Below are 44,753 nucleotides of genomic sequence, written 5' to 3'. Positions count from 1 at the left end.
GTCGGTGGTTTGGCTTGCCTGGTAGGCGAGGTAGGAGGCTGTGTAGGAGTCGAGTTCCTCGTCGGCGGTCTCGGGCTCGGACGCCTGACTCCACTCGGTGTCGGTGGCTGCGTCGGTGGTTTGGCTTGCCTGGTAGGCGAGGTAGGAGGCTGTGTAGGAGTCGAGTTCCTCGTCGGCGGTCTCGGGCTGTTCGGGTTCGGTGGTCAGGTCGGTGTAGGTGGCGGCGAGCCACGCTGCCAGTTCGGGGTCGGAGGCGGGCACGACCGGGGGAGGAGTGGCCGTGTCGGCGCCCGCGCCGGCTTCGCGTGTCACGTGACGTAGTCGTTGGGCGATGACCAGTCCGGGGTTGATCGCGGTGTCGAGGTCGCTGGTGGCCTCCAGCCACAGCTCGCGCGGGTCCAGGCCCGCGGTGGCGGCGGTCTTCCATGCGGACTCGACGGCGGCGTACTGCTCGTCGTTGGCTTCCAGCTCGAGCGAGTAGCGGCGGGGGAGTGCGTCGATGTACTCGGGCAGGGTGGTCTCGGTGAAGGTGGCCGTGGCCAGATCGACGCCGTGGGCGTACAGGGCCGCGAGCCGCTCGGGGGAGCTGGCGGCGTCGAGTTCCTCGCGCAGGGTCTCGGTGGCGGAGCGATGCCGGGTGTCGCGCCGCAGGATCGTGGTGAGGACGTCCTCGGCGGTGGGGGCGTCGCGGTCGCCGGCCGAGTGCATGTGCCCGTCCTCAGCCGTGAGGTCCACGACGGGCTCGCAGACGGCGTAGGCGCGGTTCTCATGCTTGCCTCGGGTCAGAGCGACGTACAGGCCGGCCCGGTCGACGGAGGTGTCGAGGACGGCGTGTGTGGTGTCCACGGTCGCGCCCTGGGCGCGGTGGATCGTGGACGCATATCCCAGGTGCACGTTCTGGCTGGCGTAGCTGGCGGGGATGACGGAGTCGGTGCCGGTGTTGTGGTCCCGGACGGCGAGGTCCCCGGTGTCGGTGAGGCCGGTGACGGTGAACAGCTGGCCGTTGATGACCCGGCCCATCGGCTGTCCGTCGTCGTCGCGCAGCAGGGCGTTCTTGCGGGCGATGACGGTGTCTCCGACACCGACGGTGTCGCCTCGGGCGACGGTGGCCTCGCGGCTGTCATCGACCAGTCCGGCGGTGATGCGGTCGGCGCGGATGATTTCGTTCATGGTGTCCACGTCGGCGTTGCGGGAGGCGATGATGAGGCTTCGCCGGCCCGCTTCGGTGTCGGCTTGGAACGCGGCCACGGCCTCGGTGAGCATCTGTTCCCGGCTGCCCCCGTGGACCCAGCCACGCCCCGCGTAGAGCGCCAGAGCGTCGGGGTCTCCGTCGCGCAGGGACAGCGTCGCCTCGGCTTGAGCGGTGTCCGATCCCATGCGCATGACCTCGCGCAGCTCGACCGTTCCGGGGGTGCGGGCGAGTTCTCCGAACAGCCCGCCGGTCTCGACGGCGGCGAGCTGTTTGGGGTCACCGATCAGGCGCACCACGGCGCCGGATGCTGCCGCGATTTCGGTGAGGGCGGCCAGGTTCTCGGTGCTCGACATTCCGGCCTCATCGACCAGGAGCATGTCGCCGGGGTTGATCTGAACGGGCAGTGCCGACAGGGTCTTTCCGGGCTGGCTGGGGTGCAGTCCACGCCAGGTGAACGTGAGCGAGTCAATGGTGTGCGAGCGTGCCCCAATCTCCTCTTCGAGGACGCTCGCGGCGGCGGCGGAGGGGGCCAGTCCGATGACGTTTCGGCCCTCGTCCTGCCACGCGGCGGCGACGAGTTTCATGCTCGCGGTCTTGCCGGTTCCGGCCGGACCCACGCCCGCCGCAACCAGCGTTCCGGAGGTCAGCAGGTGTCGTGCGAGGGCGGTCTGTCCGGCGTTGAGAGCCCACCCGTTCGCGTGCTCGTGGCGGGCCAGCGCCCGCTCCACGGTGGCGTCCGCGGTGAACACCGCGACCGGGGTGGTGGCCCCGTCGAGGGTGATCTTCTCGGCCTCCAGCACGGCGGCGGTGGTGTACTTCTCGGCGTTCGCGCGGCGGTCCAGACCGGCCCCGGTCTCACCCGTCAGCGCGTCAGGAAGCGCGAGAGTTTCCGGCGGGGTGAGCTGCACGGCGTGCTCGCGCACGGCGTGGTCCATGACCGCCCGGTGCGCGGCGTCCCGGTCGGAATCGGAGCCGAAACGGTACCCCTTCAGCACCGTCGAGACGGCGGTGTCCACATGCGAGCGGCGGAACTGCGCACGGCGTGCCGTGACCGCCCGCACCGCCTGTCCGGCCACGTCCTCGGTGTGGCTTCCAGCGTCGAAAACGGGCCGCAGCTCGTCCCCGTTTGCCTCGACGCGCACGCGCTCCAGGAGCCCGTCCACGGCCTCGGTTCCGATCCGCTCCACAGCTTCGGCGCGCCAATGCTCGCGGTGCTCCGACAGTGACTTGGCGGGCTTCTTCGCATCGCGGGTGTCGAGGATCGCCTTCTGCCACAGCGCGTACGCGGCACGCTGGCTGGGCTGGCGACCGTGGGCCTGGACGTACTCGGCCACGAGTCGGTCGTACACCGGGCGGGCGTGCGTGCGACGGGACGAGAACGCCTCGACCAGACGCCGGTCCACGCCCTTGACCTCCCACACCGGGGCCTTGTCCGGGCTGGGGTAATGGGCCTGGAACTCCACGCCCAACCGCCGCGAAAGACGGTCGTGCAGCGCCGTGTCATAGCGGGCGCTGATCGCCTGGTGCATCTGATGGATCGTGCGCGAGTCGAGCGACTTCCACGACCCGTCCGGGGCCTGCACCTTGTTCGACAACAGCACGTGCGAGTGCAGGTCCGGGTCCCCGCCGCGGGTGTCGAAATGGGTGAACTCCGAGCCGATCAGACCCCGCGTTTTGACCTGCTCGATGCCCCCTCGACCCTGCCGGGTGTAGATCGCGTTGTCCTCGGCCCACGCGAGCGCTTCCGCGACCGCCTCGTGGTGCAACGCAGCGATATGGGAGGCTGTCTGCTCGTCGGAAAGCGCCCACAGAACGCTCACACTCTTGACCGGAGAGAACGTGAAATCGAACCCCGCCACGGCCTGTTTGACCTGATCCCGTTCCCGGTTGACCCACGCGATCACATCGGCCCCGGAGGCGTGCGAGTAACCGCCCGACTCCATGTAGAACGGGCGGCCAATCTTCTCGGCCAGCTCGCCCCGCTCGCTCACCGTGGGGCGCCGACCCTCGGCGGCAAGGAACTGCTTCTCGGCGGCGGCGAGCGCCACGAGAACGGGCTTGTCGCCGGAGTACATCGGGAACGCCCGACCCAACTTGCACGCCGCCAACGGTGCGCCCTGGCGCATCATCTCGTCGGTGTCCGGGTGCAAACCCTCGCCGTACAAAGCGGCCATCTGTTCCTCGGTCACCTGGAGGCCGGCGGCGGCGCTCTCCGACCGCAGACCGGCCAGCCCCGACCCGATCCACCGGCCCGGAGGGGTGCCCTTCGCGGCGTAGTAATCCGACAACGATTGACCCTCAGCCCGAGGGGCATCGTTCGTCGCCACCGAGCGCATCAGGTACTGGTATCCAGTCCCGGCGTGCACCGCTCGGAGGGTCATCATGCGGCCAGCCTAGAGGCCCGAAATCCCCGCGTCTACGCGCCGCACGGCGCGGGGCGCTGACCAGCAGATTCCCCCAACCCACTTGGAGTGCCTACTGTGTGTGGCTGTTTGGTGTTGGAGAACGTGGTGGCCAAGCGTGGGCGGCGATGAGAACGGCAGGCCGGTAACGGGCTGGCATCAGGAGCAGCAAATGACGAGCGAAGCGTTGCGAGGCAGGGAGGTGAGGAAATAGGCTGAGCGCATGGCGACCACCAAGACCGACTCACGTTCACAGTCAGCACGCTCACGCGCTCGACAGGCGATGGCCGATCAGCTCGCCCGCGCCAAGCAACGCGAGGCCAAGCTCACCGCCGTGTTCGGCGCGATCGACGCCCGCGAGGCCGCCGAGACCGCGCTCGGTGACGCGCTCCGCGAGCTGCGCGACACCGGCCTCCAGCAAACCGAACTAGCGGAGATGACGGGCCTCAGCGCCCGTGAGGTCTCGTCCGCGATCAAGTCGGCAGAGGACAACGAGAACAAGTCGGCAGAGGACACGAACACTGCGAACGAGGCGTCCGAATCCCCCGCACCGCCCGGCGACGGCGAGCACCACAACCCGTGACAGTCCAGCCCGACATTCCGCTGCCCGGCCTCGACTTCGGTATCGAGGACGGGCAGCGCGTCGTCTCGGCACCCGGCCGCACCTACGACGTCACCCTGTCCACCCAGGCCGCGAACCTCGCTTACGCCGTCGCGTGCGGCCGCGCAATCGGGAACCAACCGCCCGTCCTCGCAGACGGACGCTCCCGCGCCCAACGCTCCCGAGACGTGCGTGCTGCCGTCGCGGAGGGCTGGGATTCGACCGCGTACTATCGCGCCGCCGGCCTTAGACCTCGGCCGACTGAACCGGTCCTGTTCTAGACTCAGAACAACAAAGTGCGCCCCGACCCATTGCGGTCGGGGCGCACTCGTTTCGTTGCTGTGGAAGTGTCAGCGCTTTCGCGCTGCGCGACGCCACGCGTGGAACTGCGGGAGTGTCCAACGCAGCGGAGTCTGGTCGAACAGTGCCCGCGCCAGCCGCGATCGGTACCGCGCATCATTGCGCACCGCGAACGACCAGTGCCCAACCAGCCAGGCCGTCGCGCCCAGTGCGAGAACAGTGGGCGCCCACGTGCGCTCCTGGATGACCCCCAGCAACCCGAACACGGCGCACACTCCGCCGACCCGGCGAGCCACCGGCGGAAGAGCGAGAGCAGCTCCCGCGACGACGCTGACGGCGAGTACGGCCGTTCCTGGGTCCCACACTGTTCCCACCTTCTTCCGCTTCGGCGCTCCTTACCAGCGATTCAGAGCCTGTCCCCGGAGTATCGCCTAGAACTACGACATGCTCGGCTTCCTCCCGGTCAACTTGCCGTCCGGAGTCACTTCTTCTTCACGTAGACGTGGGCGACCCCTGCGCCGATTAATCCGCCAACGAAACCGACACCGAGGATCGGCGCGACCGCGTCCCCCCGCTGTGCGGCAAACGCCGCGAATACCGTAAGGATCGCACCAGCTGCGGCGACCGCGAGGCCCAAACGACTGACCGTGCTCGCACTCGTTTGCTCATCTCCCCTGCCCCGCAGATGCACGATTGCGGGGGCGCCGAGTAGGAGCCCCGCCAGGAACATGACAGCTGCCGCCCCCGCACAGAGGACCAGCGCTGTGCCACTGGTGAAGTCGTCAAGCATGAACTGTCCCACCCCTCCCCCGGTCGTGCCGGCCTGCGTCCTGTGTCATGTCAGCCCCTCCTCTTCTGCGGCATCCGCTGCTCGGCGGGAGAGGATGCGCCGAGCGTCAGCTTCGGCCGCCGCTGTCGAGTCCGCGACGGCGGACAGCGCGGCGGCGAGGTCGAGCTGCATCGGCCCGTCGAGTCGATCAAAGTGTTCTTCGAGCACGTGCACAACGGCGGCGAGCGCACGCTCGCCGCCACTCAGGGTTCCGTCGTCCGGGTTCCAACTGAGGGCGCGACGGAAGGTCGGGTCAGCCTCGAATGTCTGGCGTGTGGCCTCGAAGGTCATTTCGGTTCCTCTCTACGACACGGTCGGCGTGCCAGCCGGCTTCCTACGGCTGGCGCGGTCGATGAGTGCGGCCAGCGTTGACCGCACCTCGGCGGGTCTGCCCGCGTTGCTCACGGCGAGTTTGGGCCCCTGGACCGCGCACCACCCGGCAGTAAGCAGTCGCACACGGTGTGGGTGATCGAGCAGGAGTTGCGCGAGCGCTCCGCCGGTGGCGGCACGCTCGGCGGGCGAGCGCGCCATGAGCGCTCGGGCAGTCGCGTCACGCAGGACGGTGTCGCCGGCCGGCGACCGAAGCAGCGCACGACCGACACGCACTCGCTGGTCGAGGTCAGCGATGAGGATCGACCTGGTGTCTACCTCGACGGACCACGCCTCCTCCATGTCGTCATCGTTTCCCGCCGCCAGGGCGGCGGCGACAATGATCGACCACCCCGCGTTGAGCTTCTGGGGGCTCCATCCGTCCTCTGGCTGGGTGCCGAGCTGCACGTCGGGAACCTTGGCGTCCGGCCCCAGGAGCTCGCGGGCGAGCGCGGCGGCATAAGCGTTGGCTCCGTCAACGGCGCCGGCGAACGCCGGCCCTCTCGGGGTCCATGTCGAGGCGGTCATCCCTCTTCCTCCAATGCGCGAGCGCAGGCCCGCCTTATCCACTCGGCGCGGGACAGTCCCGCGCGCCCGGCGGCACGGTCCACCTCGGTGAGCTGAGAGCTATCCATGAGCAGCTTGATGGACCGATCCCCCACCGTCGGCCGGCCGACGGGCGCAGGCCCAGCCTCGTCGCCCACCTCTCCCAGGCCCGCGGCCACGATGGCGTCGGCGGAGTAGTCGTTGATGACCAGCCACTCCCGGGCGCGACCGTCGGTCACGAAGGTGTGCCGGGTCTGGGCACCTTGCCAGGCCGACGTTCGCTCGATCAGCCAGCGCCCTCCTGGGGTCTTGCCGAGCGATTCCCGCACCCCGTACTGGCGGGTCGCCACCGAGGTTCGGTTGTTGCCGTCCCAGCGGAGTTCGTCCCGCCACCACTGCGTCTTGTCGGGATCGAACCATCCGAGCAGGGTGCGCTCACCGTCCTCATCGGGCTCGCTGTAAACGTTCGTCCTCATCTGCACGCCTCCTTTGTGGACTCAGACTAGAGTATATGACCCCACCGAAAGGCGCACAAGGGCCACGGAAGGAAATATGGCCCCACAAGGGTCGGCTCTCAGTTCCTTGGATGTGAGAGGCGACGCTCGCGCTGTTGACGGCACCGCGCCGTCCCAGCTCGCTAACTCGCATATTCACTCTCATAACGTTACTCGCAGTAAAGTGCCACGGACACAGATATGAGAGACTGGGGCGGTGGACCTCGGATATGCACGCGTCTCAACCCCGCGCCAATCCCTCGACGCCCAACTCGACCGCCTACGCGCCGTCGGCATAGAGAAGATCTGGACCGACAAGAAGTCGGGCAAGAACACCGACCGTCCCGGGCTGACCGAGCTCCTGGAGTACGCGCGCGGCGGAGACTGCATCGTGGTGACCAAGCTCGACCGCCTGGGCCGAAACCTGCGCGAGACGCTCAACCTTTTCCACGAGCTACCCGAGCGGGGTGTCGCGATCCGCACCCTCGACGATCCACTCATCATCGACACCGCGGCCGACGCCGCAATGAGCCGGGTCGGGGTAGCAATGCTCGGACTGTTCGCTGAGATGGAGCGGGTGTACATGCTCGAGCGCACCGAGCGCGCCCGGGCGGCGGCGCGCGAGCGGGGCGTCGCGCCCGGACCGAAGATGAAACTGGGCCCCGAAGACATCGACCGGGCGGTCTACCTGCGCGACGTCAGGAAGCTGTCGATGGCTGAGGTCGCCGCCAAGCTCGAGGTCTCCCCCGCCACCCTCTACCGCCGCCTCCCATCCCGCGACACACATGCGTCGTGACTCCTTTAACCCCGGGCACAAACTCCTTTTTCGCAAAGCGACACGGTCGGACACAGCGTCGGAACCGCTGAGCAACGCGAACAGTCAGGGGCGGCATGAACGGCTGAGACGATGAGGCGGTACTGACCGATCCACCCCAGGAGACCCCTTGTCTGCCATGTTCGACCCAACTGTTCCTGCCCTGATGTGGTGCTTCGTGGGATGGGCTATCGCCGCCGTCCTGGGCGCTCTGGTTACCGCCCACGTCCGCCACAAGCTCGATCTGACCCTCTGGGTCGGGCTTTGTGCCTTCGCAGCGATTATCGTTTTCGTGATCGTGAGCGCGACCCATTCACATGGCGGTGACGTTGCAGTGTTCACCGTGCTGATCGCCGGCGCGGTCGGGACCGCGTCAATGGGCGTCGGCGCGACCCTGGCCGGAGGCGAGATCGCACGCAAGCTGGCCTGAGAGCCTTGCGTGAACTGCGTTATGGCCGCCCGTGGCGGCGATTGAGTGTTTGGCCGTTTCGGTAGCGGGGCTTGCCGTCGGCTCCGTGTCGGTGGCGGCGGGGGTCGCGTGCTGCGCGGCGCAGGTCCCGGAGGAGCTCGGCGGCACGGTCTTTGCCGAGTTCGGTGATAGCGGTCCTGTAAGCGCCTTGGCTGGACCAGTCGAGGTCGTGCAGGCCGATTACGGCGCGGTGCCAGCGCAGGAGCTCGAGGAAGTGCTGCTCGCCGACCCTCTCGGCGGCGGCGCGTATTGATGCCTGGAGCTCCATGCGTGGGACCGTAGTGGCCCGCTCGGACAACGAGGGGGTCAGTGTGGGTCGCTCCGAAATGCGATGAGTCCGGCGATGAAGCAGAGGACCCGGTCGGCTCCCGCGTCGGTGAGGTCGATCTCAGGCCGGCGATGACGGTGCTCGACCCGCGGTGTCCGGGTAGCGGTCTAGCGTCAGCGTCGGTATCAGTATCAACTGCGATGGGAGACCTGATGTGCCGCCGACCTACTCACCTTGACCCTGCTCTGGCCGAACAGCTCGAGGAGGACTTTGCCCGCACCATGCTCAATGCCGCCGGCGACGAGCATCCGAAGGGCTCCGACTTCCGGACGTCGTTCACCCAGGCCAGCTATGTGTACGACCTGCTGCGCAGCCTCTGCGAGGGAAATCGAGACTTTGTCGCTCCCGATGGCGTCGCGCCGCCGCTCCTCGAAGAACTGATGGGGCGAGTGCTGTCCTTTCAGGCGGAATTGGCCGGCCTGCCGTCTCGGTGACCGTTGCCTCGGGGTGCATCCCACCGGCGGCCATAGCGCGGCATGAGTGCGTGTTAGGGTCTGCTCGACGGGGCCTCTAGTCCTCGTCGCCCCGCGTTGGTAAGCGGGACGAAAATCGTCCGCATCACTGCTTTGCGGACGGCGCCTGATGGTGTGTTCAAATCCGATACGTGTAGAGGCCCGACCAAAAGGTCGGGCCTCTCGCATATCCGCGGCTAGCTGATGCCGGCCGCTGGACCCTCACCCCGCATCGAGGCGGACTGCGCGGCCTGACGCAGCCACGTCACCGCCTCGCTCCACATGCCGAAGCGTCCGTCCGGCCCCTTGTCGATGGTCTTGAGACCTCGGCTCCTCTGCACCCAGTGGCACGGCATCGTCTGCTCTCCGTGTTCATCGAACTCGGTGAAGTCGAAAACCACCACCGCGGTTGTTCCATCACAAAGGGTCACGTAGTACAGCCCTTGCTCCAGCTCGTCGTCGGTGGAGTCGAGGGACCGGATCAGCCCGTCGTAAATGATGTCTCTAAGCCCTGCCTCGAACCGTCCGATCGGGCGGTTCTCATCGGGGTTCAATCGGCTGGTATCAGTGCTCATGAGTGGACCTCCGTGGTCGTTTGGTGTGTTGTAGCAGTTCAGTCGGACACGGGTCCGGAGTCGAGGGCTTCGCGGCGGCGGGCCTGGACGCGCATGGCGCGGCCTTGGGCGAGCATCAGGTCGAATAGGTCGTCGGTGGCGGCCTCGGCGCTCGCGCGGGTGAGAGCTGCGGCGGCGGCGGCGAACCGGCGGCGGTAGGCGGCGTCGAGCACGTCGGCGGCGAGGGTGACCAGACCGACGGCGGGAGTGCCGAGCAGCGCGACGATTTGGAGGGCGTCGGTGAGCAGCTTCCCGTGGTGCCCGCTGAGGCGCCCCGCTCCCCTGAGCGCCGCCAGGACACGGGTGGCGTGGTGCTGCTCTCCCGCGTTTGCCAGTTCGGAGATGATGCGGAACAGCTCGCCGTAGCGCGGATTGAGGAAGTCGGCCTCCTCGAGGTGTTGGGTGACGGCGCGGGCCTGTTCGGTCTCGGCCGTGTGGAGAAGGGCACAGAGCAGAGCCGCCTCGGGGTCCAGCTCGGGAACCTCGGGGCTGGCGTCGGCGGCGACCAGGTCGTCCACGTCGATTGCGTCGGCTGTCGCGTCGTATGCCTCGGTCATGGTGTGCATTGTCGGTTCTCCACTCGCAGATTGGGGGGGTGCCCGTCTGCCTCGCGGCGATGGGCGGGGGTCGGGCTGGTCAGCCGTAGACGATCTCTCCGAAGATTCCGAGCTGGATGACGGCGTCGGCGTCGGCGGCGTCGAAGTCGCCCTCGTTGCCATTGGTGCGGTCGGCCTTGCGCAGCTCCTTGAAGGGGTAACGGGTGCTGTTGCGCAGCTCGCGCAGACCTCGGGCGACTGTGTTGGCGTCGATGATGTGCATCGTGCCGAAGGCGGTTCCGTCGACCTTGTCGTGGATGCGGACCGAGCCGTAGCGCCAGCCGATGACGTCCTGCTCGCACTCGACCCGCTCGGCGGAGTCGATGTTGGCCCAGTAGTTGATGCCGCCCTCGATCGCGGTAGAAAGAACGTCCGCGAGGAACTGCTTGCGGGCTTCACTTCGCTTGCTCATGGCCTTGGCCTTTCTGGTGTGGGGTGTGCCGGTTCTTCCGGGCACGCTTTCAGTATACACGCATCATGCATGTATGGTGGGTGGATGATGCATGTATCTGGTTATAAGCCTCTCACCTGCGGATTCGGTGTTGGGCTCGTACGGCATGGGGCTCTCCGTGGTGGTGCCTGGACTTTACCTTCAGGCCGCAGTCTTGCCGAGGGCCTTGATCTGCTCGCGGCGAAAGCCGGACCAGTGGTCCGTTTCGGTGACGACGACGGGGGCCTGGAGGTGGCCGAGGGAGCGCACGTAGTCGAGGGCGTCGGCGTCGGTGGTGAGGTCGACGGTGGCGTAGTCGAGGCCGGCCTTGTCGAGGGCGAGCGTGGTGAGCCTGCACTGCGGGCAGTTGGGCTTGGTGTAGACGGTGATGGTCATGGCCTTGGCCTTTCTGGTGTGGGGTGTGCCGGTTCTTCCGGGCACGCTTTCAGTATACACGCATCATGCATGTATGGTGGGAGGATGATGCATGTATCGAGTTAGAAGCCTCTCACCTGCGGATTCGGCGTTCCTCGCGCGGCCGCCGTTGCCCTTCGCGCACGGCTCCCCTTTCCCTGATACCGGCCCGATTGGTGCGCAGCGGACGGTGTCAAGAGAGGGCACCCGGCAGGACTCGGAGAATCTGCGGCGAAATAAGCGAGCTTGCGAGCGCGTCGCAGATTGTTCGTGGCCGGCCGGGCGACGGCGCAGCCGGCGCCGACCTTGACTCCGGGAGTGGAGCACCAAGACTGGCAGGGGCAGGGAAAGGGGCCACCCACCTGAAACGCCCCACCAACAACGACGCCCACCACCCACGCCAGGGCGGGGACGTGCGGTAGGCGGCCGACGGTGTTGCACGCGGGAGCTGGGGCTGGAACTACCCACTCCCCCGGGGCAAATGGGTCTTGTGGCCCGTTATCGCTTGAGGCTATAGGTGTTGTGGCCGCCGGCCTTGAAGGGGCTCTTGTCGGCGTAGACGGGTTCGCTGCGTCCCGCTTCGCGGTCGAGGTGGTCGAGGTAGTGCTCGAAGGCGGCGACGGTGAACGCGACCAGGCTCGGCCTGTCGCCGTCGCCGGCTTCTGCGGCGGTGGTTCCCCAGACCCGCGCGACCAGGTCGGCGGGCAGTCGTGTCGACCAGTTGCGGTACTGAGGCGAGCTGACCTTTCCGGCCTGCTCTATTAGAGAGGGTGCGCTCTCGCGCTCGTCCTTGCGCTTGATGATGTCGGGGCGACGGGCCATTGTTCTACTTCCTTCCGGTGGTGAGGGTGTCGAGCAGCTCGCGGAAGCTCTCGGCAGCGGGGACCGCGGCGACGACTGTCAGCTGGTCCAGGCCGACGCCCTCGGCGGCGGCCTCGGCAATGAAGCTGCGGCGGGGTATGTCGTGCGGGTGGACGTGGAAGCCGCTCGCCTCGGCCCACTCGCGTATCTCGGCGGCCACTCGCCCGTGTGTGGCGGTGCGGGTGGTGTCTCGGAGGTTGATGAGAATGTCGGGCGCGGGAAGCGGCCGGTCGGACCGCATCTCGACGTTGACGTCCTCGACGAGCTTCGCGGTGTCTGCTATCCCGTTGAAGCTGTCGTTCTCCGGTTCGGTGACGAGCAGGACCCGGTCGGCGGCGTGTAGTGCGTTGATGGTGCCGAGCGACAGTCCTCGGTCGCAGTCGATGAGGATCAGGTCGTAGTCGCTGCGGACAGTGTCGAGCGCCCGGTGCAGGACGCCGCCGGGGAACCCTCCCCCGAGGGCCTGGAGGCTTGCGGCGAGCTTGCTCCGGCCGGAGGGGACTATGTCGAGGTTGTCCCGGCGCGTGGGGTGTATGGCGTCGGACAGGCGCACGCCCGAGTCCTTGACGTAGACCTCGTCGAGGCTGTCCCCTTCGGGGTCGGGGTCTCCGAGGATGCGGAGCGCGATGGCGCCCTGGGCGTCGTGGTCGATGACCAGGACGCGCTTTCCTTGTGCGGCGGCGGCGTGAGCGAGCATGAGGGTTGCGGTGGTTTTGCCGACGCCGCCCTTGTGGTTGGCGACGGCGATGACGGTCGCTTTTCTGGCCATTGGTCTGTCCCTTCTGAGTTACCCGAGCTACGACGGGAGGGTCGTGGGGTGCCCGTCTGCCTCGCGGGTTCGGTCGGTCCCTTTCTGGTGTGGGGTGTGGCGGTTCTTCCGGGGCACGCTTTCAGTCTACACGCATCATGCATGTATGGTGGGAGGATGATGCATGTATCGAGTTAGAAGCCTCTCACCTGGGGGTTGGCGTTCGGGCAGGGTGCGACGGGGAGGGGAGGCACTACTCGGGCGCGGCCCGGTAGTAGCCCACCCCTCGGTGGCTGAACATCCCCCCTTCGTAACTCCCGTCGTCGGAGGGCTTGTCGTGGGCGAGCGCCCACACCTGGGCAGCGAGGTCGTCGGCGTCGAGGTTTCCCTCGGCGTCGGCGTGCGGCGTGACGATCCCAGTCCGTCCACTGACAGTGACGGTGCGGGCGCGACGATCCCCGTCCCGTGCGGCGGCCAAGACCGCACGGGTTAGCGTTTCGACGCTGGTCGAGGTCATCAGCTTCGGCCTGTTCGTGTTCACGTTGTTCAGGGTCCCACGGGATCGCTACTCACGGCATGGGGGAGTGGGGCCGCCGTCTGCCACTGTGGAGGCAGCACGGGCCTGTGAGGCGACACGAGGGGCCGGCCCGTAGTGGGCCGGCCCCTCGTGTCCGTTCCGTCAGTGGTGGATGACGGTGAAGCCCTCGACTCGGTGCCGGGTTGTCTTTCCCGTGGGGACGATGACCGCACTGGCGGCGCGCGCCCGGTCTCCGACGCGCAGCACTGCGGCGACGTAGAAGCGACGTCCACCGCTACCGTTGATGGCCACCTCGTCAATGTCGAGGGCTGCCAGGACGGCGAGCCGGTCCTCGTTCGGGGCGAGACACTTGCGGATCACGGCGGCTCGGTTGATCGCTGCTGCGCCAGAGCGGGTGGCGATCTGGTCGACCTCGGTCACGCGCGACCGGCGACCGTTGTAGACGCTCACCGCCGTCTGCATGAGTCGCTTGACCTCTCGCTTGTCGGGGCGGGCGATTGCCGCCACGTCGGCGCGGTGCGGCTCGGCCGCACACCCCGCGTTGCGGGCGAGCTGGTCGGCCAGGTCGTCGCGGGCCACGTCTCGCGCCAGTTCCGTGATCCAGTCCATCGCCACGAGGGGCGAGACGCCGTGGTCCCGCTGGACCGAGTAGGCGGCGCGGACCTCGTCGAGGCCGGGGGTCGTGAAGGTGGCGGTCATGGTGGTGGTCCTTTCTGGTGTGGGGTGTGCCGGTTCTTCCGGGCACGCTTTCAGTCTACACGCATCATGCATGTATGGTGGGTGGATGATGCATGTATCTGGTTAGAAGCCTCTCACCTGCGGATTCGGCGCTCACTGCTCGGCCGCCGGCGCAGCCGGCGCCGACCTTGACTCCGGGAGTGGAGCACCAAGACTGGCAGGGGCAGGGAAAGGGGCCACCCACCTGAAACGCCCCAGGGCGGGGGGAGCGATTCAGACGTCTGGTCCGTGGTCGGGCTGGGGGCCTTGGTCGGGGTTTGGCCCCCACTCGTCGGGTTCGCTTGTCCAGTCCGGCTGGCGCTCCCGCCTGAGGTAGTCGAGGTAGGACTCGGTGAACGAGTCCACGTCCTGCGTCTGGGCAACTGGAGGTTCGGTGAGAGCGCCGTACGCTTCGATGGCCTCGACTTCGCGGCGCCACATCATCTGGCGCACCTCGTCGGCCGTCTCGAACCCCAGCTCCTCAACAAGGGCCGGTGTGGGATTGAGCAGGAGCGACCACCCATCGGAGCGGCCTCTCATGGCGAGTCGAGCCTGGAGCTCATCTTGGGCGAGCTTCGCGGCATCGGAGTTCTCGTATGCCTTGAGCTGGTCGTTGATCCCGTCGAGCTCTGCCTTCATCGCCTGGAGCTGCGCAGCGTCGGGGAACGGCTCATCGGGAGTGTTGTGCAGCTCGTCTAGCCGCGCCCGGTCCTCCTCGAGCTTCCTGCTCGCCTTCTCGGCTTCGCGCGGTGCGCTCCGGATTGTGTTCTCGATTCGGGTGAGGATGCCGCCGGCCATTGCCGCTCGACTTCCTCGGGCTTCCTCGCCGGCGGCTTGCGCCTGATCGAGGTTGTCGCGGCTACCCCAGACGCCAAAGACCCCCGCCCCGTCGCGCGGGGCCCATAGCTGGTCCTGCGTGATACTGGTCGCCGTCAGGCCTGTGTCTCCGTAGCTGAGCAGGATCATGTCGTGCTCCATGACGCGGGTGACGCGCAGTGGTATGCCGGCCATCGTGGCGACGTGGTGGCTCTCGTCTGGACCTGCTCCGCGCAGCTGGACGTAACTCTCCCGCAGGGTCTCCAGCAGATGGTCCGCAGCCTCCTTTCGGATGCTGTGCGTGCGAGAGTTGAGCGTTTCGCCGCCGACCTCGTAGGTCTTGTTCTCCTGGTCAGCCCACGCCTGCATAGCCGGGGCTGCGGCTTCGAGCCGTCCGAGGCGTTTCTCGTCATTGGGGATCGTGCGAGTGAGCGCCGTCATCTCGTCCCTGCGGCCGCGTATCTCAGCCAAGTGACTCTCTCGCTTGGCTTCAAGACCCTCGAGGTCTCGCTCGAGTTCGACGCGTCGCAGGTAGCGATCGTCCCCTGTGGCGATTGCCTTCACCAAGGCCGTGGACTCGGCCAGATTGTCGGAGGACAGGTCCTCGATGCTGCGGATCGAGCGGTCAGCGGCGTACAACTGCTCAAGAAATGCCGCTTTCCGGTTGAGGGCCTGCCACATGGCCGTGTCGTACGTCGCGGTGGCGACGTAGTTGTAGACGGCGACCTCGCGGTTCTGGTTTCCCTGGCGAATGATGCGCCCCTCTCGTTGTTCGAGGTCGGCCGGTCGCCAGGGCACGTCCACGTGGTGGAGCGCAACAGCCCTTGTTTGCACGTTCGTGCCCGTGCCCATCTTCTCTGTGCTTCCCATGAGCACACTGATCTGTCCGTCCCGGCATTTCTGGAACAGCGCAGCCTTATCCTCGGGTTTGGGGTAGTCATGAACGAAAGCGATCTTCTCCGCGGGCATGCCGCCGGCGATCAGTTCGTCTCGGATCGCCGCGTACATATTCCAGCGCCCGTCCTTCGTCGGCACAGACCGGTCACAGAACACGATCTGCAAGCCGCCTCGCTCACTGGATTCCTCTCCGAACTGGTCGCGGTACACGGTGTCGCTGCTCGCGTCCCACTCGGCGAGGACGCGCGCGGCGACCTCCCTGGCCCGCCCACCCTCGGCCGGAGCCGCGAGGCCAGCTGCGCGGGGGTCGAGGGAGACGTTGCGGCCGTCGTTGGCGATCTTGAGTGAGTTGTCCAGGTCCATCCGCTTCGGGTCGATCGTGTCAGCCCGGTACCCCAGGTCTTGAATGAAGTCTTTGACCTCCTGGCTCGGCTCGAAGTCGACCACGATGTTGCCGCCCGTACGTTTGACGGGAAGCTCTACAGGCACCTGGTCTCGGGTGACGGCATCGGTGAACTGAGACACCATGCCGACGAGGTCTCCGACGTTGGCGAACTGCCCCACGCGGGTCACTGAGCGCAACTTGGTGCCGGAAGCGTTGAGTTCGACGGACTCCGTCGTGTCGGTGAAGTTCTGTCCCCAGGCGTTGATGCCCGCCACCCCTGCGTGATCGAGCAGATCAGGACGCAGATATGTCTGCATCACCCAGAGCTCGGCCAAAGAGTTGGCGACCGGGGTCCCGGTGGCGAACGTACAAACTCGTTCGACATAGGCATCTGCTGGCGTACCGGCGTCGAGCGCCTCCTGCCGCTTGCGGGCGCGCAGGTAGTCGAGCTTGAGCTTGAGGTCCATTGCCTGATCGGAGCCAGGGTGGCTCAGTTCCTGGACCCCGGACGTTCGGCCGAGATTTTTGTAGAGGTGGGCCTCGTCGATCAGAAGATAGTCGGCACCACTGCTCTCGAACGTGATTCCTGGGTCCTTGCGGGCCTCAGCCAGGGCCTTCTCGAGCCGCTGGCGGTTCTTGGTCATGGCAGATTCGATCCGCTTGATCGTGGCTGAGCTACCACCGTTCTGGCCGACTTCGAGCAGCGACTGCTCCAACTCCTGCTGCTGACGCTCAATAAAGGTCGCCCGCGTCTGCGGCGAGGTTTTCATACGGGTGAATGCCGACAGCGGGACGATGACGAGGTCCCAATCCTGGGCTGCGGATTGGGCGATGAGCTTTTGCCGGTCATCGCGAGTCGTGCGGCCGGCCCCGGAGAGCACGTTCGCCGCCGGATACCACTGCTTGGCCTCCCGTGAAATCTGATCGCAGATGTGGTTAGGAACGACCAACCAGGGCTGCCGGACCAAGCCAAGGCGCTTGAGTTCCATCGCACCCATGAGCATGGTGCCGGTCTTGCCCGCACCCACGACGTGATTGAGCAACACGGTCGGCTCATTGACGATGCGCTCGACGGCGTTGCGCTGGTACGCGTAGGGGGAGAAGGTGGTTCCCAACCCTGGAAACGATCGCCGTGAGCCGTCGTACGTGGGAGCCACGGTCGCATTGAAGCGCCAGTTGTACTCGGTCAGAAGCCGCTCTCGACGCTCGGGGTCTCCGTGCAGCGCCCACTCCGCGAACACCTCTTGCAGGCGCTCTGCGCGCTGTTTAGCGGCCCTCGTCGCGCCAGCGTGGACGTCTCCGCCCCCGGGGAACGCTTCTTTGTACTCCTTCGAGCGATTGACCGTGATCGGCTTGGAGTTCATCAGGCATTCCAAGACCTGCCAATGGTCGAACGTGCCAGATCGGTCGCGGCCGAGGGACACGCCCTGGTTGTCCAACCCCTGTTCTGCTTGAGTGCCGGTGAAGTTGTAGCCGCTGGTGGAGTAGCTACCACGTTGGGGCACCAGACCGTAGGCCAGCGCGTCGCCCTTGTAGCCGCTGTAGTGGCTGTTTCCCTCGATCTGCCACTCGTTGTTGACGTAGGTGACGGTGACGGCGCTCTTGTCGATCTGGAAGGTGTCTGCGATGAACTGCTCGTAGTCCTCCGGCGTGACCCATGTGACGCCCAATCGTGCCCTGATGCCCTCCTCGATGCGCGCGGGCAGAACCTCGCGTAGCGAGGTGACGTTCGCGCGGTAGCGGTCGTCTGTCTCTGCGGCGGCCTCGGCTTCGGCCAGCTTCGCCCGCACGTTGCCCGACAGGTAGCGAGTGCTCGGAATCCACGTGGTGGGGTCCTCGGTGGACCGGAACGCGAGGGCCTCGTCCTGGAGCTGGGTCTCGACCTCGTCGGGTTGCGCGTCGAGCAGCTGAGCGATGCGCGCGACGTTGACCGTGGCGCTCTCGTCCATGCACAGCGCGAGGGCGTCGTGGATGGTATCTGCGTGCTCGGCCGGCCGAGCCGGTTCGAGCACGTCGGTGGTGAACACCGCCGCTTTGCGCGCGATCATGCGCTGCTCGTCGAATGACTCGAGGGACAGGATCGCTTGATAGTGGGGGTCGTTGCGGATCGCGCCGGCCAGATGGGGTGCCCGCTTCGTGCGTGATCCGGTCGGCTCCCACGCCTCGTCGTCCAAGCGGGCGATCACCTCGTCGGGAACGTCGGCCCGTTCCTCGGCGTCGTAAGCCCGGCCCTCGGTTCTGATCCACTCCGTCACGGCTTCGTCCAGCCGTTTGTCGTGCTGGTCCTGGGTGACGGCCCTGGGCTCCTGCCACGTGAAGCGATTCAAGAAGCCGTAGCGCTCGACGTACCGGTCGTAGCGCTCGTTGAGGGCGACCCGGAGGGCGTCCTTGGTCGTAGCGTCTCCGCCGACGCGCTGGATATCGATCAGCGCAAGGAAGTTGTCGCGCAGCTCCAGCATGGCTCGCCACTCGGCGGTGCGGCTCTTGGCACACCCGCTGTCAGACCACCCGGTGCCGTCGAAGCGCTCGATGAGGTCGAGGTCGCTGTTGTAGCGCAGCGTGTCGACGGCGACCTCCTCCCGCCGCTCGACCGGAGTCACCAGGCCGCGCTCATCGAGCAGCGTTGAGGCGTAGTTGACGGAGTCCCTCTGTGCGGTGAGGCCGTAGCCATCGAGGACGGCGGCGTCCACGATGGGGCCGAGCGCGTCCGCGATCTGTCGATGTAGCGGCTGGTCGGTGCTGGCTAGTACGCGCAACTCATTGTTGCCGTACATGCCGTGTCCGACCGTCAGCTCGCCAAGGACATTCTGCGGGCGGTCGAGGAAGTAGTCGTTGACGCGGACCGTGGTCGGCGGCGCGTATCCGTCGGCCGTGTCTATCTCGATCTGCACGTCAGAGGTGCGGACGAAATGCCGCGTGGCCTCGGTGGGTTCCTGGCCCTCCTCGCGGACACGGAATAGCAGGAGGTCCGTGACGACCTCGGTACCGGCCACGCGGCGGAACGCGCCGCTAGGCAGGCGGACCGCGCCGACGAGGTCGGCGCGGTCAGCCATTGCCTGACGGGCATCCGACCGCGCCTGGTCGGCGGTGTAGCGACTCGTGAGCAGGCCGACGTATCCACCTGGAGCCGTGAGGTCCAGCGACTTGAGGATGAAGTGGTTGTGGATCGAGTGCTGACCGGGATTGTGCGCGTCATCCCAGAGCTTGATGTCTCCGAACGGCACGTTGCCGACCGTTGCGACGAACGCATTGTCAGGCACGGCCGTGTCCGCGAAAGACTCGTTCCGCACCTGCGCGCTCGGGTAGAGCGAGGCAGCGATGCGCGCAGAGAGGGTGTCGAGCTCGACACCGACCATCTGCGCATCGGCTGGCGCGTGGCCGAGAAAGGTGCCGCTTCCTGATCCGGGTTCGAGAACGAGTCCGCCCTGGAACCCTGCCCGGCGCAGCAGGCTCCACGTTTCGGCAACGACGGCGGGGTCGGTGTAGTGCGCGTTGAGGATGGTGTGCCGGGCACGATTCCACTCCGTCGAGGTGAGCAGGCTCTCCAGCTCGGCCCGCTCGTCGGCAAAATCCTCTCGTCGCGGATCGAACACCTCGGGCACGGCACCCCACCCGGACCACCGGGCAAGCACGTCCTGTTCCTCGGGCGTGGCGTAGCGATCTTCCAACTCGAGGACGCGCAGCAACTTGATCGCCTCGATGTTGGCCGCTGCGCGAGCGTGCTTGCCCGAGGGCACAAGTACCTCACGGCTCGGGGGGAAGTCGACAGGTTCTGGACGCGGGTCGGCGGTGACGTCGTCATCGACGCCGGCCCCGCCCGCCCCGACGGTCACCAACTCCGCCGCATCCGGCACGGGCACGGACTGGCGATCCCGTGCGGGGTCGGGGAGAGGCTCTGCGTGCACGTTGAGCGTGGCCGGATCGACCGGTGCGGCTCCAGTCTCGTCAAAGACGAGGTCTAGCTGCTCAGGTTCATCCTTCTGTACTCGGACAGGACGCTTTCGCTGTGGGCCACTGCCGCGGCGACGAGGTCCGTGAACTGTGCTTTGAGGGGGTCGTCCGGCGTCTCCGGGATCGGCTGTGAGTCCTCGTAGCGTGTCTGCATCAAATAGGCCGCCATCACCCGGAAGCGGATCGTCTGCTCCGGCCAGACCTCGTCGGTCAACGCGTCGATCTCCGGCGTCGGGTCGTCCAGCAGGTCGGTGTGGTCCTTCCAGCGGTCCGGGCTGTCCCTCCAGTTCTGGTCCGCGAAGGTCTCCTCGTCCTCTTCCATCGCCGCGAGCTCCGTCGCCTCGCCCAGCTCCTGGTGCAGGATCAGTTCCTCCGCCTGCGCCCTGGCTCGGTTGCCGATCTGCACCGTCTCCAAGAACGGCGGAAGGTGACCCTGGTTCGCTTCCCGGAACTGCGCGATCCCCTGGTCCCGCAACGTCTGCGCGAGGTCCCCGATCAGCTCGTCCAGCCTCTCCGCCTCGGCCGCGATCGCCTCCGCCCGCGCCGCCGGGGTCGGGAACTGGTCCTTGCGCGTCAGGTCCCACGCGGCCTCGACCGCCCGGCGCGTCATTTCCGACATGGCCCTCTCCTTGGTCATCGCGGGCGTCGAAGCTGAACAGGTCCTCTTGGTCTGACAACTCCGCCTCCAAGCTCGTCTACGGGGTGGCCTCAGCCTACGGCCCCGAAAATCCGCGTTGGGGTTGTTGCCGTGCACTGGTCGTCGTTCGCTCCTGGGCACTATCTCCACCCTTCCCTCGTGTACTTCGTCGGCGCCCGGCGCGGGCCTGCGCCCGGACGCCGTCGATCTTCCTCGCCGCCTCGCCGTGATCGGCGTTGCGAGGCGGTGAGTGCCGCCGCCCTGGGGACGACCGTCGGGGCATGTGAAAAAGTCCCCTGACTCTCGCTTGGCGAGAGGCAGGGGACTCGGTTTCTAACGCTCAGAGGAAGCGCAGCACCCCGCGCACGAGGGGCACGATCGCGTCGTCCAGCGCGTCGGCCTTGCTGTAGTCGCCGGTTTCCTCGGCCTGCTCGGTGGCCGCAGCAAGGGCCTGCATGGCATCGCGCAGCTCCTTCACGGCGGCGCGCTTGTACTCCTCACGTTCCTGCTTGATCCGCTCGTCCGCCTTGCGGCCAGCCTCCAGCCAGTAGTGCGCTTTCGCATCCGCGGGGCTGGTGCGCTCGCAGGACAGAATCTCCCGCTCCTCGCAGGCGAGGTACGCGGCGTCGAGGTCCTCGACGTTGTCAGCGACCCAGTCGCCCTGGTCCTCGGCGTCGAGGTCGTCCCAGTCCTCGGGCAGTTCGACCAGCTCGGAGTAGCGGACCGTCTCAGTCCAGGTCACGCGGTGCAGAGTCGTCATGGTGGTGGTCCTTTCTGGTGTGGGGTGTGCCGGTCCTTCCGGGCACGCTTTCAGTCTACACGCATCATGCATGTATGGTGGGTGGATGATGCATGTAGCTAGTTAGAAGCCTCTCACCTGCGGATTCGGCGCTCACTGCTCGGCCGCCGTTGGCATGGCTCCCCTTTCCCTGATACCGGCCCGATTGGTGCGCAGCGGACGGTGTCAAGAGAGGGAAACCCGGCCGGACTCGGAGAATCTGCGGCGAAGTAAGCGAGCTTGCGAGCGCGTCGCAGATTGTTCGTGGCCGGCCGGGCGGCGGCGCAGCCGGCGCCGACCTTGACTCCGGGAGTGGAGCACCAAGACTGGCAGGGGCAGGGAAAGGGGCTACCCACCTCGCGCTCTACTCGACTGGCATGGCCTCAGAGCGAATGCTGATGCCGAGGTTGCGTGCCTTGGCTCCGCTGATGACGGGGTGGGTCGTGCCGTGGGAGTCGGTGTAGGTGGTGGCGGTGAGGTCGTGCTCGTCTGCGTCGATGAGGACGTCGTCGCCCACCTGGAGGCTGGCGTGGGCGTTCTCCGCGAGCTGCTTGCGCAGCTCGACGTCGTAGACGATCTGCCCGGTGAAAGTGCGCGCCTGCGGGTTGTACGCCCGGTGCAGCACCTTGATGGTCAGAACTGAGGCGCCAGACTTGAGCTGGTTGAGGGTGCCGATAGCGATGACGTTGCCGTCGATGACCATGGTGGTGGTCCTTTCTGGTGTGGGGTGAACGCAGTGTCGTGGATCAGACTAGCCGATGCCGTAGCGCGTGCACACGGTCTTGATGTGGTCGGGGGCGAGTCCACACCAGCGCAGTTCGGGGGTGACCACGACCGGCAGGGCGGTGGCCCACCCCTCGTCGGTGAGACCATCGAGGGCGTCGGCGTCCTGATCGAGGTCGACGTAGAGGAAGGGAACGCCAGCCGTTTCGAGCTTGGACTTGGTCAGCCGGCATGGCTGGCAGCTAGGGCGGCCGTAGAGGACAACCTGCGGGTCTGTCATATGGCCTCCCGATTCCGAGTTCGTCCTCGTAGCCTAGTGAGGTGTCTATCATCGGCCGCCTGCTTCGACCATCGCGCACCCCTGTGGACGCGGTGGTCGACAGCGTGATGGCGGCGATGCCGACCTCCTGCGACGGCGCGGGTGTGAGTGCCGTGGTCGCCGCCGGCCGCGAGGTCTGCGGCGAGGAAGTCCGGGTCGAGATGCGCAGTCAGCCACCCGGCCGGTACGGGATGTGCGCTAGGACGCCGGACGGGCATATCATCTACGTCGATCCCGACCTGCCCGGCGACCTGCGAGAGCACACAGTGCTGCACGAGCTCGGACATGTTCTGCTCGGACACCATGACACCGCACATTCGGCCCACGACGACCGGCTGCTCTCTCTCCTGATGGGTGGCGACGCGCAGCAGACGTGTGTGGTCCCGCATTTTCGGGAGTGGGCGCAGCGGGAGGCCGACGCCGAACGCTTCGCGGCGACCGTGAGCCGCCGACTTCGCCGCGGAATGACGACGCAGCGGCAGAGTCGCCTCGATGAGGCCTTCGGGTGACGATCGCCTTCCTCCTTGCGCTGGAGGTCGTTGTCGCCACATGGCTGGCCACCCGAGTACTCCGGAACCAGGTGCAGCCGAGCCCCACATTGCGGGCGGCGATTCTGACCGCCGCCTCGCTCCTGGCAGCAATGCTCGCGGTTACAGAGCCGGTTGAGGTGATCCTGCGCGGACCGGGCGCGGCGACAGTGTGGGCACCGACCATGCTGAAGCACGTGGGCCTGCTCGGATGCGGTGTCGGGGTGCTCCTGATGGGCCTGGCGCAGCGGCCGTCGCACCGGGCGCGGACTGAGTTTGTGGTGTGGGTGTGGTTCGCGTCCTCGGCGGTGGCCGTGACCACGCTGCATGTTCTCGCCGGTGGATCAGGGAAGCGCACGAGCGTGGAGTACGTCGAGTGGTCCCACTCGCAGCCACTGCTCGTCGTGGCGATGCTGGTGGCGTACATTGGCGGCCTCGTTGCGAGCCTCGGGTTCTTCGTGGTGATCTGGCCGCTCCGAATCAGCTCGCCGGCTGAACGCGGTGTGGCGATCATGGCAGTCGGCGCCGGCTTCGCCGCGGGGTGGTGCGTAGCCCGAGTCGAGTATCTGCGGCAGGCAGTGTGGACAAGCGACCCGCCCGCCGGAGCAGACTTCGTCATCACGCAGCTGCTCTCGCTGGCGTCCATCGTGCTGCTGACGGCCGGACTCGTGTGGTCGACGGCAGAGGCGGACGTGAGGGCCTGGCGCAGTTGGAGGCGGTTTCGGCGGCTACACGCCCGGACCCTCGCGGCGGTGCCAGCCGTGCGCCGTTCCTCGGACTTCCGTCTCGGCTTCGACTCGTGGGTCGCTGACCGAGCCGTCGAGGTCCTGGACGCCTTGCACCAGATAGTCCGGCTCACCGGTCCCGAGACGGGTTTCCCGCCCGCACCGGACCACGTGGGCCGAGCCGAAGTCACCACCGTCGTAGCTCAAATGGGCAGGTCCTATGACCGAGGGGAGTCACGGTGAAACTCGAGAAAGTCCTGACAGAGGCATTCGCCCCCTGGGTCGTCCTCACGGTGGGATCGACCCAGCTTGGCGCCCTCGTCCGCTCGCCCCGGTGGGGTGTGGTGACGGGGATCGGCTTAGGAGCCCTGCCGCAGGCAGCCATTGCACTGCGTGTGCGCCGACGCTCGCTGTCGGATCACCACGTCACACGCCGAGAGGATCGCCCTCTGGTCATCGCTGGCATCGCGGTCTCCGTCGCCTCCCTGATCGCCGCCCAGCAACGGCTCGGAGCGCCGGCGGAACTGCGCCGGCTAAGCCGAGCGGCTTTGATTTCACTGGGCCTGGCGGGAACGGCGACTCTGCGCGTGAAGGTCAGTTTCCACACAGCAGTGCTAACCGGCATGGTGGCCGTATTCGCCAGGGAGGTCTCACCCCGGTGCTGGTGGGGCGTCGCGCTTGTCCCGCCGGTGGCGTGGGCACGAGTGCGGATCAGCCATCACACGCCGACCGAGACCGTGCTCGGCGCCGTGATCGGCGGGCTCGGAGGATACTGGGGCGGCGGCCGTTAGTCGTCGAGGCCAGCCCTGCGACGTTCTTCTTCAACGACCTCCGTAATGCGGGCGATCGCGTCCTCCGGAAGGTCCACCGCCCGTGCGGACATCGCAAGGAAGTCACTGCGCTGACGTTCCTGAATCACCGCGATGTACTCGTTGGTGCGGTGGTAGGCGGCATCGTCACGGAAGTACGCGGGATCGACGCCGAAGAACTGCGCCAGGTAGCCGATGACTCGTTCCGAGGGCCGCCGCCCCACGCCCCGGATCAGCTCCGATAGGTACTGCTGCGAAATCTCGCCGCCGAGTTCCTTGACTCCGGCCACGACCTCTTTCTGGAGAAAGGGTCCGCGATCCGGAGGGTGAACCGTAGACATGAGGGTGCTCAAACGGTCAGCGAAGGAGTAGCCGTCAGGCATCTGCGCTCCTTCCTTGTGGCATGGGTGGTGGGAGTAGTCTACTAGCCCCCGTCCGCTGTTGACGCGTCAAGTGCACCGGTCCGGCGCGTCTGGAGCGCGCGGCCGGCGGCGTGTGGTGCCGGAAGGCCGGCTCCCGCGGTGGGTGCGCGCACCGCGCGGGTTGGGCGTCGGGGTGGTGGAGGCGTGCAGTGAGCGCCCGGAGACCGGAGCGCGCGCGGTGGGACTCGGCGCGAGATTCGGCGTGCCAGCAGGCGCGCTCCGCGTGAATCCGAGCCGCCAGCTCGCGAGCCCGGGAGAGCGCACCTGTGTGCTCGGCAGCGGCATCGAGAGTGCCGGCGGGGTCCAGCGACCAGCGCCGCCCGCGACCAGTGCCGGTGGCCGTGGCCAGGCCGAGGTCGCAGAGGCGGTGGAGGAGCCTCAGGGCACCGTGGGAGCGGTCCCCGCGGGGCAGGTGGAGCGCGGAGCAGACCTCGGAGGTGGAGAGAGGGTGGGGGGAGTGACGCAGGAGGTCCCACAGGCGGCGGGCGGTGTGCCCGAGGGTGCCCCAGAGGGGGTGACGGAGGGAGGGCCCAGAGGGGGGGCTTGTGACGTCATGGGCAGAATCCCCCGGGGAAGCAGCCGGTGGCACCCTCAGGGAGTAGCGGGTGGCCTCTCGGGGAGCGTCCGGGTTCCACGGAGTCGAGACGGTGAGCAACCCCGCCGTGACCAGGGCGCGGAGGCGGTCCGCAGCGACTCCGTCGGATAGGTGGAGCGCGAGCTGGATGTCACGGCGGGCTATCGCGCGATCAGTGACGCCACGCCCATCGTCAACGCGGTCGATCACCACCGCGGCGACGGCCTGGAGGTCAGCGTCGGCCCACCCGGCGATCGCCTCGCGGGCGGAGGCGATCAGTTGCAGAGTCGCGGCGGGGGCCTCGGGTCGGTAGGACCGGGCTCGCTCAGCGATCGTGTTCCAGTGCCGGCGGCACGCGGACCAGTCACTGGTCCGGCTCGTCTCGTCGCGTTGACGGAACTTGTCGAACGCCCGGCACCGCCGGTACCACCACAAAGCTGCGGTGGCGGACCTAACGCCGTGCTGCCACAGCACCCACGCGGCGGCGGTGGCGGCGGCCGAGCGGTCGGGCGTTCCAGTGTCGTTCAGGGTCGCCCAGTCCTCGATGGACAGAGCTTTTCGAGGACGCCAGGCGCGAGGAGCCTCGGTGACGAGCTGGGGGCGTGCGTCGAGCGCTAGAGGGAGGACGGCTGGCCGGTGTCGGCGGGTCGCCTTGCTCTTGGACCGCTGAGCGGGTCGCTGTGATCGTGCGACTGGCGTGGGGGGAAGGACGTTGCGGGCGCGGGCGAGGACGTTCCCGGCCGAGACGTGGTGCTCGGTCTCGGGGTCGATGAGACGGGCATGGTGGCCGCCGGGCTTAAGACTCGCGCTGCCGGGCAGACGGATGGACTTATCGGTCCGGTCGTCGAGGGCACCGGCGGGTAGCTCGTGGCGGTCCGCGAGGGCACGCGCGACGCGACACAGCTCGTCGCGCCCGTGGCGGCTCGCGGGCGCCAACCACAGGTGAGCGCAATCGGGTCGCCCGGAGGCGACGCAGGCGAGGACCGTTGAACTGGTGTCCTCGGCCGCCCGCATGAGGTCGGGCAAGACGAGGGAAGCGCACCCGTCGAGGTCGAAAGCCAGGACCTCCGGGCGGGGGCGCACGACGACTGCCCACGCCGCCTCGCCGGTATGGAGCTGAGCCTTGAGGGCCAGCTCACGGGCGGTTCCACTGCCGACTTTGATCGCCCGGTTGGCCTGGCCCGTAGGGGCGAGCGCCCAGGCGCGCACGGTGTTGTCGGCCAGGAGCTCGGCTAGGCCGGCGAGGTCGTCCGGGGTGGACGAGGTGATCTGTGGAGGGCGAGACGCGCCCGTGGCGTCGGTGATAGACACCGCAAACGGGTGTGCGCTACCCTCAGAACAGCTTCGCAAAGCGGTCCCTTCGTAGAAGGGGCACCAAACGCCGGTGTACGAGCTGCAACTCGTTCCGGTCACACTCTCAGAAATCGCCTCTCGGATTGCCCCCCGAGGGGCGATTCCTTTTGAGCGGGTGCCCTATGCGGTTGTCAACGGCGACCTCAGATCAGGTCGCGTCGTACAGCGCGTGTGCGCCTCCTTGTGCAGTAGGGGACAGGGTCAACCGGCACGGTCGAGCAGATCGAGCGTGCCGGGAGCTTCTCGCTCTCGCCGCTGGTATTCGGCAAGACCGTAGGCGACGACGTCTTGGAGAACCTCCCACCGCTTGCGCCCAGAGCGCAGGAACACTGCCTGGAACTCCGCGACGAGGTCTTTGTCAATCTCGGCATTGAGCTGCTGCCGGTGTTCTCGGCGTCCAGCGCGGCGGGGAGTCGTCATACGGTAGTACTAGCACGTTTGTAATTCGATTCGCCAGATTTCCTGGCGGCGCGGCGTGTCGGAATATATCGCGACATTAGGCCAGTCGCGCCGCAGCGTGACGTTGCCGGTCCCGCCGGCTGCGCTTCCATGCTGCGAGAACGCGCTCTTCGGGCACGCCATAGGCCCTGGCCAAGCCCTGGCACAGCTCCGGCTTGGGGACCGACACGCCGCGCTCCATCTTGGACAGCTGCGGCTGACGCAATCCCGCCGCTTCGGCCGCCGCCGCCTGGAGCAGCCCGGCGTGGATACGCAGGTCCGCGAGCCGCTCCTGCGCCTCGTCGATGAGCGTTAGGTCAGCCGGACGCAGCCGAAGCGCCCGGGCGAGCGCAAGCAGGACCGGTGGCTCGGGCACGCGGCGCGACGCGAGCCAGCCGTGAACGGCGCTGGTCGAGGTCCCAAGGTGGACGGCGAGGTCCTCCGCGGTCACAGCTCGCCTCGACATGGCGGAGCGGAGCGCGGTGGGGCTGATTTGCCCCGCGCGGCGAGGCATTGGCCCTCCTCGATCGGCGGTGTTCGTCAACCAAGTCTGACCATTAGAGCCCTGAAAAGTTCCCACTAGCGGACTATAGCGCGACGATATAGAGTGAGAGACAAGGGCCGAGTTCTCCGGCCGAGGGGGATAGTCCCCCTCCGGGGACTGACTGGACTGTACGGTACCAGTACCGCTACCAGTACGCGGGTTGAGGCGATGAGGACCGAACGAAAGGTGAGGCTGTGTCGAAGAAGTGGACTTCCCTGCGCCCCGAGCTCCGCGGGGGCTTCGTTGGCGTGCTCGCCTCCCTTGCCGTGTTCGGCGGCCTCGCGGTGGCGACAGCCGGGCAGGCGGGAATCTCAGAGTCAAAGTCGCCGGCGGCGCCTCGGACCAGCCAGGCTGGCGTGAGCGCCGCCAAGGCTGCCCCCGCGTCCCGTCCCACGGCGTCGGCTCCCGCTGCCCGTCCAGCGGCCGAACCGGCGACCGTTCGGACGGTTGCCACCAAGCCGCAGGCGGGTGTCTCCGAGGCGAAGAAGCCCGAGCGCGAGTCCGTAGACCGTGAGGTCAAGAAGGACAGCGACGCCGATGATCGGCGGGACCTTGCGTCTGTCGCTCCGGTGCAGCCCGCGCCAGCCCAGTCCGCACCCGCGCCGGTGCAGTCAGCTCCGGTGCAGCAGGCACCCGCTCCGGCGCCGGTCCGCCAGGCGCCGTCCTACCCGGTGCAGAAGCAGGCACCGGCCCCAGTCCGGCAGGCCCCCGCGCCTGCCCCGGCCCCGGCACCCGCCCCTGTGGCACCCGCCCCGGCCCCGCAGGGGATCACGATCGACCTGGGTGGCCGCGGCGCGGTCGTCCCGCAGGCTCCGATCGCCCCGAAGCAACTCCGAATCGGCTGACCATCTCCTGCGTCAGCAGCACCCCATCGAAAGAGAAAGAGGACACATCATGCTTGCAGCAGCAACGGCCATCTCCGGCCTGATCATCTCCGCCCTGGCCGGGCTGGGCCCCGTGGCCGCGCCCGTCATCGCCGCGGCCACGGCTGCCGGTCCCGTGGCCACGGCGGGTACGGCGATCGCCGGCCTGGCGGGCACCGGCAGTGCCGCCGGCGGCGCGGCTTCCCTCGGTGCGGGTGCAGGGGCCGTGAACGCCAATCCGCACGCTGCGCTGGGCGTGCAGAACGGCATCAACGACGCGATCAACCAGGCCAAGGACAACGCCGCCGGGTCGATCAACGGCCTTAACCTCCCCGGCGTGCCCCCGATTCACTTCAACTGACCGATCAGCACTCGGCCCCGTCAGAGGAGGGACGTCATGAGCACCACCAATGACGATGACCAGCTCAGTTGGTTCTCTGGCGGGGCCTCGTCAGATTCTGGGCAGCCTCCGCCGGCGCGCCGCCTCGAGGCGGTACCCCCCAGCGAGCCGCAGGCGGAGGGGCCGGGCTGGTTCGACGGAGAACCCGCCAGCTCGGCTCGGGAGCCCCATGCCTCCGCCGCCGACTCCCGCGCAGAGTCGAAGAAGAATCCCTCCGGCAACGGCGGCGCGAAGGTGCTGTTCGCGGTAACCGTCGGGGCTGTCCTGCTGGTCCTGGGGGTAGTCGCGTTCGCCCTGGCGAGTCTGCTGGGCGGCGACCCGGAGCCGACCGGACCCCTTGTCGTTCCGGAAGCCGAGTCGGCGGCGCCTGCCCCGGACTCGAACAACCCAGCTCCCGCCGTCGCCCCGGCCGTGACTACGGCCAGATGCGAGTCGACGGAGTCACCCACTGTCACCACAGGGGACGGGAGCGGCAACACCGACAGTGTCGCCGGGGTTGTGCTGGCATTCCAGCACAACTACTACGTCACCCGTGACGCCGAGAAAATCGGTGAACTGCTGTCGAAAGACTCCGACATCACCGACCTCGACGCGCTTCAAGAAGGAATCGACTCGGTCCCGGAGGGCACCACGCACTGCCTGCGGATCGTCTCCGACGGGGAAGGCGAAGCCGCCGTCGAGCTGACCGAGACCACCCCTGACGACAAAGAGACCGTCTACAAGCAGCACGTGTCCACGACCCGCGAGGCCGGCGAGGTGCGGATTGTGACGATCGAGGACCGGTCCTGATGCCGAGCCGCCTTGAGTCTATCCCGGCCGCTGCCTCGTCGGCGCGGTCACTGAACGAAGGATCGCCCATGCGAAGGTTCCCAGCTCGTGTTGTCTCCGTCTCCGCCGCGGCCTCCGTCGTAGCTCTCCTTCAAGCCGGGGCGGTGCACGCACAGACTGCGGTCACGCCGACTGCCGCCCCGACGCCCACCTCGACGCCGCTGACGTCGACGGTAGAGGTCCCGACCTCGACGGCAATGACCTCCGATCAACTCACCACCTCGGTTACCCTGCCGGACTCGGCTGAGGGGACCTGCCCGGTGGTGACCCTGATTGCCGTGAACGGAACTGGCGAAGCGGGGCGGAATGATTCGACCACCGCGGACACGGGGTGGATGGCTCAGATCGCTCGGCCCGCGGTCCAGACCGCGAACGCCGACGGGGAGAACCGGCTGTCCCGCCTGTACGTGCCATACCCGGCATCGTTTGGCGGGATGACGCCCGACCAGGAAAAGGAAACCTACGCGGAATCCATGACGGTCGGCGTCGAGAACGGCACGAAGCTGATCGAGGAAACCGTCAAGCGGTGTCCCGAGACGAAGATCTTCGTCTCGGGCTACAGCCAGGGCGCCCAGGTCGCCTCTGCGATCACCCGCGACATTGGGTCCGGAACCGGCCCGGTCGAGCCGGACAACTTCGCCGGCGCGGCCCTGATGAGTGATCCGACCCGCGCCGCGGGGAGCCCGGTGTTCCCCGGTGACGCCTCTCGAACGACCCCCGGTGCCGTCCCCGGCACCGAGGGCACCGCGGTCTCTGCGGTCGATGCCGCTGGTGCGGCTCCGGTGGCCCCCGGAGGCGGCATCGCCCCGAACACAGCCGCCGCTGACTTCGGTGAGGTCTCCGACCGAGTGGCGTCGTTCTGTGTCCCCGGCGATTTGGCCTGTGACACCGCCGAGGATGCCGACCTGCTCAAGCTGGTGGCGAACGTCGCGGGCCAGTCCAGGGTGGAGCCGGGTCAGCTCGCCTCTGATCCAGTGCGCGCCCTGGCGGACGTTGCGACGGTCACGGGCCAGTCGGTGCTCTTCACCGGCCTGGAGACCATCAAGGAGGACATCAACTTCTCGGCCGAGGAAGGGTTCACGATCGCTCCGGCGACCCGTGAGACCACAACCCTCGCGCGTATGGCCAAGTACTCTGATCCCACCCAGCGGCCCGAACCCGGTTCCGAGCTCGACGCCGTGGTCGAAGCCGGGATGCACCTGGCGGGCATGGCGCTCGGTGCCACGATCACCGTCGCACGGGACGTTCTGACCCCCACCAACATCGCAGAGATTCTCGCGGCGGGTGTGGCGAACCCGGCCGCCGGAGCTGCGGTCCTGGCGGGCAAGCTGGCGCTGTCGGCCACACAGCTCATCACCCCCGCAACTATCAACTCCGGGATGCGCCGCGTAGCCACCGAGATCGAGCAGACCATCGAGGGCAACGACGACCTTGTCAAGCTCGCCGCCGACGTGGAGACCTGGCAGGCGATCGGCGGCGCGCACGGGGCGTACAACCAGACGCCGTTTTCCAACTCGGGTGCGACTCCCGCAACGATCGCCAAGCAGTGGAGCGTTGCCGCAGCGAACGACGTGGCCGCCTCGCGCGGCCTGCCGGTCACCGAGGGCGGCGGCGGCCTCGACTCCCGCGACCGGATCGAGCAGATCAAGGCTGGGGTCCCCGAGTCAGCAGTGCCCGTGGCTAGGGGCACGCACACGGCTGATGCGACTGCCCTCCAGGCCGCCCTGGAGCAGGTCGCCTAACCCGAAAGGTGTGGGGCTTCGGCCTCCACCCACCCCGTGCTCAAACGATGACGATGACGGAAGGCGAGAGCATGACCAGCGCACGAGCAGTCGACCCGGACGATGTGTCCGGCGAGGAGACCGCGTCGGTGCCGCCGTCCTGGATTTCTGCACCGACGGAGGCTGAGCGCGCACCGGTATGGGAGGACCGCATCCCCCGACGAGCAGGGGAGCCGGTGCCAGCCATGTGGCTCCTGGGCGCGCACGGCGGGGCAGGAGTGTCCACGCTGGAGGCCGTCTGGGCGCCGGCGGGGGACAGCCGCCGGGGCTGGCCCGCCGCCGAGCGTGCGCCCTTCGTCGTCGTCGTGGCCCGGATGCATCAGACGGGCCTGGACGCCGCGCACCGCTTGGTGATGCAGCACAAGGCCGGTGCCGCCGGTGCTTGCTCCCTGCTCGGCCTGGTGACGGTCGCCGCAGCTCCAGGAAAGCCCGACGTGTCGTTGACCCGGCGCCGCGAGCTCGTCGCGTCGGCCGCAGGCGCCGACTGGCATATCGGCTGGGTGCCGGAACTGCTGGCCACGGAGCCGGGGTCACTGGCGATCTGGATGCCCGGATACACAGCACCCGAGGCTCGCCGGTTCTCACGACCCCCCTCCGCAACGGAAGCCGTGCCCACCGACTTCGTCCGGGCGGCCGAGGGTGTCTTCGACGCCGCTCGGGCCGCCTGGCAGTCGAGCTGACCACCCCATACTCCACACCGATCCCCACCGCACAGAAGAAGGGACAGCAACCATGCTGGACACCATCATCACCACCGCCCCGGAGGTTCACGAGCAAGTTCTCGCCGTGGGCGAGAACCTGGCCCCGCAGGCCCCGCCCGGCGCAGACGGCAAGGTCAACACCGCCCTGGCCTACTTCATGTGGGGCTGCATCGCTATCGGAATCATGGGCGTCATGGGCGCCGGCGCGTGGTTCGTCGTGGCCCGCCGTGCCGGCAACGCCGAGGAGGTCCAGGGCACGATCGCTCGCATCGTGGGCGGTTGCCTGCTCATCATCCTCGCCGGCCCGGTCGTCAACGCCCTGGTCTCCTAGGGCAGCTCCCGATGCTCATCGAGGCCGCCGCGCTCGCCCTCGCGCAAGGACCCCCGACCGGCCCCGTGCCGATCGAGGGTGCAGCCTGGGGCGCGTTCGTCAGCGTTGCCGGCATGGTCAAGTGGGTGTGCATCGCCGTCGCCCTCGCGGGCCTGATGACCATCGGCACGCTCCTGATGGTCGACAACCGGCTCACCGACCAGTACGGACCGTCGATCCAGGCGATCCTCATCAAAGTCGTGGCGGGCGTGCTGCTGGTCGCGATCGCCGCCCAAGTCGCAGAACTGTTCGCCTCCTGATCCAGAAGGGAACCCCCGTGAAACCCTCCCGCGCCGTCCTCGCCCTCGTGGCGGGTCTAACCCTGGCAATCGCCGGGTGCGGCTCAGACGACGATGCCGGTACGACCGGCGAGGAAACGACGACGGTCGACACCGCCGCGCTCCCCGCGGAACTGGCGTACCGCACGGTCGGAGGGCTCCGGGTGCCGTCGTCGCGGGTGGACGGCCCCGCGACCACCGCTCCACCCCAGGGTTACAGCCACACGCCGCAGGGTGCCGCCCTGGCAGCGGCGAACGGTCAGGCAGCCCTGGCCACCGCTCCCGACGCCCAGTGGGCCGAGACCGTGCGGACGGTGACCGCCCCCGGCCCTGGCCGGGACGAGTTCGCCTACGCGCGGACGCTGATGACGGTGCAGGGATCGGTGGCAGAAGGGGACGCGGCGACCTTCGTCGGCTTTCGCGTGGCCGAGTACGAGCCCTCTCGAGCCGTCGTCCTGCTGGCCACCCGCACGCCGACCCGGAACGGGGCCTCACTGACTACCGCGTACCCGGTCGAGACGGCATGGCTCGCGGGGGACTGGAAGATCGTCCTGCCCCAACAGAAGGACAAGATCGACGCCGTCGAAATCTCCGACCTCGACGGCTTCACGAACTGGGAGGAGAAGCCATGACCGATTCCCAGCCTCAAGCCACGAGCAGGCGCGTCGGCGGCATCGTCATCGTGATCGTCGCGCTCTTGGTGCTCGGTGTCGTCGTGTTCACCCTCACCCGCGGTGGGGGAGAGGGCACGCCGCCTGCCTCGACCGAGGCGACGACGGAACCCGCCGCGCCGACGGGCTCTGCCGGAGACCGCAACCCGGACGCGGGAACGATCGAAACGGACGGTGTCGGCCGGCAGGTGATCGTTCCGGCGAACCGGGGCGGAGACGTCCTGTCCACGACTCCCGACGACGGGGGTACCTGCGAAAGCGTCCGCAGCCCGGCGGGTCTGCAAATCCAGCGGGTCAATATGTACCCGGTGTTGTTCTCCACGGACGCCGGGCCGACCCAGGTGGTGAACTCCACGCCCGTGGGCTACGCCTCTGGCCCTCGTGGCGCCGTCCTCGCCGGCATCAACTCCTACATGCTCATGTCGTCGGGCGGCACACCTGGCCGCGAGATGCTCATCAATCACATGGTCATTGACGAGGCGAAGCGCGAGTCCGCTCGCGCTGAGCTGAAGGAGGGCTTCAACACCGAGCCCAGCTACCAGCAGGCGGCGCTGGCCTTCCGGGTCCGCTCGTGCACAGACAAGGCCGTGGTCGTGGACTACGCCCTGCCTCAGATGGGTGACGCGCGGCAACCCTTCCCCGAACCCAAGTGGCGTGTCGTGTCGATCCTGGTGGTCAAGGACGGCGGCGAGTGGAAGATGTCCCTGCGCGGGGACACCTTCCAGGACCGCGGCCTCACCGAGAACAAGGACGGGTTCATCGAATGGGACCTGTGACCGGTATCTCCCGCTCGGTGACCAGACTGCTCGCCGCCCTCATGTTCGCCGTCCTGGCCCTGGGCCTGGCGGCGGGGCCGGCCGCGGCACAAGACGCCGGCGAGGTCCTGAACTCGAACGGGACAGAATACTCGGACCAGTACGAAGAGTGCCGTGCCGGGGGCGCAGACGACTTTGTGAGCAAGGCCGACGAGGCGATGGAAGGCTGGCTTCGTGAGAACCTAGGTGGTGCAGGCGAGAAGCTCGCCAATGCGAACGAGGCGGCAAGGTGCGGCTTTAACGCGTTCATGAACGATCCGGTCGGAGCCGCCTCGACCGCGGCCGGGGAAGCGGCCTCCGCTTTCTGGGGCGATCCCATCGGTGACTTCGTGAAGTCGCTGCTGGAGGGCAACAGCCAGGCCCTGCTGACGATCATGGCGCTGTGGCAAAAGACCCCGTTCCAGGGAGCCGACATGCAGAGCGCCGTCGCGGGCATCTTCAACCTGACCTATCAGCTCCAGTTCCTCCTGCTGGCCGTCAGTCTGATGATCGCCGGGACGCGAATGGCGGTCGCTCGGAACAAGGGGCTGGGCGACGGGTTCGAGGAAACCGGCGGTCTGATGATGCGGTTCATCCTGGCCGGGGTGGCGCTGCCCACGGTGATCGTGACGCTGCACCTCGCCACCGATGCGCTATCAAGTCAGTGGATCAAGATGGGTATCCCTGACCCGCAAGCCCAGATCGGGGCCGTGGTCACCCTCAATGAGGATTCAGGGCTCGGACCCGCGCTCGTGCTGATCCTGGTGGTGTGGGCGCTCCTGGGAGCGTTGGCGCAGTTCGTCGCGCTGGTCCTGCGCGAGGGACTGCTGATCGTTGTTGTCGGGTTGATCCCGCTGGCAGCGGCCGCGTCGGCTCTCCAAACTGGCAAGCAGGCGTTTAAGACGATGACGGGCTTCATCGTCGCGGCGCTCCTGTTCAAGCCTTTGGCCACGTTGATGTACGTGGTGGTGTTCTGGCTCGCCTCGAAGCAGGACGCCTCCTTCCTCGAGGCGATCGCCGCGATGATCCTGCTGGGTGCGGCCGGGTTCACCCTTCCGGCGCTGATGCGGGTCGTGGCCCCCGCTGTGGCCACGACCGTTGCTGGTGGCTCTGCGAGCGCACTGGGCACTGCTGCGGCGGGGGCAACCGGCGCGGTCGCAGGCGGGGTTGCCGGGGCGGCGTCCGCTGCTGCTGGAGCGGTGGGCAGTTCCGGGGCCTCGGGCAGCGGATCTTCGTCTGGCTACGGCGGGCAGTACAGCTCCGCGAACGGCGCGGTCGGCCCCGGCGCCGGCACTGGTGGCGGGGGCGGAGCTGGTGGCGGGGGCGGAGCTGGTGGCGGGGGCGGAGCTGGTGGCGGCAGCTCGCCGTCGGGGGCCAGTGGCGCAACGTCGTCACGGCCGCAGGGGGGCCAGGCCGGCGCATCGAGCGGAACCCTGCCAAGTGGAGCCTCGGGCGGTCGAGGCTCCCACCTCGGCGGCCTGGGCGCGGCGGCTACCGCGGGCGCCGGTGCTGCACTCGGAGGGGTGGCGGCCGTCGCGGGTGGCATCTCCACCCTGGCCGCCCAGGGCGCCAAGGCGAACCAGACGACCGAGTCGATGATCGCCGGAGCGATGGGCAACTACCACGGGCAGGTGCGCTGACGTGACGACCACAGCACAACCCGAGGAACTGAGGCTCTACAGCCTCGGTGGAGAGTCCAAGCGGACCGGCCTGTTCGGCCTCCCGCTGCGCGCGACGGTGATCGCCGGGGTCGCGCTTGCGGTGGCGATGATGGTGGCGATGACCGGCCGCCTGCTGGTGGCGGGCCTACTGGCCATCGGCGCGACCATCTATCTCATCCCGGCGATCGCTCGTGAAGGCAACCGAACGTGGTACGAGGTGGCGCAGATGTGGTTTCAGTTCAGAATGGCGAAGTTTGCCGGCAAGACAACCTACCGTTCCGGCCCGAGCTCGAACGTCCCCGGTGGCCGGTTCCGGCTTCCCGGGTTCCTTGCTCGATCCGAGCTGCACGTGGGCACGGATATGTACAACAACCAGTTCGGGATGATCCGTGATCCCGCGCTGAACCAGTACACGGTGCTCATCAGCGCGTCCCCGCGAGGCTCGGAACCGTGGACCATCACCGATCGAAACCTGATGACGCGTGAGTGGGGAGCGTGGCTGGCGGACCTGTCGCTGACCGGTGATGTGGTCGGGGCGTCTGCGACTATCGAGACCGTCCCCGCCTCGGGGCAGGACTTGGTGCAGTCGGTGCTGACCTCGGTGGACGAGTCCAGCCCGGAGATCGCGCGGCGGATCATGGCGGAGTCGGCGGTGCAGTTCACGCGCAACCAGCTCACCTTGCGCGGCTGGGCGGCGGTGACGGTGCGCGCAGCCAATGCGATGCAGCGCAAGGACCCCCAGGCAATGGCGACCGAACTCGGCCAGCGCCTTCCGGGTTTGTATCGGCAGCTCCAGTACGCGGGGGTCTCAGCCCGGCCCATGACTCCGACGGAAGTGGTCGGTCTGGCCATAAGCGCCTACCGCCCAGAGGTCAACGACGCCGTTGTGTCCGAGCGGGTGCACGACCGCGATCTTGGAGTGGACTGGGAGGATGCCGGCCCGGCGACCGCTGTCACCGAGTGGGATCACTACCGGCACAGCGAGTACGTGTCCAAGACGTTCGAGATGGCGGTTCCGCCCCAGTCCACGTTCCCGGACACGGTGTTGCGGCCGCTCCTGGAGCCTCACGCGGACCTGCCTCGCAAGCGGGTGACTCTCGTCTACAGACCGTTCGCTGCGGGCGAGTCGGTGAAGCTGGTCGAGAACGAGCACAACGACGCGGTCAACGCCGTGAATGCGGGGCGCAGTGGCCGCAAGCTCACCGGAGCGCGGGTGCACGTACGCCTCGAGCAGACCGAAAACGCCCGCCAGTCGCTGGCGCGCGGTGCGCAGCTCGGCCAGTGGTCGTTGCTGAGCACCGTCTCGTTGGAGTCCAAGGACAAAATGGCGCCGGCGACGGCGATCATGTCCCAGCTTGGCAATCGGGCGCAGATGGGACTTCGGCCAATGAACGGGCAGCAAGACGCCGCGTTCGCTGCGGCGCTGGGTATTGGCGTCTACCTGCACCAGAAGTCGACCATCTCCGCGTTCGCAAAGGCGGGGTGAGTGACGTGACGGAAGCAACCGGCGTCGAGGTCGAGTCGGCGGTGACCGACCCCGCGATGGAAGAGCTTCACGTTCGTATCGCCGCTGGCGATGCGAAGTCCCCGCCGGGGTGGACTCCGCGGGGTCGGGCGTACAAGCGATGGCTCGAGGATCATCCCGAACGAGCCAGAGCGAGGGAGCAGGCACAGAAGAGGCCCCCGGTGCTCGACTACCCGCGGGTGGACACGACGTTCCGCAGCGTGGACGCCCAAGGGTTCAAGGGCGTCGCTGGGGGGCGCATGTCCGTGGCGTCTGCGCCGATTGCGTCGCAGACCTCCACCAACCTCGGGTGCGGATTCAACCCCTGGGTGGTCGGCGCGACCGCCCCGGTCACGGGGGTTCCCCTGGGTGTGCACGAAATCACGGGGCAGGACGTGTCGGGGGACGTCCTGTCCTGGTTCAAGGCCGGCATCATCGCTAACCCCTCGGGGTTCGTGCTGTCGCTTCCCGGCCTGGGTAAGTCCACGCTGATCCGCAAGCAGTTCATCGGTGCTGTCGCCCAGGGGCACGTGCCTATCGTGGCTGGTGACATCAAGCCCGAGTACGTCGAGGTCACCCGGGCGATGGTGTGCCCAGACGGTCGCGTGGGCCAGGTCATCACTCTCGGCCACGGCCGCGACCAGCTCAACCCGCTCGCGGCCGGCGCTCTGGGATCGGTCATCCCCAAGCTGGAGGCGCACCGAGACGAGCTGAGAGCCGCAGGCAAAGAGGGGATCATCGAGGCCACCCGCGAGGCCGTGCACTCCCGGCAGGTGACCATGATGGTGGCGCTGGTCGAGCTGATCCGCGGCGCCCCGCTGGCGGATTGGGAAGCGATGGTGCTGTCGGTCGCCCTGCGCGAGCTGCGCTCGAGCGAGGGCTTCTCTTTCGAGCACCCTCCGCTTATCACGGACCTGGTCGAGCTGATCCGTCGAGGCAACGACACGCTGCGGGACAAGACCGTGAGTCGAGACCAGGACCACTACGAGCGACAGGTGCAGACGCTGGTGCTGTCGCTCAACTCGCTCACCGACGGGTCACTCGGCCAGATTTTCGCCGGCCACACCACGACCCCGATCGACGTGTCCGCCCCGGCGATCTGCATCGACGTGTCGGCCGTGGCCCGTGGCGATAAGAAACTCAAAGCGGCGGTACTCCTGGCCTGCTGGTCGGACTCCTACGGGGCGATGGAGGCCGCACACGTTCTGGCCGACTGCGGGCTTGCCCCGCAGAAGTATTTCCTGGCGATCCTGGACGAGCTGTGGCAGGTCCTCGGTGCTGGCGCGGGCATGGTGCAGCGCGTGGACGAGCTCACTCGCCTGAACAGGACCGACGGCACCGGCCTCCTGATGATTACCCACACTGGCCGCGACCTGGAGGCCCTACCGAACGAGGTCGACGTCAAGACCGCGATGGGCTTCATCGAACGGGCCGGCATGGTGATGTGCGGCGGACTGCCTCGCGGCGAGCTGGACCGACTCTCCGGCGTACTCCAGTTCACCTCCGCGGAGGCGGACATGATCACGTCCTGGTCCCAGGGCGTGCCGCCGGACCGCACGCTGGCCCACGAGGTCTCGCCGCCCCCGTTGGGTCGAGGCCGCTTCATGCTCAAGCCGTCCAAGGACGGCTCCGCCGGCATCCCCGTGCGGGTGATCCTGACCCCCACCGAGAACGAGACGCGGATTCACGACACGAACGTGCGCTTCCGACAGCTCCTCGACGACGAGACCATCGGCGTGGACGAGGCGGAGGCGAGCTGATGGCGCGCGGCGTGTATGACGACGATTTCCGCGACAAAGTGGTCGATGCGTTCCGCTCCGCCAATCCGCAGTTCCCCTCGACCTCGTCCGCGGCGGAATGGGTCGCGCGCGAGTTCGGCGTGAGCCGCGACTCGGTGCGACGGTGGGCCAGTGAAGCCGGGGCGTGGGAGGCGCACAACTCGTCACGCCTGCGGGCGCTGCTGGCGGAGAATGCAATGCTCCGGGCACGCCTGGAGGGGCAGGCCCCCTGATGGGACGTAGCAAGGTCGTGCTCGGAATCGTGCTAGCCACGGTGCTCGTGGCCATGCTGTTCACCGTTGTCCTTGATGGTGGGCACGACGACCGCTGCACCCCTGACTCCGGTGGCAGTCTCGGTGGCGTCGGGGGCGTCCCAGACGGCGAGTTGTCCAAGCCGCTGCGCTCTAGCGAGTACCAGGTCTCCTCGACCTACAAGTCCCCGGACCGTCCTGGGCACCGCGGGATAGACCTCGCCGCCCCCACAGGAACGGCGATGTACTCGATGGCCGACGGGGTGGTCGCCCAGGCAGGTCCAGCAAGCGGCTTCGGCAACTGGATCGTGATCGACCACGAGATTGAGGGATCGTCGTATTCCACCGTGTACGGCCATATGTACGACGACGGAGTTGATGTCGCTGCGGGCGACACAGTCAAGGCTGGCCAGCACATTGGAGAGGTCGGCAGCAATGGCCAGAGCACTGGCCCGCACCTGCATTTCGAAGTGTGGGAAGGGGGGCGTTTCGGTGGGGCGGAGACCGACCCTGCTCCCTGGATCGAGAAAGCTGTCGATCCAGGCGGCGGAGACACTGACAGCGCAGACGAGGAACCAGACCCGACGCCCGCGCCGAAAGACTCCCCTGGCCGGCGCGTGAGCTCGCGAGCAGATGGTGGCGAGCTCCAGCCGACCGACAAACTCGGGAGCGAGGACAACATGCAAGTTGACGCGATCCGGGGAGCCAGGGCCGCGGGACTGCGGTTCCCCGAGGTCCAGACCATCGGCGGCTGGCGGGCGAACGTTGGTGCCGCCGCAGACCACCCGCAGGGCCGAGCAATCGACATCATGATCCCGGACTACGACTCCACGGAGGGCCGCGACCTGGGCAACAGGATTCAAAACTACTTCCTGACCCACGCCGAGCACTTCAACGTCGAGTACACGATCTGGCGTCAGGAACTGACGCCGGTTGGGGGCACCAAGTACCTCATGGAGGACAGGGGCAGCCCGACCGACAACCACTTCGATCACGTGCACGTGACCTTTGCCGGCGGTGGCGCACCGACCTCCAACCAGACCTACGGGGCCGCCCCTAGCGGCGGGGCCGATGACTCATCGTCGTCACCGGTCCCGACAGCGACCGGCGAATGCGAGTTCGTCGGCCCTCATAGTGGCCGCGACTTGGCGGATGGAGAGATTCCCGAAGAACTGCGGAAATGGATTTCGCTCGGTGGGCGGAAGTGTGCAGCGATTGACCCGCCACTTTTGGCGGGGTTGATCTACCACGAATCCGCGGGTTTCCAGGCGGACGCTGTGTCAACGGCGGGAGCGCAAGGCTACGGGCAGTTCATGCCCGATACCTGGGCAGGTGTAGGCGCGAAGGTGGACGAGAACGGCGAAATTGCCGGCCCTCCTGGGTCTGGTTCGCCGAGCGATCCGGCGGACGCGACGATGGCGGCGGCACGCTACCTGTGCCAGATCGCGGACGGGCAGAAGGAAGGCATCGCCTCCGGTCGGCTGAAGGGCGATCCCCAGAGCCTCATGCTCGCCGGGTACAACGCAGGCCCGGGCGCGGTCGAGCAGTACGGCGGCGTCCCGCCGTACGCAGAGACGCAGAAGTACGTGGTAATCGTCCCGCAGGAAGCCGAGCGGTTCGCCGCGACCGCCGGCAAGGGAGAGGACTGAGGTATGACCCGGAGAGCATCGGTGTTCGGAGCGCTCGTCGTGGCCCTGGCCCTTGTCGCCCTGGTCGCAGTGGCCCTGTCGATTCGAGCAGGCAGCAGCGAAACCGGCACGGACTCCCACGTGCACCTCGACCCGGTCGACAATCCCCAGACCGCGGCCGCAGACATCATGTCCGGCCTGCACTCGTGGACGCCCGCCGAGCAGGCGTCCCCCTGGGACGCCATGCACGCGATGGCCGACCGGCTGACGGGTCGGCTCGCGGACGCAGCCGAGAGCCGACCGAACCCCGACCCTGCGCCACGACAGTGGGCCACCTGGGCCCGCAGTGGGGATCGGGTCATCGGCAGCGCCGCAGTCACAGACGACCAGCTCCCGTCGCACGACGGCTCGGCAACGGCCGAGGTGACGGTGACCATCAAGCAGGTCGTCCTCCACGCGGACGGGGCCACGACCCCGCGCGAGTCGATGATCGTGCGCGTGGAAATGGTGCAGGACGAACACGACTGGAAAGCCGAATACTTCCACGTTGTGCGCATGGTCGAGCGCACGCCGTGAGCCGCTGACGACGAGGAGAGAACGATGGGACGGGACGTAGCACGGAACTCGAACAATCCGAGTGCGGGAACGTGGTTCCCGCTGATCCTCATGGGTGCGGTGATCGGCCTCGCCGTCCTGGTGTGGGCCTGCCTCACGCTCGGGGAGGGCCTTGCAGGCGCGGGGCAGGAGATTCCCGGCAACCCCGCGGTGGCGATGATCGACCTCGCGCAGGGACAGATCGTGTGGACGCTGGGAGCGTCGATCGTGGCCGGGCTACTCGTCCTGGCGGTTGCGCTCATCGGGGCCTCCATCGCCGTCGCCTCACGCCGCCGCCGGGGCAGCCGGTCACGGGTGGACCACATCGCCCGGAACCTCGCGGGCCGCAAGGACGTGAAATCACTGTCGGCCGCGGCGGTGCGAGGCGCGGACCGGAAGGCAGGCCGCGACACCGCCGTTCCGGGGGTCTACATCGGCAAGGACGTCGGCACCGGCCAGGACCTCTGGGGGGGCTGGGAGGACCTGCACCTGGACTTGTGGGGGCCGAGGCAGGGCAAGACGTCCAGTCGGATCATTCCGATGATCCGGCGGGCGCCGGGCATCTGCATCTCCACGTCCTGCAAGCGGGACGTCGTCGAGGCCACAATCGACTACCGGAGGGCTCGGGGCCGGGTCTGGGTTCTCGATCCGCAGGACAAGGCCGTGGGCCTGGACACCTCCCGGTGGTACTTCGACCCGCTCGACTACGTGCGGCGCGACGAATGGTGGGACGGCAACGCCGAGGAGCTGGCGGAAATCTTCAACGCTGCGACCGCCCGCGGGGAGGCCGGCGGCAGCGACCCGAACGCCTACTTCTACTCGCAGGCGGTCGACCTGCTGGCGTCGCTGTTCCTTGCCGTGGCGATTGAGCACCGTCCGATCACCGACGTGTACGGCTGGGTGTCCAACTTGGAGGACTCAACTCCGGTGGACATTCTGGCGGCGAGCGAGTGGGGTCCGCAGGCGGCGGACCTGGCCTCGAAGTACGCGGCCGAGTCGCGCACCCGCTCGAACGTCTTTTCCGCCGCCAAGAACATGATTTCGTGCCTGGGGCGACGTCAGATTGTCCGGTGGCTGACGCCGCAGGCGGGTGCGCAGCGGTTCGACCCCGTCGCTTTCGCGGAGTCGGCCGGCGACACGTTGTACCTGGTCTCGGATGAGGAAAACCCGATCGCCCGCCCTCTGACCTCGATCCTGACGGTCGCGGTGTTCAAGGCCCTAGTCGATCGCGCCGACTCCTGCCCAGGCTCACGGTTGCCGGTGCCGGTCACGGCGGCGCTCGACGAAATCGCCAACATCGTGCGGTGGCCGCGCCTGCCGGACTACTACTCCACGTTCGGCTCTCGCGGCATCATCTGCGACACGGTGCTCCAGAGCTATGCGCAGGGCGTGGAGCTGTGGGGCGAGCACGGGATGAAGAAGCTGTGGTCTGCTGCTGCCATCGTCGTGGTCGGCCCCGGCCACAAGGACTACCGGTTCCTGGACGAGCTGGCGAGCCTCATCGGCACGCACACCGAGCAGCAGCGCTCCCTGTCCCACGGGTCGGGGGAGCGGGGCCGCTCGGTATCCACGCAGACCGTGGAAAAGCAGACGATCACCGCGGCCGAGCTGGCGGCGCTACCGTTCGGCCGCATGGTCGTGCTGGCCACAGGCCGCCGGCCGATCCTGGCACGCATGGTGCGCTGGGACCACCAAGACCTGCCGAGCCTGGCGGAGATGCAGGAGGTGGCCTAATGTCGCACCTGTTCGGCAAAGACATCGTTGCGGAGTTCAAGGACCAAATCCAAGCGGCGGCTGAGCGCGCGCTCGGTCCGTCCGCTGCGGACGTACTCGCCACACCTGGGCTGGAGGACATTCTGGCCCGCACCGTCGAGCGCGACGTTCTGCGGTTCGCGGAAACCGAGCTGGGCGTCCCGCCGATCCTGCGGTTCCCGGATGAGTTCGCGTTCTTCGACGACTTCCTGCGCCCGGCCTACGAGACCGGCGGCGCGAGCCAGGGCCGCGGCTGGTGCGGCCGCTGGTGGGAACACCGATCGGTCCGATTCCGGGTCCGCTCGATGTGGAGTGCCTACGAGGCGCTGGCCCGCAAAGACCCCGCCACCTGCGACGAGAAATTCCTCCGCACCATCGGTGACCACCACATGCCGCTGCTCACCGGGGACCGATCCCCGATGTACGCCTGCCAGACCTCCCATCAGCCCAGCAAGCCCCTCAAGTCCGATCCGGTCGAAGGAGAACCCGCATGAGCTCCCATCCCAGCGACGCCCTGGTCGCAAGCCTGGTCCGTACCGCTCGTGCTGCGGCCCGGACCAACCCGTACCCGACCCGCACGCGAGCACTCGGAGCGCACGGTCTGAGACAGTGCTCCACGGGTCGGCTCGTGGTCGAGTCCGCCCGCTGCGAAAGAGGCGTGAGCGGCGAGGTCGCCCACGCGCGGCGAGAGATGATCGCCGCGGAACTGGAGCGTCGGCGCATGACCGAGGCCGCCGAGGCTGCGCGCCGGCAAGCGGAGCTCGACCGCGAGCGAGCCGAACGCGAACGCGATGAAGCGATCGCCCGGTCGCGCAGGCAAGGCGGACCAGACGAGGGGTTGGCCTTGGTAGCCCTGGCGTCGGCCGCCACTCTCGGCCTGTCCGAGTCAGAGCTGATCGACATGATCGACAGAGCGGCCCTGGAGGACCCGAACCTCTCTGCGGAAGATGCCGCGGAGCTGGCGGGGGAGCGGCTCATCGGCCTGACCCCCGCACAGCTTTCGGAGGAGCTGGCTACCGCCGGGGCGGCGCCAGAGGTTGCCGACGGCCTGCCCCACATGGGTCTGGACGACGTCGCCCCCGCGGAGCTGGTCGGACGCGGCCTCGACGCCGAGCCGATGGAAGCCGAAGGACCGACACCAGACATCGAGATCGAGGCGTCACCAGAGGTCGGCTGAGGTGTCTGGTCCCCAGTCGGGCTCCTGACTCCACTCGGACGCCTGACTCCACTCGGTGTCGGTGGCTGCGTCGGTGGTTTGGCTTGCCTGGTAGGCGAGGTAGGAGGCTG

The 44,753-nt window shown here is 67.8% G+C and carries 47 protein-coding genes; 25 read left to right on the top strand and 22 right to left on the bottom strand.

Features of this window, described 5'->3' with window-relative positions; all coding sequences use genetic code 11:
• The coding region (gene mobF / locus ACH0BZ_RS14980; RefSeq protein ID WP_406899462.1) for a MobF family relaxase at positions 1 to 3,573 on the bottom strand (3,573 nt) is incomplete at its 3' end.
• 244 nt (positions 3,574 to 3,817) lie between these two features.
• Between mobF and ACH0BZ_RS14975 the strand changes: the two genes are divergently transcribed.
• Both ACH0BZ_RS14975 and ACH0BZ_RS14970 read left to right on the top strand, forming a co-directional pair.
• Positions 3,818 to 4,177 carry a helix-turn-helix domain-containing protein gene (locus ACH0BZ_RS14975; protein ID WP_406899459.1) on the top strand — a complete coding sequence of 120 codons (360 nt, stop codon included), beginning with the start codon at positions 3,818 to 3,820 and terminating at the stop codon, positions 4,175 to 4,177.
• The gene (locus ACH0BZ_RS14970) at positions 4,174 to 4,476 is read left to right on the top strand and encodes a hypothetical protein (RefSeq protein WP_406899458.1); all 303 of its coding nucleotides are present in this window, start codon (positions 4,174 to 4,176) and stop codon (positions 4,474 to 4,476) included. The genes ACH0BZ_RS14975 and ACH0BZ_RS14970 overlap by 4 nt, the downstream gene beginning before the upstream one ends.
• 500 nt (positions 4,477 to 4,976) lie before the next feature.
• Here ACH0BZ_RS14970 and ACH0BZ_RS14965 read toward each other — a convergent pair whose 3' ends face one another.
• The 4 genes from ACH0BZ_RS14965 to ACH0BZ_RS14950 are packed head-to-tail and all read right to left on the bottom strand — an operon-like array spanning position 4,977 to position 6,715.
• Positions 4,977 to 5,285: a hypothetical protein gene (locus ACH0BZ_RS14965; RefSeq protein ID WP_406899456.1), complete on the bottom strand. Its 309-nt coding sequence runs from the start codon at positions 5,283 to 5,285 to the stop codon at positions 4,977 to 4,979.
• Between the two features lie 45 nt (positions 5,286 to 5,330).
• Positions 5,331 to 5,615, bottom strand: coding sequence for a hypothetical protein (locus tag ACH0BZ_RS14960; RefSeq protein ID WP_406899454.1), 285 nt, complete (start codon positions 5,613 to 5,615; stop codon positions 5,331 to 5,333).
• A 12-nt stretch (positions 5,616 to 5,627) separates the two neighbouring features.
• The gene (locus tag ACH0BZ_RS14955; protein ID WP_406899453.1) at positions 5,628 to 6,221 is read right to left on the bottom strand and encodes a hypothetical protein; all 594 of its coding nucleotides are present in this window, start codon (positions 6,219 to 6,221) and stop codon (positions 5,628 to 5,630) included.
• On the bottom strand, positions 6,218 to 6,715 hold the full coding sequence (locus ACH0BZ_RS14950; RefSeq protein ID WP_406899452.1) for a CopG family transcriptional regulator: 498 nt from the start codon (positions 6,713 to 6,715) through the stop codon (positions 6,218 to 6,220). The genes ACH0BZ_RS14955 and ACH0BZ_RS14950 overlap by 4 nt, the downstream gene beginning before the upstream one ends.
• Positions 6,716 to 6,950: 235 nt before the next feature.
• Here ACH0BZ_RS14950 and ACH0BZ_RS14945 point away from each other — a divergent pair, with 235 nt between their 5' ends.
• Both ACH0BZ_RS14945 and ACH0BZ_RS14940 read left to right on the top strand, forming a co-directional pair.
• Positions 6,951 to 7,529: a recombinase family protein gene (locus ACH0BZ_RS14945; RefSeq protein WP_406899450.1), complete on the top strand. Its 579-nt coding sequence runs from the start codon at positions 6,951 to 6,953 to the stop codon at positions 7,527 to 7,529.
• Positions 7,530 to 7,677: 148 nt separating this feature from the next.
• Positions 7,678 to 7,977, top strand: a complete 300-nt coding sequence (locus ACH0BZ_RS14940) for a hypothetical protein (RefSeq protein ID WP_406899449.1) — start codon at positions 7,678 to 7,680, stop codon at positions 7,975 to 7,977.
• Positions 7,978 to 7,996: 19 nt separating this feature from the next.
• On the opposite strand, the gene ACH0BZ_RS14935 is transcribed toward ACH0BZ_RS14940, so the two are convergent.
• The gene (locus tag ACH0BZ_RS14935; RefSeq protein WP_406899448.1) at positions 7,997 to 8,284 is read right to left on the bottom strand and encodes a hypothetical protein; all 288 of its coding nucleotides are present in this window, start codon (positions 8,282 to 8,284) and stop codon (positions 7,997 to 7,999) included.
• Between the two features lie 200 nt (positions 8,285 to 8,484).
• On the opposite strand from ACH0BZ_RS14935, the gene ACH0BZ_RS14930 reads away from it, so the two are divergent.
• Positions 8,485 to 8,778: a hypothetical protein gene (locus ACH0BZ_RS14930; RefSeq protein ID WP_406899447.1), complete on the top strand. Its 294-nt coding sequence runs from the start codon at positions 8,485 to 8,487 to the stop codon at positions 8,776 to 8,778.
• Between the two features lie 215 nt (positions 8,779 to 8,993).
• Here ACH0BZ_RS14930 and ACH0BZ_RS14925 read toward each other — a convergent pair whose 3' ends face one another.
• The 13 genes from ACH0BZ_RS14925 to ACH0BZ_RS14865 form a co-directional block, all read right to left on the bottom strand.
• Positions 8,994 to 9,371 carry a hypothetical protein gene (locus tag ACH0BZ_RS14925; protein ID WP_406899445.1) on the bottom strand — a complete coding sequence of 126 codons (378 nt, stop codon included), beginning with the start codon at positions 9,369 to 9,371 and terminating at the stop codon, positions 8,994 to 8,996.
• Between the two features lie 38 nt (positions 9,372 to 9,409).
• Entirely contained in the window at positions 9,410 to 9,967 is a 558-nt protein-coding gene (locus ACH0BZ_RS14920) for a DnaB-like helicase N-terminal domain-containing protein (protein WP_406899444.1), read from the bottom strand.
• Between the two features lie 79 nt (positions 9,968 to 10,046).
• Positions 10,047 to 10,463, bottom strand: a complete 417-nt coding sequence (locus ACH0BZ_RS14915; protein WP_406899443.1) for a hypothetical protein — start codon at positions 10,461 to 10,463, stop codon at positions 10,047 to 10,049.
• A gap of 135 nt (positions 10,464 to 10,598) precedes the next feature.
• Complete coding sequence (locus ACH0BZ_RS14910) at positions 10,599 to 10,877, bottom strand: glutaredoxin domain-containing protein (RefSeq protein ID WP_406899441.1); 279 nt, start codon at positions 10,875 to 10,877, stop codon at positions 10,599 to 10,601.
• A gap of 471 nt (positions 10,878 to 11,348) precedes the next feature.
• Positions 11,349 to 11,672, bottom strand: coding sequence for a hypothetical protein (locus ACH0BZ_RS14905; protein WP_406899440.1), 324 nt, complete (start codon positions 11,670 to 11,672; stop codon positions 11,349 to 11,351).
• Between the two features lie 4 nt (positions 11,673 to 11,676).
• Positions 11,677 to 12,480 carry a ParA family protein gene (locus ACH0BZ_RS14900; protein WP_406899439.1) on the bottom strand — a complete coding sequence of 268 codons (804 nt, stop codon included), beginning with the start codon at positions 12,478 to 12,480 and terminating at the stop codon, positions 11,677 to 11,679.
• Positions 12,481 to 12,712: 232 nt separating this feature from the next.
• Positions 12,713 to 13,000, bottom strand: a complete 288-nt coding sequence (locus tag ACH0BZ_RS14895) for a hypothetical protein (protein WP_406899438.1) — start codon at positions 12,998 to 13,000, stop codon at positions 12,713 to 12,715.
• A gap of 138 nt (positions 13,001 to 13,138) precedes the next feature.
• Positions 13,139 to 13,696 (bottom strand): hypothetical protein, encoded by a 558-nt coding sequence (locus ACH0BZ_RS14890; RefSeq protein ID WP_406899437.1) that lies wholly within the window; start codon positions 13,694 to 13,696, stop codon positions 13,139 to 13,141.
• Between the two features lie 252 nt (positions 13,697 to 13,948).
• Complete coding sequence (locus ACH0BZ_RS14885; protein WP_406899436.1) at positions 13,949 to 19,672, bottom strand: helicase-related protein; 5,724 nt, start codon at positions 19,670 to 19,672, stop codon at positions 13,949 to 13,951.
• 98 nt (positions 19,673 to 19,770) lie between these two features.
• A complete protein-coding gene (locus tag ACH0BZ_RS14880) occupies positions 19,771 to 20,400 on the bottom strand; it encodes a hypothetical protein (protein WP_406899434.1) in 630 nt (209 codons plus the stop codon).
• Between the two features lie 340 nt (positions 20,401 to 20,740).
• A complete protein-coding gene (locus tag ACH0BZ_RS14875; protein WP_406899432.1) occupies positions 20,741 to 21,160 on the bottom strand; it encodes a hypothetical protein in 420 nt (139 codons plus the stop codon).
• A gap of 382 nt (positions 21,161 to 21,542) precedes the next feature.
• Entirely contained in the window at positions 21,543 to 21,881 is a 339-nt protein-coding gene (locus tag ACH0BZ_RS14870; protein WP_406899431.1) for a hypothetical protein, read from the bottom strand.
• Between the two features lie 48 nt (positions 21,882 to 21,929).
• Positions 21,930 to 22,181 (bottom strand): glutaredoxin domain-containing protein, encoded by a 252-nt coding sequence (locus ACH0BZ_RS14865; protein ID WP_406899429.1) that lies wholly within the window; start codon positions 22,179 to 22,181, stop codon positions 21,930 to 21,932.
• Between the two features lie 83 nt (positions 22,182 to 22,264).
• Between ACH0BZ_RS14865 and ACH0BZ_RS14860 the strand changes: the two genes are divergently transcribed.
• From ACH0BZ_RS14860 to ACH0BZ_RS14850, 3 genes are read left to right on the top strand one after another with little or no spacing between them, the layout of a single operon-like run.
• Positions 22,265 to 22,729, top strand: a complete 465-nt coding sequence (locus ACH0BZ_RS14860) for an ImmA/IrrE family metallo-endopeptidase (RefSeq protein WP_406899428.1) — start codon at positions 22,265 to 22,267, stop codon at positions 22,727 to 22,729.
• A complete protein-coding gene (locus ACH0BZ_RS14855) occupies positions 22,726 to 23,715 on the top strand; it encodes a hypothetical protein (RefSeq protein WP_406899427.1) in 990 nt (329 codons plus the stop codon). Before ACH0BZ_RS14860 ends, ACH0BZ_RS14855 begins: the two co-directional genes overlap by 4 nt.
• On the top strand, positions 23,712 to 24,263 hold the full coding sequence (locus ACH0BZ_RS14850) for a hypothetical protein (RefSeq protein WP_406899425.1): 552 nt from the start codon (positions 23,712 to 23,714) through the stop codon (positions 24,261 to 24,263). The genes ACH0BZ_RS14855 and ACH0BZ_RS14850 overlap by 4 nt, the downstream gene beginning before the upstream one ends.
• On the opposite strand, the gene ACH0BZ_RS14845 is transcribed toward ACH0BZ_RS14850, so the two are convergent.
• The 3 genes from ACH0BZ_RS14845 to ACH0BZ_RS14835 form a co-directional block, all read right to left on the bottom strand.
• Positions 24,260 to 24,664, bottom strand: coding sequence for a helix-turn-helix domain-containing protein (locus tag ACH0BZ_RS14845; RefSeq protein ID WP_406899424.1), 405 nt, complete (start codon positions 24,662 to 24,664; stop codon positions 24,260 to 24,262). The genes ACH0BZ_RS14850 and ACH0BZ_RS14845 overlap by 4 nt on opposite strands.
• A 2,167-nt stretch (positions 24,665 to 26,831) precedes the next feature.
• On the bottom strand, positions 26,832 to 27,050 hold the full coding sequence (locus ACH0BZ_RS14840; protein WP_406899422.1) for a hypothetical protein: 219 nt from the start codon (positions 27,048 to 27,050) through the stop codon (positions 26,832 to 26,834).
• A 76-nt stretch (positions 27,051 to 27,126) separates the two neighbouring features.
• Positions 27,127 to 27,534, bottom strand: coding sequence for a helix-turn-helix domain-containing protein (locus ACH0BZ_RS14835; RefSeq protein ID WP_406899461.1), 408 nt, complete (start codon positions 27,532 to 27,534; stop codon positions 27,127 to 27,129).
• 972 nt (positions 27,535 to 28,506) lie between these two features.
• On the opposite strand from ACH0BZ_RS14835, the gene ACH0BZ_RS14830 reads away from it, so the two are divergent.
• The 17 genes from ACH0BZ_RS14830 to ACH0BZ_RS14750 all read left to right on the top strand — a co-directional run bounded on the left by ACH0BZ_RS14830 (position 28,507) and on the right by ACH0BZ_RS14750 (position 44,643).
• On the top strand, positions 28,507 to 28,836 hold the full coding sequence (locus ACH0BZ_RS14830; protein WP_406899420.1) for a hypothetical protein: 330 nt from the start codon (positions 28,507 to 28,509) through the stop codon (positions 28,834 to 28,836).
• Between the two features lie 36 nt (positions 28,837 to 28,872).
• Positions 28,873 to 29,664, top strand: a complete 792-nt coding sequence (locus ACH0BZ_RS14825) for a hypothetical protein (protein ID WP_406899419.1) — start codon at positions 28,873 to 28,875, stop codon at positions 29,662 to 29,664.
• A complete protein-coding gene (locus ACH0BZ_RS14820) occupies positions 29,664 to 31,445 on the top strand; it encodes a cutinase family protein (RefSeq protein WP_406899418.1) in 1,782 nt (593 codons plus the stop codon). Before ACH0BZ_RS14825 ends, ACH0BZ_RS14820 begins: the two co-directional genes overlap by 1 nt.
• 71 nt (positions 31,446 to 31,516) lie before the next feature.
• Positions 31,517 to 32,164: a hypothetical protein gene (locus tag ACH0BZ_RS14815; RefSeq protein WP_406899416.1), complete on the top strand. Its 648-nt coding sequence runs from the start codon at positions 31,517 to 31,519 to the stop codon at positions 32,162 to 32,164.
• 52 nt (positions 32,165 to 32,216) lie between these two features.
• Positions 32,217 to 32,516, top strand: a complete 300-nt coding sequence (locus ACH0BZ_RS14810) for a hypothetical protein (RefSeq protein WP_406899415.1) — start codon at positions 32,217 to 32,219, stop codon at positions 32,514 to 32,516.
• Between the two features lie 11 nt (positions 32,517 to 32,527).
• Positions 32,528 to 32,815 carry a hypothetical protein gene (locus ACH0BZ_RS14805; protein WP_406899413.1) on the top strand — a complete coding sequence of 96 codons (288 nt, stop codon included), beginning with the start codon at positions 32,528 to 32,530 and terminating at the stop codon, positions 32,813 to 32,815.
• 17 nt (positions 32,816 to 32,832) lie between these two features.
• A complete protein-coding gene (locus ACH0BZ_RS14800) occupies positions 32,833 to 33,465 on the top strand; it encodes a hypothetical protein (protein ID WP_406899412.1) in 633 nt (210 codons plus the stop codon).
• The gene (locus ACH0BZ_RS14795; protein ID WP_406899411.1) at positions 33,462 to 34,280 is read left to right on the top strand and encodes a hypothetical protein; all 819 of its coding nucleotides are present in this window, start codon (positions 33,462 to 33,464) and stop codon (positions 34,278 to 34,280) included. Before ACH0BZ_RS14800 ends, ACH0BZ_RS14795 begins: the two co-directional genes overlap by 4 nt.
• Positions 34,277 to 35,938, top strand: coding sequence for a hypothetical protein (locus tag ACH0BZ_RS14790; protein ID WP_406899410.1), 1,662 nt, complete (start codon positions 34,277 to 34,279; stop codon positions 35,936 to 35,938). Before ACH0BZ_RS14795 ends, ACH0BZ_RS14790 begins: the two co-directional genes overlap by 4 nt.
• 1 nt (position 35,939) lies before the next feature.
• Entirely contained in the window at positions 35,940 to 37,445 is a 1,506-nt protein-coding gene (locus ACH0BZ_RS14785; protein ID WP_406899409.1) for an SCO6880 family protein, read from the top strand.
• A 200-nt stretch (positions 37,446 to 37,645) separates the two neighbouring features.
• Positions 37,646 to 39,223 carry an ATP/GTP-binding protein gene (locus tag ACH0BZ_RS14780; RefSeq protein WP_406899408.1) on the top strand — a complete coding sequence of 526 codons (1,578 nt, stop codon included), beginning with the start codon at positions 37,646 to 37,648 and terminating at the stop codon, positions 39,221 to 39,223.
• On the top strand, positions 39,223 to 39,474 hold the full coding sequence (locus ACH0BZ_RS14775) for a hypothetical protein (RefSeq protein ID WP_406899407.1): 252 nt from the start codon (positions 39,223 to 39,225) through the stop codon (positions 39,472 to 39,474). Before ACH0BZ_RS14780 ends, ACH0BZ_RS14775 begins: the two co-directional genes overlap by 1 nt.
• A complete protein-coding gene (locus ACH0BZ_RS14770) occupies positions 39,474 to 41,141 on the top strand; it encodes a peptidoglycan DD-metalloendopeptidase family protein (RefSeq protein WP_406899406.1) in 1,668 nt (555 codons plus the stop codon). Before ACH0BZ_RS14775 ends, ACH0BZ_RS14770 begins: the two co-directional genes overlap by 1 nt.
• A 3-nt stretch (positions 41,142 to 41,144) precedes the next feature.
• On the top strand, positions 41,145 to 41,696 hold the full coding sequence (locus ACH0BZ_RS14765; protein WP_406899404.1) for a hypothetical protein: 552 nt from the start codon (positions 41,145 to 41,147) through the stop codon (positions 41,694 to 41,696).
• 24 nt (positions 41,697 to 41,720) lie between these two features.
• Positions 41,721 to 43,448, top strand: a complete 1,728-nt coding sequence (locus tag ACH0BZ_RS14760) for a type IV secretory system conjugative DNA transfer family protein (RefSeq protein ID WP_406899402.1) — start codon at positions 41,721 to 41,723, stop codon at positions 43,446 to 43,448.
• Positions 43,448 to 43,960 carry a DUF4913 domain-containing protein gene (locus ACH0BZ_RS14755; protein WP_406899401.1) on the top strand — a complete coding sequence of 171 codons (513 nt, stop codon included), beginning with the start codon at positions 43,448 to 43,450 and terminating at the stop codon, positions 43,958 to 43,960. The genes ACH0BZ_RS14760 and ACH0BZ_RS14755 overlap by 1 nt, the downstream gene beginning before the upstream one ends.
• A 164-nt stretch (positions 43,961 to 44,124) precedes the next feature.
• On the top strand, positions 44,125 to 44,643 hold the full coding sequence (locus ACH0BZ_RS14750) for a hypothetical protein (RefSeq protein WP_406899400.1): 519 nt from the start codon (positions 44,125 to 44,127) through the stop codon (positions 44,641 to 44,643).
• Positions 44,644 to 44,753 lie beyond the last annotated feature (110 nt).

This window comes from Dietzia sp. 179-F 9C3 NHS, assembly GCF_045369825.1.
GTDB lineage: Bacteria > Actinomycetota > Actinomycetes > Mycobacteriales > Mycobacteriaceae > Dietzia.
The sequence above is the reverse complement of the archived record's forward strand: the minus strand, read 5'-3'. Positions and strand labels throughout refer to the sequence as shown.

Bases quoted from the DNA above. Each gene is read 5' to 3' on its own strand.
- ACH0BZ_RS14825 (WP_406899419.1), top strand. From the start codon at position 28,873: ATGAGCACCACCAATGACGATGACCAGCTCAGTTGGTTCTCTGGCGGG.
- ACH0BZ_RS14765 (WP_406899404.1), top strand. From the start codon at position 41,145: ATGACCCGGAGAGCATCGGTGTTCGGAGCGCTCGTCGTGGCCCTGGCC.
- ACH0BZ_RS14890 (WP_406899437.1), bottom strand. From the start codon at position 13,696: ATGACCGCCACCTTCACGACCCCCGGCCTCGACGAGGTCCGCGCCGCC.
- ACH0BZ_RS14775 (WP_406899407.1), top strand. From the start codon at position 39,223: ATGGCGCGCGGCGTGTATGACGACGATTTCCGCGACAAAGTGGTCGAT.
- ACH0BZ_RS14755 (WP_406899401.1), top strand. From the start codon at position 43,448: ATGTCGCACCTGTTCGGCAAAGACATCGTTGCGGAGTTCAAGGACCAA.
- ACH0BZ_RS14805 (WP_406899413.1), top strand. From the start codon at position 32,528: ATGCTCATCGAGGCCGCCGCGCTCGCCCTCGCGCAAGGACCCCCGACC.
- ACH0BZ_RS14925 (WP_406899445.1), bottom strand. From the start codon at position 9,371: ATGAGCACTGATACCAGCCGATTGAACCCCGATGAGAACCGCCCGATC.
- ACH0BZ_RS14770 (WP_406899406.1), top strand. From the start codon at position 39,474: ATGGGACGTAGCAAGGTCGTGCTCGGAATCGTGCTAGCCACGGTGCTC.
- ACH0BZ_RS14865 (WP_406899429.1), bottom strand. From the start codon at position 22,181: ATGACAGACCCGCAGGTTGTCCTCTACGGCCGCCCTAGCTGCCAGCCA.
- ACH0BZ_RS14900 (WP_406899439.1), bottom strand. From the start codon at position 12,480: ATGGCCAGAAAAGCGACCGTCATCGCCGTCGCCAACCACAAGGGCGGC.
- ACH0BZ_RS14950 (WP_406899452.1), bottom strand. From the start codon at position 6,715: ATGAGGACGAACGTTTACAGCGAGCCCGATGAGGACGGTGAGCGCACC.
- ACH0BZ_RS14835 (WP_406899461.1), bottom strand. From the start codon at position 27,534: ATGTCGAGGCGAGCTGTGACCGCGGAGGACCTCGCCGTCCACCTTGGG.
- ACH0BZ_RS14870 (WP_406899431.1), bottom strand. From the start codon at position 21,881: ATGGTCATCGACGGCAACGTCATCGCTATCGGCACCCTCAACCAGCTC.
- ACH0BZ_RS14965 (WP_406899456.1), bottom strand. From the start codon at position 5,285: ATGCTTGACGACTTCACCAGTGGCACAGCGCTGGTCCTCTGTGCGGGG.
- ACH0BZ_RS14840 (WP_406899422.1), bottom strand. From the start codon at position 27,050: ATGACGACTCCCCGCCGCGCTGGACGCCGAGAACACCGGCAGCAGCTC.
- ACH0BZ_RS14815 (WP_406899416.1), top strand. From the start codon at position 31,517: ATGACCAGCGCACGAGCAGTCGACCCGGACGATGTGTCCGGCGAGGAG.
- ACH0BZ_RS14760 (WP_406899402.1), top strand. From the start codon at position 41,721: ATGGGACGGGACGTAGCACGGAACTCGAACAATCCGAGTGCGGGAACG.
- ACH0BZ_RS14820 (WP_406899418.1), top strand. From the start codon at position 29,664: ATGCCGAGCCGCCTTGAGTCTATCCCGGCCGCTGCCTCGTCGGCGCGG.
- ACH0BZ_RS14795 (WP_406899411.1), top strand. From the start codon at position 33,462: ATGACCGATTCCCAGCCTCAAGCCACGAGCAGGCGCGTCGGCGGCATC.
- ACH0BZ_RS14960 (WP_406899454.1), bottom strand. From the start codon at position 5,615: ATGACCTTCGAGGCCACACGCCAGACATTCGAGGCTGACCCGACCTTC.
- ACH0BZ_RS14830 (WP_406899420.1), top strand. From the start codon at position 28,507: ATGCTTGCAGCAGCAACGGCCATCTCCGGCCTGATCATCTCCGCCCTG.
- ACH0BZ_RS14845 (WP_406899424.1), bottom strand. From the start codon at position 24,664: ATGCCTGACGGCTACTCCTTCGCTGACCGTTTGAGCACCCTCATGTCT.
- ACH0BZ_RS14905 (WP_406899440.1), bottom strand. From the start codon at position 11,672: ATGGCCCGTCGCCCCGACATCATCAAGCGCAAGGACGAGCGCGAGAGC.
- ACH0BZ_RS14935 (WP_406899448.1), bottom strand. From the start codon at position 8,284: ATGGAGCTCCAGGCATCAATACGCGCCGCCGCCGAGAGGGTCGGCGAG.
- ACH0BZ_RS14930 (WP_406899447.1), top strand. From the start codon at position 8,485: ATGGGAGACCTGATGTGCCGCCGACCTACTCACCTTGACCCTGCTCTG.
- ACH0BZ_RS14975 (WP_406899459.1), top strand. From the start codon at position 3,818: ATGGCGACCACCAAGACCGACTCACGTTCACAGTCAGCACGCTCACGC.
- ACH0BZ_RS14920 (WP_406899444.1), bottom strand. From the start codon at position 9,967: ATGACCGAGGCATACGACGCGACAGCCGACGCAATCGACGTGGACGAC.
- ACH0BZ_RS14875 (WP_406899432.1), bottom strand. From the start codon at position 21,160: ATGACGACTCTGCACCGCGTGACCTGGACTGAGACGGTCCGCTACTCC.
- ACH0BZ_RS14810 (WP_406899415.1), top strand. From the start codon at position 32,217: ATGCTGGACACCATCATCACCACCGCCCCGGAGGTTCACGAGCAAGTT.
- ACH0BZ_RS14880 (WP_406899434.1), bottom strand. From the start codon at position 20,400: ATGACCAAGGAGAGGGCCATGTCGGAAATGACGCGCCGGGCGGTCGAG.
- ACH0BZ_RS14955 (WP_406899453.1), bottom strand. From the start codon at position 6,221: ATGACCGCCTCGACATGGACCCCGAGAGGGCCGGCGTTCGCCGGCGCC.